This is a genomic window from Streptomyces sp. NPDC058246 (genome assembly GCF_042881985.1).
Lineage (GTDB): Bacteria > Actinomycetota > Actinomycetes > Streptomycetales > Streptomycetaceae > Streptomyces.
In genome coordinates this window covers 207,766-265,436 of the sequence record NZ_JBHVWZ010000006.1, presented here as the reverse complement: position 1 = coordinate 265,436, position 57,671 = coordinate 207,766, and the positions used below count along the sequence as shown (strand labels likewise).

At 70.7% G+C, this 57,671-nt stretch carries 46 protein-coding genes, 1 tRNA gene and 2 pseudogenes (2 of these 49 only partly in view); 30 read left to right on the top strand and 19 right to left on the bottom strand.

The features are described from left to right. Positions 1–337: the 3' portion of a hypothetical protein gene (locus ACFVXA_RS11980; protein WP_362017871.1), read on the top strand. It extends 167 nt beyond the left edge of the window; the window shows 337 of its 504 coding nt (coding positions 168–504); the start codon falls outside the window, past its left edge; its stop codon occupies positions 335–337. Between the two features lie 6 nt (positions 338–343). Here the strand turns inward: ACFVXA_RS11980 and ACFVXA_RS11975 are convergent, their stop codons facing one another. The 4 genes and pseudogenes from ACFVXA_RS11975 to ACFVXA_RS11960 all read right to left on the bottom strand — a co-directional run bounded on the left by ACFVXA_RS11975 (position 344) and on the right by ACFVXA_RS11960 (position 5,445). Beyond that, positions 344–4,081, bottom strand: coding sequence for an ABC transporter ATP-binding protein (locus ACFVXA_RS11975; RefSeq protein WP_390024913.1), 3,738 nt, complete (start codon positions 4,079–4,081; stop codon positions 344–346). A gap of 173 nt (positions 4,082–4,254) precedes the next feature. Next, a pseudogene (locus ACFVXA_RS11970) lies at positions 4,255–4,672 on the bottom strand (esterase-like activity of phytase family protein); the annotation flags it as partial. Between the two features lie 351 nt (positions 4,673–5,023). Next, a complete protein-coding gene (locus tag ACFVXA_RS11965; protein ID WP_362017870.1) occupies positions 5,024–5,245 on the bottom strand; it encodes a hypothetical protein in 222 nt (73 codons plus the stop codon). Then, a complete protein-coding gene (locus tag ACFVXA_RS11960; RefSeq protein WP_362017869.1) occupies positions 5,242–5,445 on the bottom strand; it encodes a hypothetical protein in 204 nt (67 codons plus the stop codon). Before ACFVXA_RS11960 ends, ACFVXA_RS11965 begins: the two co-directional genes overlap by 4 nt. A 174-nt stretch (positions 5,446–5,619) precedes the next feature. On the opposite strand from ACFVXA_RS11960, the gene ACFVXA_RS11955 reads away from it, so the two are divergent. Next, positions 5,620–6,366 carry a DUF6879 family protein gene (locus ACFVXA_RS11955; protein WP_390024814.1) on the top strand — a complete coding sequence of 249 codons (747 nt, stop codon included), beginning with the start codon at positions 5,620–5,622 and terminating at the stop codon, positions 6,364–6,366. Positions 6,367–6,384: 18 nt separating this feature from the next. Beyond that, positions 6,385–7,236, top strand: a complete 852-nt coding sequence (locus tag ACFVXA_RS11950; RefSeq protein WP_390024812.1) for a helix-turn-helix domain-containing protein — start codon at positions 6,385–6,387, stop codon at positions 7,234–7,236. 337 nt (positions 7,237–7,573) lie between these two features. Here ACFVXA_RS11950 and ACFVXA_RS11945 read toward each other — a convergent pair whose 3' ends face one another. After that, entirely contained in the window at positions 7,574–8,497 is a 924-nt protein-coding gene (locus ACFVXA_RS11945) for a serine hydrolase (RefSeq protein WP_383902397.1), read from the bottom strand. 311 nt (positions 8,498–8,808) lie between these two features. On the opposite strand from ACFVXA_RS11945, the gene ACFVXA_RS11940 reads away from it, so the two are divergent. Together ACFVXA_RS11940 and ACFVXA_RS11935 are read left to right on the top strand one after the other, a co-directional pair. Beyond that, entirely contained in the window at positions 8,809–11,097 is a 2,289-nt protein-coding gene (locus ACFVXA_RS11940; protein WP_390024810.1) for an ArnT family glycosyltransferase, read from the top strand. A gap of 242 nt (positions 11,098–11,339) precedes the next feature. Continuing rightward, positions 11,340–12,143: an endonuclease I family protein gene (locus ACFVXA_RS11935; RefSeq protein ID WP_383734969.1), complete on the top strand. Its 804-nt coding sequence runs from the start codon at positions 11,340–11,342 to the stop codon at positions 12,141–12,143. A 124-nt stretch (positions 12,144–12,267) separates the two neighbouring features. Here the strand turns inward: ACFVXA_RS11935 and ACFVXA_RS11930 are convergent, their stop codons facing one another. The 3 genes from ACFVXA_RS11930 to ACFVXA_RS11920 form a co-directional block, all read right to left on the bottom strand. Beyond that, on the bottom strand, positions 12,268–13,956 hold the full coding sequence (locus tag ACFVXA_RS11930) for a thiamine pyrophosphate-binding protein (RefSeq protein WP_390024808.1): 1,689 nt from the start codon (positions 13,954–13,956) through the stop codon (positions 12,268–12,270). Next, positions 13,953–14,921 carry an agmatinase gene (gene speB, locus ACFVXA_RS11925; protein WP_362017862.1) on the bottom strand — a complete coding sequence of 323 codons (969 nt, stop codon included), beginning with the start codon at positions 14,919–14,921 and terminating at the stop codon, positions 13,953–13,955. The genes ACFVXA_RS11930 and speB overlap by 4 nt, the downstream gene beginning before the upstream one ends. Before the next feature lie 99 nt (positions 14,922–15,020). After that, a complete protein-coding gene (locus ACFVXA_RS11920; RefSeq protein WP_390024806.1) occupies positions 15,021–16,481 on the bottom strand; it encodes a sodium:solute symporter in 1,461 nt (486 codons plus the stop codon). A gap of 216 nt (positions 16,482–16,697) precedes the next feature. On the opposite strand from ACFVXA_RS11920, the gene ACFVXA_RS11915 reads away from it, so the two are divergent. Both ACFVXA_RS11915 and ACFVXA_RS11910 read left to right on the top strand, forming a co-directional pair. Then, positions 16,698–18,512 (top strand): PucR family transcriptional regulator ligand-binding domain-containing protein, encoded by a 1,815-nt coding sequence (locus ACFVXA_RS11915; RefSeq protein ID WP_390024804.1) that lies wholly within the window; start codon positions 16,698–16,700, stop codon positions 18,510–18,512. 264 nt (positions 18,513–18,776) lie between these two features. Continuing rightward, complete coding sequence (locus ACFVXA_RS11910; RefSeq protein WP_390024802.1) at positions 18,777–19,565, top strand: phosphatase; 789 nt, start codon at positions 18,777–18,779, stop codon at positions 19,563–19,565. Positions 19,566–19,648: 83 nt separating this feature from the next. On the opposite strand, the gene ACFVXA_RS11905 is transcribed toward ACFVXA_RS11910, so the two are convergent. The 5 genes from ACFVXA_RS11905 to ACFVXA_RS11885 all read right to left on the bottom strand — a co-directional run bounded on the left by ACFVXA_RS11905 (position 19,649) and on the right by ACFVXA_RS11885 (position 24,554). Beyond that, the gene (locus ACFVXA_RS11905) at positions 19,649–20,347 is read right to left on the bottom strand and encodes a maleylpyruvate isomerase N-terminal domain-containing protein (protein WP_390024800.1); all 699 of its coding nucleotides are present in this window, start codon (positions 20,345–20,347) and stop codon (positions 19,649–19,651) included. A gap of 461 nt (positions 20,348–20,808) precedes the next feature. After that, complete coding sequence (locus ACFVXA_RS11900; protein WP_384396201.1) at positions 20,809–21,789, bottom strand: cation diffusion facilitator family transporter; 981 nt, start codon at positions 21,787–21,789, stop codon at positions 20,809–20,811. Positions 21,790–21,792: 3 nt separating this feature from the next. Further along, positions 21,793–22,671, bottom strand: a complete 879-nt coding sequence (gene tesB, locus ACFVXA_RS11895) for an acyl-CoA thioesterase II (protein ID WP_362017856.1) — start codon at positions 22,669–22,671, stop codon at positions 21,793–21,795. A gap of 34 nt (positions 22,672–22,705) precedes the next feature. After that, complete coding sequence (locus ACFVXA_RS11890; RefSeq protein WP_390024798.1) at positions 22,706–23,863, bottom strand: acyl-CoA dehydrogenase family protein; 1,158 nt, start codon at positions 23,861–23,863, stop codon at positions 22,706–22,708. Between the two features lie 100 nt (positions 23,864–23,963). After that, on the bottom strand, positions 23,964–24,554 hold the full coding sequence (locus ACFVXA_RS11885) for a TetR/AcrR family transcriptional regulator (protein WP_362017854.1): 591 nt from the start codon (positions 24,552–24,554) through the stop codon (positions 23,964–23,966). Positions 24,555–24,672: 118 nt separating this feature from the next. Here ACFVXA_RS11885 and ACFVXA_RS11880 point away from each other — a divergent pair, with 118 nt between their 5' ends. The 10 genes from ACFVXA_RS11880 to ACFVXA_RS11835 all read left to right on the top strand — a co-directional run bounded on the left by ACFVXA_RS11880 (position 24,673) and on the right by ACFVXA_RS11835 (position 37,894). Next, complete coding sequence (locus ACFVXA_RS11880; protein ID WP_362017853.1) at positions 24,673–26,289, top strand: carboxyl transferase domain-containing protein; 1,617 nt, start codon at positions 24,673–24,675, stop codon at positions 26,287–26,289. Positions 26,290–26,303: 14 nt separating this feature from the next. Further along, positions 26,304–28,382: an acetyl/propionyl/methylcrotonyl-CoA carboxylase subunit alpha gene (locus ACFVXA_RS11875; RefSeq protein WP_390024796.1), complete on the top strand. Its 2,079-nt coding sequence runs from the start codon at positions 26,304–26,306 to the stop codon at positions 28,380–28,382. Beyond that, a complete protein-coding gene (locus ACFVXA_RS11870; RefSeq protein WP_390024794.1) occupies positions 28,379–29,326 on the top strand; it encodes a hydroxymethylglutaryl-CoA lyase in 948 nt (315 codons plus the stop codon). The genes ACFVXA_RS11875 and ACFVXA_RS11870 overlap by 4 nt, the downstream gene beginning before the upstream one ends. A gap of 11 nt (positions 29,327–29,337) precedes the next feature. Further along, positions 29,338–30,498, top strand: a complete 1,161-nt coding sequence (locus ACFVXA_RS11865; RefSeq protein WP_383735253.1) for an acyl-CoA dehydrogenase family protein — start codon at positions 29,338–29,340, stop codon at positions 30,496–30,498. Positions 30,499–30,698: 200 nt separating this feature from the next. After that, positions 30,699–31,748: an ABC transporter substrate-binding protein gene (locus tag ACFVXA_RS11860; protein WP_390024792.1), complete on the top strand. Its 1,050-nt coding sequence runs from the start codon at positions 30,699–30,701 to the stop codon at positions 31,746–31,748. Between the two features lie 31 nt (positions 31,749–31,779). After that, positions 31,780–32,628 (top strand): siderophore-interacting protein, encoded by an 849-nt coding sequence (locus ACFVXA_RS11855; protein WP_384017156.1) that lies wholly within the window; start codon positions 31,780–31,782, stop codon positions 32,626–32,628. 197 nt (positions 32,629–32,825) lie between these two features. Next, positions 32,826–34,268, top strand: a complete 1,443-nt coding sequence (desA, locus tag ACFVXA_RS11850; RefSeq protein WP_383734988.1) for a lysine decarboxylase DesA — start codon at positions 32,826–32,828, stop codon at positions 34,266–34,268. Further along, the gene (locus ACFVXA_RS11845) at positions 34,252–35,532 is read left to right on the top strand and encodes a lysine N(6)-hydroxylase/L-ornithine N(5)-oxygenase family protein (RefSeq protein ID WP_390024790.1); all 1,281 of its coding nucleotides are present in this window, start codon (positions 34,252–34,254) and stop codon (positions 35,530–35,532) included. The genes desA and ACFVXA_RS11845 overlap by 17 nt, the downstream gene beginning before the upstream one ends. Next, on the top strand, positions 35,529–36,125 hold the full coding sequence (locus ACFVXA_RS11840) for a GNAT family N-acetyltransferase (protein ID WP_384017164.1): 597 nt from the start codon (positions 35,529–35,531) through the stop codon (positions 36,123–36,125). The genes ACFVXA_RS11845 and ACFVXA_RS11840 overlap by 4 nt, the downstream gene beginning before the upstream one ends. Further along, the gene (locus ACFVXA_RS11835) at positions 36,122–37,894 is read left to right on the top strand and encodes an IucA/IucC family protein (protein ID WP_390024788.1); all 1,773 of its coding nucleotides are present in this window, start codon (positions 36,122–36,124) and stop codon (positions 37,892–37,894) included. Before ACFVXA_RS11840 ends, ACFVXA_RS11835 begins: the two co-directional genes overlap by 4 nt. Positions 37,895–37,978: 84 nt before the next feature. Here the strand turns inward: ACFVXA_RS11835 and ACFVXA_RS11830 are convergent, their stop codons facing one another. Next, entirely contained in the window at positions 37,979–39,559 is a 1,581-nt protein-coding gene (locus tag ACFVXA_RS11830; RefSeq protein ID WP_390024786.1) for a beta-N-acetylhexosaminidase, read from the bottom strand. 97 nt (positions 39,560–39,656) lie between these two features. On the opposite strand from ACFVXA_RS11830, the gene ACFVXA_RS11825 reads away from it, so the two are divergent. Next, the gene (locus tag ACFVXA_RS11825; protein WP_390024784.1) at positions 39,657–40,538 is read left to right on the top strand and encodes a DUF4429 domain-containing protein; all 882 of its coding nucleotides are present in this window, start codon (positions 39,657–39,659) and stop codon (positions 40,536–40,538) included. A 57-nt stretch (positions 40,539–40,595) separates the two neighbouring features. Here ACFVXA_RS11825 and ACFVXA_RS11820 read toward each other — a convergent pair whose 3' ends face one another. After that, complete coding sequence (locus ACFVXA_RS11820; RefSeq protein WP_383902668.1) at positions 40,596–42,161, bottom strand: purple acid phosphatase family protein; 1,566 nt, start codon at positions 42,159–42,161, stop codon at positions 40,596–40,598. 164 nt (positions 42,162–42,325) lie between these two features. Between ACFVXA_RS11820 and ACFVXA_RS11815 the strand changes: the two genes are divergently transcribed. Together ACFVXA_RS11815 and glmS are read left to right on the top strand one after the other, a co-directional pair. Continuing rightward, entirely contained in the window at positions 42,326–42,583 is a 258-nt protein-coding gene (locus ACFVXA_RS11815) for a hypothetical protein (protein ID WP_383902429.1), read from the top strand. Positions 42,584–42,596: 13 nt separating this feature from the next. Continuing rightward, a complete protein-coding gene (gene glmS, locus ACFVXA_RS11810) occupies positions 42,597–44,414 on the top strand; it encodes a glutamine--fructose-6-phosphate transaminase (isomerizing) (protein ID WP_384017178.1) in 1,818 nt (605 codons plus the stop codon). Positions 44,415–44,555: 141 nt separating this feature from the next. On the opposite strand, the gene ACFVXA_RS11805 is transcribed toward glmS, so the two are convergent. Next, complete coding sequence (locus ACFVXA_RS11805) at positions 44,556–45,125, bottom strand: GPR1/FUN34/YaaH family transporter (protein WP_390024782.1); 570 nt, start codon at positions 45,123–45,125, stop codon at positions 44,556–44,558. 203 nt (positions 45,126–45,328) lie between these two features. After that, complete coding sequence (locus ACFVXA_RS11800; RefSeq protein WP_362017841.1) at positions 45,329–45,856, bottom strand: universal stress protein; 528 nt, start codon at positions 45,854–45,856, stop codon at positions 45,329–45,331. A 476-nt stretch (positions 45,857–46,332) separates the two neighbouring features. Here ACFVXA_RS11800 and ACFVXA_RS11795 point away from each other — a divergent pair. The 6 genes and pseudogenes from ACFVXA_RS11795 to ACFVXA_RS11770 all read left to right on the top strand — a co-directional run. Continuing rightward, positions 46,333–46,644 (top strand): annotated as a pseudogene (locus ACFVXA_RS11795) (hypothetical protein); the annotation flags it as partial. A 515-nt stretch (positions 46,645–47,159) separates the two neighbouring features. After that, positions 47,160–48,395, top strand: coding sequence for a helix-turn-helix domain-containing protein (locus ACFVXA_RS11790; RefSeq protein ID WP_362017840.1), 1,236 nt, complete (start codon positions 47,160–47,162; stop codon positions 48,393–48,395). A 134-nt stretch (positions 48,396–48,529) separates the two neighbouring features. Further along, positions 48,530–49,132 carry an oligoribonuclease gene (gene orn / locus ACFVXA_RS11785; RefSeq protein ID WP_362017839.1) on the top strand — a complete coding sequence of 201 codons (603 nt, stop codon included), beginning with the start codon at positions 48,530–48,532 and terminating at the stop codon, positions 49,130–49,132. A gap of 106 nt (positions 49,133–49,238) precedes the next feature. Next, positions 49,239–49,311, top strand: a tRNA-His gene (locus ACFVXA_RS11780). A 102-nt stretch (positions 49,312–49,413) separates the two neighbouring features. Then, positions 49,414–49,596 carry a hypothetical protein gene (locus ACFVXA_RS11775; protein ID WP_390024780.1) on the top strand — a complete coding sequence of 61 codons (183 nt, stop codon included), beginning with the start codon at positions 49,414–49,416 and terminating at the stop codon, positions 49,594–49,596. Further along, a complete protein-coding gene (locus ACFVXA_RS11770) occupies positions 49,596–50,093 on the top strand; it encodes a GNAT family N-acetyltransferase (RefSeq protein WP_390024778.1) in 498 nt (165 codons plus the stop codon). Before ACFVXA_RS11775 ends, ACFVXA_RS11770 begins: the two co-directional genes overlap by 1 nt. A 2-nt stretch (positions 50,094–50,095) precedes the next feature. Here the strand turns inward: ACFVXA_RS11770 and ACFVXA_RS11765 are convergent, their stop codons facing one another. Continuing rightward, positions 50,096–50,926 carry a serine/threonine protein kinase gene (locus tag ACFVXA_RS11765; protein ID WP_390024776.1) on the bottom strand — a complete coding sequence of 277 codons (831 nt, stop codon included), beginning with the start codon at positions 50,924–50,926 and terminating at the stop codon, positions 50,096–50,098. 469 nt (positions 50,927–51,395) lie between these two features. Continuing rightward, a complete protein-coding gene (locus tag ACFVXA_RS11760) occupies positions 51,396–52,451 on the bottom strand; it encodes a LacI family DNA-binding transcriptional regulator (protein WP_384396179.1) in 1,056 nt (351 codons plus the stop codon). A gap of 410 nt (positions 52,452–52,861) precedes the next feature. On the opposite strand from ACFVXA_RS11760, the gene ACFVXA_RS11755 reads away from it, so the two are divergent. The 4 genes from ACFVXA_RS11755 to ACFVXA_RS11740 form a co-directional block, all read left to right on the top strand. After that, positions 52,862–54,193, top strand: coding sequence for an ABC transporter substrate-binding protein (locus ACFVXA_RS11755; protein ID WP_362017834.1), 1,332 nt, complete (start codon positions 52,862–52,864; stop codon positions 54,191–54,193). After that, positions 54,190–55,218 (top strand): sugar ABC transporter permease, encoded by a 1,029-nt coding sequence (locus tag ACFVXA_RS11750; RefSeq protein WP_362017833.1) that lies wholly within the window; start codon positions 54,190–54,192, stop codon positions 55,216–55,218. The genes ACFVXA_RS11755 and ACFVXA_RS11750 overlap by 4 nt, the downstream gene beginning before the upstream one ends. Further along, positions 55,215–56,147, top strand: a complete 933-nt coding sequence (locus ACFVXA_RS11745) for a carbohydrate ABC transporter permease (protein WP_390024774.1) — start codon at positions 55,215–55,217, stop codon at positions 56,145–56,147. The genes ACFVXA_RS11750 and ACFVXA_RS11745 overlap by 4 nt, the downstream gene beginning before the upstream one ends. A gap of 140 nt (positions 56,148–56,287) precedes the next feature. Further along, positions 56,288–57,671, top strand: partial view of a GH1 family beta-glucosidase gene (locus tag ACFVXA_RS11740; RefSeq protein WP_383735011.1) — the 5' portion only. 92 nt of this gene lie beyond the right edge of the window; the window shows 1,384 of its 1,476 coding nt (coding positions 1–1,384); its start codon is at positions 56,288–56,290; the stop codon falls past the right edge of the window.

The window sequence follows — 57,671 nt, the reverse complement described above, 5'->3', positions numbered from 1 at the left end:
GTACGACCGGGTGGCCGATTTCTACGGCGCGTACATCGACGCGGTGACCGACTCGGGATCCGGCCACCTCGGCTCCCAGCTGCGCACGTTCTATCTGACCTCGGACCTCCGCTCGCGCCTGGCGAAGTGGGAGAGCCGTGAGCACGCGGACGGGGTCCTGCGCGCGCAGGACGTGCCGCGCGCCTGGAAGGTGACGCCGGGCGACAGCGGGATGGGGCACACCTGGTCGACCGTCCGGCTGACCTGGGGCTCCGCGCAGCACCCGACCTACACCTATCTGACGGTCCAGTCGGACCTCGCGACGAAGAAGATCTCCGACATCAAGGCGAAGTCCTGAGGGTGGTCACGCGGTGGAGCCGACCGGCTCCTCCGGCTCCGGCGCCCCGACGAACGTGCGCCACAAATCGGCGTACCTGCCGTCCAGTTGGAGAAGCTCGTCGTGGGTGCCGTCCTCGACGACCCGGCCGTGGTCCATGAGCACGACCCGGTCCGCGCGGGCGGCCGTCGTCAGGCGGTGGGCGACCACCAGCGTCGTACGGCGCCCGGCCAGCCGGTCGGTGGCCTGGTTGACCAGGGCCTCCGTCGCCAGGTCCAGAGCGGCGGTGGCCTCGTCGAGGAGCAGGACGTCCGGGTCGACGAGTTCGGCGCGGGCCAGCGCGATCAGCTGGCGCTGGCCGGCGGAGAGGTTGCGGCCGCGCTCGGCGACCTCGTGCAGGTAGCCGCCGTCCAGCGTGGCGATCATGTCGTGCGCGCCGACCGCGCGGGCGGCTGCCTCCACCTCGGCGTCCGTGGCGTCGGGCCGGCCGTAGGCGATGGCGTCGCGGACCGTGCCCTGGAAGAGGTAGGCCTCCTGGGGGACGACGCCGAGCCGGTGCCGGTACGAGGTCAGGTCCAGCGACCGCAGGTCCATGCCGTCGACCGTCAAGCGTCCGCCCGTCGGGTCGTAGAACCGGGCGACCAGCTTCACCAGCGTCGACTTGCCCGCGCCGGTCTCGCCGACGAAGGCGACGGTCTGCCCGGCGGGAATGCGCAGGCTCACCCCGCTGAGCGCCTCCTCGTCGTCCCCGTAGGCGAAGTCGACGTCCTCGAAGGCGATCTCGCCCCGCAGGGACAGGACGTCGAGCGGCTCGTCGGCGGCCTTCGTCGACGTCGGCTCCTGGAGCAGCTCCTGGATCCGGCCGAGTGAGACCGAGGCCTGCTGGTAGCCGTCGAAGACCTGCGAGAGCTGCTGGACGGGGGCGAAGAACAGGTCGATGTAGAGGAGGTACGCCACCAGCGCGCCGGTGGTGAGCGTGCCGCCGTCGATCCGCTGGGCGCCCACGATCAGGACGGCCGCCGCGGCCACCGACGACAGCAGCTGCACGAACGGGAAGTAGACGGAGATCAGCCACTGCCCGCGGATGCGCGCCTGGCGGTAGCTGTCGCTGCCCGCCGCGAACCGCCGCCCGCCGGAGCCCTCGCGCCGGAACGCCTGGAGGATCAGCAGCCCGGACACCGCCTCCTGGAGGTCGGCGTTGACCGCCGACACACGTTCACGGGCGAGTTCGTACGCCTTCACGCTGGCCCGGCGGAAGAAGAACGTGCCGATGACCAGCGGCGGCAGCGTCACGAAGACCACCAGCGCCAGCTGTACGTCGATCACCAGCAGCGCGACCATGATGCCGAAGAAGGTGACGACGGAGACGAAGGCGGTGACGAGGCCGGTCTGGAGGAAGGACGAGAGCGCGTCGACGTCGGTCGTCATCCGCGTCATGATCCGGCCCGTCAGCTCCCGCTCGTAGTAGTCGAGCCCGAGGCGCTGCAACTGCGCGAAGATCTTCAGCCGCAGCGAGTACAGCACCCGCTCGCCCGTCCGTCCCGTCATCCGTGTCTCGCCGATCTGCGCCGACCACTGGACCAGCACGGTGCCCAGCGCGAGCGCGGCGGCGGCCCACACCGCGCCGAGCGCCATCCGCGAGACGCCCTTGTCGATGCCGTGCCGGATCAGCACGGGCAGCAGCAGGCTCATCACCGCGTCGACGGCGACCAGGGCGAGGCTGATGAGCAGCGGCGCCCCGAATCCGCGCAGCAGCCGCCGCAGTCCGTACGACTCCTCGGGCATGACCGCACGGCCCTCGTCGATGCGCGGCGTCTCGGTGGCCGGGGGCAACGCCTCGACCTGGGCGAGGAGTTCGGGGGTGGCGGGCATTCCGGCGAGCGCGTGGTCCTTGGGCTCGCGGTCCCCCGTCCACAGGTGGGGAGTGACCCCGCGCTCGGCGTCGAACTCGGCGTCCAGCTCCTCACGTACGGAAGTGTCGTCCTGCGGTGCCACCGGCTGGGCGTGTCCCGGGGAGACCCCGCCCAGCTCGTCCGGGTCGGTGAGCAGCCGCCGGTACAGCGCGGAGCGCGCCTGGAGCTCGTCGTGGGTGCCGAGGTCGGCGAGCCGGCCGCCGTCGAGGACGGCGATGCGGTCGGCGAGGTTGAGGGTGGAGCGCCGGTGTGCGATCAGCAGGGTCGTCCGGCCCTCCATGACGCCCTTGAGGGCCTCGTGGATCTCGTGCTCGACCCGGGCGTCCACGGCGGAGGTGGCGTCGTCGAGGACGAGCAGGCGCGGGTCGGTGAGGATGGCGCGGGCGAGGGCGACGCGCTGGCGCTGACCGCCGGAGAGGGTGAGGCCGTGCTCGCCGACCTTGGTGTCGTAGCCGTCGGGCAGGTCGGCGATGAACCGGTCGGCCTGGGCCGCGCGGGCGGCGGTCTCGATCTCCTCCTGGGTCGCGTCCGGACGGCCGTACGCGATGTTGGCGCGCACGCTGTCGGAGAAGAGGAAGGAGTCCTCGGGGACCAGGCCGATCGCGGCGCGCAGCGACTCCTGCGTCAGCTCGCGGACGTCGTGGCCGCCGACGAGGACGGCGCCGTGCGTGACGTCGTAGAAGCGCGGGAGGAGGAGGGAGACCGTGGACTTGCCGGAGCCGGAGGAGCCGACGACGGCGAGCGTCTCACCGGGCCGGATCTCGAAGCTCAGCCCGTCCAGGACCGGCCGCCCCTCCTCATAGCCGAACGAGACGTCGTCGAACTCGACGGTCGCGGGCGCGTCGGTGGGCAGGGCCTTCGTGCCGTCCTTGATCGACGGCTCGGTATCGATCAGCTCCAGCACCCGCTCCGCGCCGGCACGGGCCTGCTGCCCGACGGTGAGGACGACGGCGAGCATCCGCACCGGCCCGACGAGCTGCGCGAGGTACGAGGAGAACGCCACGAACGTACCGAGGGTGATCTGCCCGCGCACCGCCAGCCAGCCGCCCAGCGCGAGCATCGCGACCTGGCCGAGGGCGGGGACGGCCTGGAGGGCCGGGGTGTACTTGGCGTTGAGGCGGATGGTGCGCAGCCGCCCGGCGAAGAGCCGCCGCCCGACCTCCCGGAGCTTCCCGGTCTCCTGGTCCTCCTGCCCGAAGCCCTTCACCACGCGTACGCCGCTGACGGCGCCGTCGACCACACCCGCGACGGCGGCGGCCTGCGCCTGCGCGTACCAGGTGGCGGGGTGCAGCTTGGTGCGGCTGCGCTTGGCGACGAACCACAGGGCGGGGGCGACGGCGAGCGCGACGAGCGTGAGCGGCAGGGACAGCCAGGCCATGATCCCTAGCGAGATCAGGAAGAGCAGGACGTTCCCGATGGTCATCGGGAGCATGAAGAGCAGGCCCTGGATCAGCTGGAGGTCGCTGGTGGCGCGGCCGACGACCTGCCCGGTGGACAGCTCGTCCTGACGCCGGCCGTCGAGCCGGGTGATCGTCCCGTACATCTCCGTACGGAGGTCGTGCTGGACGTCGAGGGCGAGCCGGCCGCCGTAGTAACGGCGGATATAGGTGGAGACGTAGACGAGGACGGCCGCGCCTATCAGGGCGCCCGCCCAGGGAGCCATGTGCTTGCTGTGGTTCCCGATGACATCGTCGATGATCACCTTGGTGATCAGCGGGACCAGCGCCATGACGGCCATGCCGGCCAACGAGGAGCCGAGCGCGAGCAGCACGTCCTTCGGGTAGCGCCACGCGTACCCGGCCAGCCGCCGTGCCCAGCCGGCTCCCTCTTCCCGCCGCGCCCGGCCCCGCATTTCCCCCTGCTGCGCTGCCACGCCGGTGCCTTCCGTAGATCCTTGTCCGCCGGAATGCACCAACGCCGGGGGAACCGGATTTCATCCCTCCGTCACACTTCGGGCGCGGGTGATCTGTCGCCGGTGGCACAGTTCCCCGCGCCCCTGGCGGGCGCTGTCCGCACCCGGAGCGCTTAGAACCGTGTCGTCTGCACCGGATTCCGGTCGTCGCCGCTGACCAGAAAGAGGCTCAGTCGGCCGTGGGAGCGGCCCGTGACCGCCAGTCCCTCGAGATTGTCGAGGAGGGGGCTCGGGCCGCGGCCGCTTGGCCTGGGCGCCCAGTGAAGGGCGGTTCACCAGGTCGGCGAGGAGGGTCCTGCGGACCAGGCGTACGCCGTCCCGGCCGGACAGGGTCGAGATGCCGCTGGGGTCCGTGGCGTGCCGCGGGTCCGCCAGATGGAGCCGGACGGTGTTGCCGACGCCCGAGGTGAAGCCGCGCTCCAGGACGAGCAGGCGGCCGTCGGGCATGGCGGTGGCCTCGGACACGCCGAGACCGGTGTCGGTGCGGTAGCCGTACTGGGCGCCGAGGCCGAAGGAACTTCCCTGATGACGCTGCCGTGATCCCGAGCAGGACAGGGTCCATCAGCTCGACCAGGTGCGCATGCTCGCGGTGCGCCCACACCGTCCAACCAGGCCCCCGAGTTGCCCAGCTCGTGAGCGACCGCGACGGCGTCGGCAGGGTTGGTGATCACCTCGTCGCAGTGACGGCAGACGCGCGCGCTCACGACGCATCGCCCCAGCGGTGACACGTGCAGCCGCAGCGCCGGCCCAGGAGGATGCCCTTCGAATGCGGCAGCGGCACGTCCTCGGTCTGTCTGCACTCGGTGTGCAGATCTTCGTACCCCGCCCGCTTCGCGAGCGTGCACTCTGCTGACAGGGCGGCAGCCTCAGCGGTCGACGTGCTCACGGCCACTCACCCCGGCTCCGGGCGTTGGCGAGTGCCACGCCGGACGCCAGTCGCTCCGCCTGCGTGGGAGGGCGCAGGGGGCCGTGAGCGTCCCACTCGCGGCCACCGCCCAGCGGCTTGAGCTGCCAGTGAGGCCCGACGTGATCGACGGCCTCGCCGATCTTGTGGGTGCCCTCGTCGTAGACCAGATCACCGGGCTCCGGCTCATACTCGCTCATGCGCACCCCCGGCGGAGGACGTCGGCGAGGTTCAGCGCGACGTCGGCGCGCACCCGCCCCAGGTTGATCAGATTCAGGGCCGGGGAGGCCATGTCGGCTCCCAGGGACGGCAGGACGATCCCCGCCGCCGTCAATGCTCCACGCAGCACCTCGACCGCATCGGCGGCTTCGGTCGTGCCCGACTTCTGTGCAGTGGTCATGAACTCAGCGTTGGCCTGCGGCAGTTCTGGCCGCCAGAGATATTCGCCATTATTCTCAGGTATCTACGACTTATGCCCGAGGATTCTCACGCAGCGTCAGGGAGGCCCTAGTCGGCCGGACAGTCCGGCGACAAGCTGATCAACATAGAGCACGGCCCGACGAGGGAGGGGCGCATGACGCGCAACATCCGCTTCAACGGCACCGGCAGCGGCGACACCGGCTGCCCGTCGATCCACGAGGACGTCGACACCGGTGAGGTGATCGTGCACGGGCCGCCGCTGACCGAACCCGAGGACCTCGCTCAGCTCCAGCACCTCGGTGCTGACGAGGTGGCCGTGATCGTCCCCCGTGAACTCATCACCGACTGGGCTCCCAAGGACGCGACCCGGCAGGCGAAGATCATCGATCTCGCCGCCTTCAACCGGCTGTTCGAGAACTTCGAGCACACCGCCTGGCGACTGGAGACCCGGCGCCGGTACGCGTCCGACGAGTCGACCGAGACCTACGCGCAATTCGTCGCCGAGGGCCGTGTCGACTGGGACATGAGCTCCTGGTACTGCGAGACGATCAGGCGCCAGACCGGCGAGGGGAAGACGGTCGCCCGCGTCCGGCTGATCGACGACCCGGCGACCACCGGGCAGCGCTACCTGATGATCAATGCTGAGCGGAACACCGAACTCGGGGAGGACATCCGGACTCTGCGCCGAGAGGACGGCGACCGGCTGCGGCTCGGCAACGAAGACTTCTGGATCTTCGACTCGCGATTGGTCACCCGGCTCAACTTCACCGAGGCCGATGAGCTCACCGACGTGGAGCTGATCACCGAACCGGCCGAGGTGATCAGGTACGCGATGCTCCGGGACGCGGCCTGGCATCACGCTGTGCCCTTCGAGCACTTGGCCACGGCCGCGACGAGCTGACCGACGAGGCGGTTACCGGTGACGACGGACTATCAGCAGGCACGCGAGGCGCTCGAGGTGCGCCTGCGAGAGCTCCGCATGTCTGCCCCCGAGGGACGTCTCACCGGTACCCGTCTCGCAGAGCTCCTCGGCTGGCCACAGCCCAAGATCTCGAAGCTGGAGAACGGCAGGCAGACCGCGACGCCGGAGGATCTTCAGGCGTGGGCAGAGGCGACCGGCCAGCCCGAGTCGTACAGCGAACTCCTGGCCCGGCTAAGGGGGTTCGAGTCGCACATCCGGTCCTGGCGGCGCCAGCTCGCCGCCGGGCATCAGCCGGTCCAGCAGACGATCGCGGCCGAGTACGAGCGCTCAGCCCTCGTGCACGGCTTCGAGAGCGTCACCGTGCCGGGCATCCTCCAGACGGCCAACTATGCCCGGCACGTGTTCAACCGGTATGCGGAGCTCCAGCGCTCGCCCCGCGACACCGAGGCCGCCGTGCGCTCACGCCTCAAGCGTCAGGAGCTCCTGTACGACGCCCGCAAGCACTTCGAGATCCTGATCGGCGAGCCGGCGCTCAGGTCGCTGATCTGTCCGCCCCCGGTGCTAGCGGCGCAGCTCGATCGCCTCGCCGGACTGGTCGGCCTCGACACCGTCCGGCTGGGGATCATCCCGTTTACGGCTTCGCTGAAGATCCCGCCGACCGGAGGCTTCTGGGTGCATGACGAGCGTCTCGTCATGGTCGAGGTCTGGCACGCCGAGCTCTGGATCGACGACGCCGACTCGATCGCGCTGTACCTGCGCACCTGGCGCACGCTCCGCGAGTCGGCCGTCTTCGGCACCGACGCTCAGAACCTGATCAGCCGAGCGCGCCGGGAGCTCAACGTGAGCTGACCCCAGCTCTGCCGGTCGGCAGAGCCGAGCCGGGTCTACCTCCGAGCCGGCGGTCACGTCAGCCTCGCGAACAACACATTCACGGCCGACTGGATCTCGGCCGAGGAACGCCGCGAGACTGCCCGGAAGATCCGGGATCTTTCGCGGCGGCCGAAAGATCAGGCCTGCTTGATGAACCGGCCGGGGTAGCCAAGGCATGCGATGAGGCGGCTGCTCACGCTCCGGGGGCAGCGGGCCCGAGGGCTAGATGGTCGAACGCCCCTGCCGCGAGGTACACAACCCAGGTCGGCGCCCCGAGCCCCCGCAGGGCGCCGATAAGCGTCGGACGCGTACAGGGTCAGCCGCGGGGCGGCACTGCCGGGAATGCCTCGCTCGGGGTGCTGGTCGGGGTGTAGCGCTGGGCGCTGGTGGTCACCGGCACGAGGTCCTTGTGGATGGCCTTGGCCACGCCCTGGATGGTGGCGACGCCGTAGTCCATGGTGCTGTTGCCGTGGGTGAGCACGGAGATCATGTAGTCGTGGCCACCGCCGTTGAAGGTGCCGATGCTGTGCACCCGCCAGCCGTGCGTGGACCGCGACAGCCAGCCGTTCTTGACGTGCACGGCCACGGAGGAGGGCGCCCCCGCCGGCGTGCCCCAGCGCTGCGAGGAGATGACCTTGCCCATCAACTTCAGGATGTACGCGCGGGAGTTGTCGCTCAGGACGGAGTTCTTGGCGGTGACCAGGGCGAGCAGCTTCTGCTCGTCGCGGACGGTGATCTGGGTGAGACCCCAGTAACCGTTCGCGCCCGGCACGGTCTGGGTCATCCCGGCGGCGGTCAGGAAGCCCTTGACCTTGGTCACACCGAGCTGCCGCCAGAGGGAGGTGGTCGCGTCGTTGTCGGACTTGGTGATCATGGCGGTGGCGAGCGTGGTCTCGCGGTCCGTCAGATACCGGTTGTGCTTCTTGGCGTCCCACAGCAGCGTGGCGAGGACGGTCACCTTCACGACGCTGGCGGAGTCGAAGGCGGTGCTGCCGCGCAGGGTGCACGTGGTCTTGGTCGCCCGGTCGTACAGACCGACGGCGACCGTCCCCTGACGACTGGCCAGCGCCGCGGTGATGTCCTTCTGCAGCTTGGTGGCCAGGCCCGCCTTGTCCGACGTACAGCTGACCGTCGGCGTCGTGGCGACGGCGGGCGCGGCGGCCACGGCGAACGGCACGATCACGCCGGCGCCGAGGCTCGCTGCGAGCACACGGGCACCCCGGGATATCCGGTGAGTCATGGAAGCTTCCCATCCCCTTGAACCGATACGAGCGCACCCGAGGCGCGCTCGCCTCCCTTGACTCGCAGAGGTGCCCGAAAGTTGTACGGGCGTTCCCATGGCGGGGGTTCGAGGGCCCGGTCGTCCGCTTGTACGACGGGTTCGGGGGACCGGGGAAGCCGGTGATACGACGCTTCGGGGGCCGGGGATGCCGGTGATACGACGGTTCGGGGGGCCGGGGCGGGCGGACTCTTACCTGGATCTCATGCATCCACAGCTCGCCCCCAGGCAGGGCACAGCCCGTGCCCATCGGACGTATGCAGGGTGCACTGGTGACATCTGCCACCGACCCACTGTCCCCGGCCCCCGGCCGCTCCGTGGCCCCCGGCGCACCGGCCGCCGAGCCTCCCCAGGGGCCGTCCCCCACACCCCACGCACCCCGCTGGTCGCTTCCCGCGCTGCTGGCGATCCTGGTGCTGGCCGGAGTCCTGTACTCCTGGAACCTCTCCTCCTCCAGCCTGAACAGCTTCTACAGCGCGGCCGTGCTCAGCGGTACGCACAGCTGGAAGGCCTGGTTCTTCGGTTCGCTCGACGCGGGCAACTTCATGACCGTCGACAAGCCACCGCTCGTCCTCATGGTCATGGGCCTGTCCTGCCGGGTGTTCGGCTACGGCACCTGGCAGATGATGCTGCCGCTGACCGGAGCCGCGCTCGGCACCATCTGGATCCTGCACTCCTCGGTGAAGCGGGTGTTCGGGCACGCCGCCGCGGCGATCGCCGCACTCGTGCTCGCGCTCACCCCGATCACCGTCGCCATCAACCGCGACAACAATCCCGACTCCCTGCTGGTCCTGCTGATGGTCGGCGGCGCGGCCCTCGCGCTGCGCGCGACGCGTGACGGCAAGCTGCTGCCGCTGCTCGGCTCGGCGGTCTGCTTCGGACTCGCCTTCAACACCAAGATGCTCCAGGGCTACATCGCCCTGCCCGTCGTCTTCGCGGTCTATCTGTACGCGGCCCGCCTCGCCCTGGTGAAGCGCCTCGTCAACCTGCTGCTCGCGGGCGTGGCGCTGGCCGTCTCCAGCTTCTGGTGGGCGGCGGCGGTGTCACTGGTGCCCGCCTCCGACCGGCCGTACATCGGCGGTTCGACGGACGGCACCGCCTGGAACCTGATCATGGGCTACAACGGCCTGGGCCGGGTCTTCGGCGGCGAGGGCAACATGGGCGGCGGAGGCGGCGGTGGCGGAGGCGGAGGCTTCTCCGGCGCCGCGGGCATCGGCCGGATGTTCAACGACATCCTCGGCGGTCAGATCTCCTGGCTGCTGCCCTTCGCGGGCATCGCGCTCGTGGGCGGTCTGGTGCTGTGCGGCCGTGCGCCGCGCACCGACCTCACGCGTGCCGCGCTGGTGCTCTGGGGCGGCTGGACCGCGCTGCACTACCTGACCTTCGCGATGGCCGAGGGGACCATGCACCCGTACTACACGACCGCCCTCGCCCCCGGCATCGCGGCGCTGTGCGGAGGCGGCGGCGTCCTGCTGCTGCGCGCGTTCCGCGCCGACAAGCGATGGGTGTGGGTCCTGCCCCTCGCCCTCGGCGCCACCGGCATCTGGTCGATCGTGCTGCTGCGCCGGGCCTCCGGCTGGCAGACCTGGCTGTGGCCGACCGTCGCGGTCGTCATGGCGCTCGCCATCGCGGGCCTGCTGGTCTTCCGCTCCGGACGGCGCATCCAGCTGTTCGCGGCCGCCGTGGCGGCCGCCGTCGTCGCGTCCGTCGCGGGTCCCGCCGCGTACGCCGCCTCGGTGCCCTCGGGTTCGGGCGGCGGCATGGGCGGCACCAACCCCACGGCCGGGCCGGCCACGGGCGGGCGCGGCGGCTTCGGCGGCGGGGGCCCGGGCGGCCTCGCCCGCGGCAACGCCGGGAACGGCGGCGGCCTGGGCAACGGCGAGCTGCCGGGCGGCACCCAGCAGGGCGGCCAGGGCGGCGGCCAAGCAGGCGCCCGACAGGGCGGCGGGAACGGCCGGATGGGTATGCCGCCGAGCGGTGCGCCCGGCGGCGGTGCGGTGGCCGGCGGCGGGACGGGTACGCCCCCGAACGGCGCCGGCGGCGCGGGCGGCATCGGTGGCGCCACCGGCCGGCGCGGCGGCTTCGGCGGCGGCGGAATGGGAGGCGGCGCGAACAGCGAGCTGATCACATACCTGGAGAAGCACCGGGACGGCGCCACCTGGCTGCTCGCGGTGTCCGGTTCGCAGAGCGCCTCGGCGCTGATCGTGAGCAGCGGACAGCCCGTCATCTCCATGTGGGGCTGGACCGGCACCGACAAGGCGATGACCCTCGCCAAGCTCAAGGAGCTGGTGAAGAAGGGCGAGTTGCACTACATCCAGCTCGGCGGCGGCATGGGCGGCGGCCGGGGCGGCACCGACAGCGTCAGCTCCGACGTCACGGCCTGGGTGCAGAAGCACGGTACGGCGGTGCAGGAGAGCGCCTACAGCAAGAGCGCGACCTCCTCGACCGGCTCCAGCGGCAGCTCCGGCTCCAGCTCCGGGGCCGCGTCCGACTCCAACTCGCAGGCGCAGGACGGCCAGACGTCGTCGCTCTACCGTCTGGACCCTTCGGACCTCGACTGACGTGGTTCGACCGCGTAGGCCGAACGCCCACGCGCACGGCGGCCCCCGACCGAGCACCCCTCGGTCGGGGGCCGCAGCGGTATGCCGCCTCGCACGCACATGGCGCACAAATCACGTGCGCACCAAGCGACTTGCCGGTTCCCGACACACAACCGACCCCTCCCGTTCACGCGCCGAAACACATGTCCATGTCACGATCCGGTCGACCGCTCATTCAACCCGCGTAGAACGGACGTCCCCACATGCCCGCCACGCACAGACGCCACTGGAAGACGCTGGCGCTGACCACCTCCGCCGTGCTCGTCGGCCTCACGCTGCCGACGGTCACCGCGACCTCCGCGAGCGCCACGACCACCACGTACGACAGCACGTACTACAAGAACGCGGTCGGCAAGACGGGCACGAGCCTGAAGTCCTCGCTGCACACGATCATCAGCAGCCAGACCAAGATCTCGTACTCCGCGGTCTGGAACGCGCTCATGGTCACCGACCAGGACCCGAACAACAGCAACAACGTGATCCTGCTGTACAGCGGCACCTCGCGAGCCAAGTCCCTCAACGGCGGCGACGTCGGCGACTGGAACCGCGAGCACACGTGGGCCAAGTCGCACGGCGACTTCGGCGAGGCGACCGGTCCCGGCACGGACCTGCACCACCTGCGTCCCGCGGACGTCCAGGTCAACAGCATTCGTGGCAACAAGGACTTCGACAACGGCGGCAGCACGGTCAGCGGCGGGGGCGGCAGCCTCACCGACTCCGACTCGTTCGAGCCGCGCGACGCGGACAAGGGCGACGTGGCCCGCATGATCCTCTATATGGCCGTGCGGTACGAGGGCGACGACGGCTGGGCCGACCTCGAACCCAACGAGAAGGTGAACAACGGCAGCAACCCGTACATCGGGAAGCTCTCCGTCCTCAAGGAGTGGAACGACGAGGACCCGCCGAGCGCCTTCGAGGAGAAGCGCAATCAGGTCATCTACGACAGCTACCAGCACAACCGCAACCCGTTCGTCGACCACCCGGAGTGGGTGGAGGCGATCTGGTAGCGGTCGGCCGGCAGCCGGTCGCTCGTCGTCTTTCGGCAGCCGGTCGCTCGTCGTCTCCCGGCAGTCGGTCCCGTCTCCCGGCGGTAAGTCCCGTTCCCCGGAAGTGAGTCCCGCCTCCCGGCGGTCAGTCCCCCAGGTGCGTCGGGGCGAACATCCGCAGCACCGCCGGGAGCAGCACCACCGAAGGGCCGGGCGCGGCCAGGGCCTTGGAGAGGTCCTCTTCGAGGGTCTCCGGGGTCGTGCGCACGGCCGGCACCCCGAAGGACTCGGAGAGGGCGACGTAGTCGGGGCGGGCGAGTTCGGTGGCCGTCGCCTGGCCGAAGGTGTCGGTCATGTACTCGCGGAGGATGCCGTAGCCGCCGTCGTCGACGATGAGCCAGGTGACGTTCAGGCCGTACTGCTTGGCCGTGGCCAGTTCGGCGATCGAGTACAACGCGCCCCCGTCGCCCGAGACCGCGAGGACCGGGCGGCTCGGGTCGGCCGCCGCCGCGCCGAGGGCCGCCGGGAAGCCGTAGCCGAGGCCGCCCGCGCCCTGCGCGGAGTGCATGGTGTTGGAGCGGCGGGGGTCGAAGGCGGACCAGGCCCAGTAGGCGAGGATCGTCATGTCCCAGAAGGACGGGGAGTCGTCGGGGAGGGCGCGGCGCACCGACGCCAGCACGTCCTGCTCCAGGGTGAGTTCCTGGGCGGCGATGCGCTCGGAGACCTTCGACAGCACCGTGCGGACGCGGTCCTCGGCCGTCGGATCCGTGCGCTCCTCGACCGTCTCAAAGAGCGCCTGCAAGGCCAGTCGCGCGTCGGCGTGGATGCCGAGCGCCGGGTGGTTGGACTCCAGCTTGCCGAGGTCGGCCTCGATCTGGACGACCCGGCCGCGGGGCTTGAACGTGTGGTAGTTCGAGGAGAGTTCGCCGAGGCCCGAGCCGACGACCAGGAGGACGTCGGCGTCCTCCAGGAAGTCCGTCGTGTGGCGGTCCTCCAGCCAGGACTGGAGGGAGAGCGGGTGTTCCCAGGGGAAGGCGCCCTTGCCGCCGAAGGTGGTGACGACGGGGGCCCGCAGCTTCTCCGCCAGCGCCCTCAGCTTCCCGGACGCGTCCGACCGTACGACACCGCCGCCCGCGATGATCGCGGGGCGCTCGGCGCGGGACAGCAAGTCGGCGGCCACAGCGGTGAGTTCGGGGCGCGGGACGACCTCCTCCGGGGTCGCGTCCATGGCCGTCACCACCGGCAGGCGGGTCTCGGCGAGGAGGACGTCCTGCGGGATCTCCACCCACACCGGGCCGTGCGGAGCGGTCAGCGCCGACTCCCAGGCGGCCGCGATGGCGGACGGGATCTGGGACTGCGTACGGACCGTGTGGACCGACTTCACCACGCCCCTGAACGACGCCTGCTGGTCCGGGAGTTCGTGCAGATAGCCGTGGCGCCCGCCGCCGAGTCCGGCGGTGGGGACCTGGCTGCTGATGGCCAGGACGGGGGCGGAGGCGGCGGCCGCCTCCTGGAGCGCGGCGAGCGAGGTGAGCGCCCCCGGGCCGGTGGACAGCAGCAGCGGGGCCGCCTCGCCGGTGATCCGTCCGTACGCGTCCGCCGCGAAACCGGCGTTGTTCTCGACGCGCAGACCGACGTAGCGCAGCGCGGACCGGCGCAGGGCGTCGAACATGCCGAGCGCGTGCTGGCCGGGCAGTCCGAAGACGGTCGTCGCGCCGAGACCGGAAAGGGTCTCCACGACCAGGTCTCCGCCGTTGCGGCCGGGGGGCGGGTTCAGCGCGGCCTCCGTCTGGGCCTCCGACGGACGGAGCACCAGGTCGTGGTCGTGGGTCACTTGTTCCGGGCCTCCGCGATCTGACGGGACATGATGGTGGTGAGCTCGTACGCCGTGTGGGACGCGGCGACGGCGGTGATCTCGGCGTGGTCGTAGGCGGGCGCGACCTCGACGACGTCGGCCGAGACGAGGTTGCAGGACGCAAGGCCGCGCAGGATCTCCAGGAGTTCGCGGGAGGTCATGCCGCCCGCCTCCGGCGTGCCGGTGCCGGGCGCGTGCGCCGGGTCGAGGCAGTCGATGTCGATGGAGATGTAGAGCGGGCGGTCGCCGATGCGCTGGCGCAGCTGGTCGGCCACCTCGTCGGCGCCGCGGCGGTAGATGTCCGCCGAGGTGACGATGCCGAAGCCCATCTTCTCGTCGTCGGTGAGGTCCTGCTTGCCGTAGAGCGGGCCACGGGTGCCGACGTGGGAGAGGGCCGAGGTGTCGAGGATGCCCTCCTCGACCGCGCGACGGAACGGGGTGCCGTGGGTGTACTCGGCGCCGAAGTACGTGTCCCAGGTGTCGAGGTGCGCGTCGAAGTGGAGCAGCGCGACCGGGCCGTGCTTCTTGGCGACCGAGCGCAGCAGCGGCAGCGCGATGGTGTGGTCGCCGCCGAGGGTCATCAGCCGGGCGCCGGTGCCGAGCAGCTCGTCGGCCGCCGCCTCGACGGTCTCGACGGCCTCGTTGATGTTGAACGGGTTCGCCGCGATGTCACCGGCGTCCGCGACCTGCGCGAGGGCGAAGGGGGAGGCGTCCTGCGCGGGGTTGTAGGGGCGCAGCAGCCGGGACGCCTCGCGGATCGCGTTGCCGCCGAAGCGGGCGCCCGGCCGGTACGAGACACCGGAGTCGAACGGCACGCCGACCACGGCGACATCGGCGGAGCCGACCTCGTCGAGGCGCGGCAGCCGGGCGAAGGTCGCGGGGCCCGCGTACCGCGGGATGCGGGACGAGTCGACGGGGCCACGGGGCGTCTCGTTGCTGCTCATGGTGGGGTGCCTTCTTTCCTACGCTTCATCGCGTACGTACCGCGGCTACCGCCCTGCCGGCTGTACCGCTATGTACGGCTATGTGTAACTACTACGACTCTACTGGTGAGCCGGGACCGGTTCGGACAAGGGTTCGGCGCTGCGGCCCGCGAGCCGATCGCGCCAGGCGGCCAGCACCGCCGCGTCGGTGGCGGGGGTGGCCAGGGAGACGGCCACGTACACGACCAGCGAGGAGAGCAGCCCGTAGTAGACGGGCTCGTTCGCCAGGATGCCGTACGTCGCCATCAGGCCGATGACCGCGAGGCCGCCGACCACGACGGAGGCGAGCGCGCCCTGCGCGGTGCCGCGCTTCCACAGCAGACCACCGAGGATCGGGACGAGCAGGCCGCCGACGAGCAGGTTGTACGCGACGGTCAGCGCCTCGACGACGTTGTTGAGGGCGATGGCCGTACAGATCACCGCGATGCCCATCACCAGGATGAAGACCCGGTTGCCCTTGACCTCGTCGTGCTCCTCGCCCTGCGGCCGGACGGCTCCGCGCAGCTGCGACCAGATGTCGTTGTTGGCGACCGTGGCGCAGGCGATGAGGGCGCCGGAGGAGGTGGACATCACGGCCGCGAGGGCGGCGGCGAGCACCAAGCCCCGTACGCCGACCGGGAGTTCGTCCTTGACGATGGTCGCGAAGGCGGTGTCGGCGCTGGGCAGCGTCGGGTACAGGACCTTGGCCGCGGTACCGATGACGGCGCCGGCGAGGGCGTACACCAGGCAGTAGGTGCCGGCGACCGTGCCACCCCACTTCGCCGTGGTGTCGCCGCGCGCGGTGAACACGCGCTGCCAGATGTCCTGCCCGATGAGCATGCCGAACGTGTAGATCAGCACATAGGTGAAGATCGTCTCGCCGCCGATGCCGAGCGGGTCGAAGTAGGTGGTGGGCAGCTTGGCCTTCATCTCACTGAACCCACCGGCCTTGACGACGGCGATGGGGAGGAGAAGCAGCAGCACGCCGATCGTCTTCACGACGAACTGCACCATGTCGGTGAGGGTGATCGACCACATGCCGCCGAGCGTCGAGTACGCGACGACGATCGAGCCGCCGAGGATGATCGCGAGCGTCCGGTTCATGTCGAAGAGGACGTCGAAGATCGTGGCGTACGCGATGGTCGAGGTGACCGCGAGCATCAGGGTGTACGCCCACATGACGACGCCGGAGATGACACCGGCCCGGCCGCCGTATCTGAGGTCCAGCATCTCGGAGACGGTGTAGACCTTCAGGCGGGCGATGCGGGCGGAGAAGAAGACGGAGAGGGCGAGGAGCCCGAGGCCGATGGTGAACACCATCCAGGCGCCGGAGAGCCCGTACTGGTAGCCGAGCCCGACGCCGCCGATGGTGGACGCGCCGCCGAGGACGATCGCGGCCATGGTGCCGGAGTACATGACGGGACCGAGCCGCCGCCCCGCCACGAGGAAATCACTCTTGGACTTGGCGCGGCGCATGCCCCACCAGCCCATGGCCAGCATGCCGGCCAGATAGACGACGATCACTGTGTAGTCGACGGCCATGTGGGGCCTCCTTCGCGCACTCTCGGTGGCGTGTCGTGCAGATGGGGACGCGGTCGGCGGGTGGGGGCCGCCCGACCGGGCAGGTCGGCAGCTGCTCGCGGGGACATCCGCCCGTACCCGCGGCTGCCGACGGCACTGACCCTAGGTGGCTGGAAAGCGACTCTGAAGTGTACGTTTCATCCACCGCCACCGAACCGGATGGAGAGAACGTCCACCATGCCGGACACATCCGCCCCACCTGTCCGTCCCGTCCCGCCCACCCCACCGGTCCCGCTCTCCGCGCTCCTGGCCCGGGAGGACCTGGGCCTGCGCCGGATCGCGGGCCCGTCGGACCCCGACACGGTGATCCACTGGGCGCACACGTCGGAGATGGCCGACCCGTACCCCTACCTGCTGGGCGGCGAGCTGCTGCTGACCGCCGGGGTCCACATCCCCGAGGCGGCGGGCTCGGGTACGTACTTCGACGACTACGTCTCCCGGATCGTCGCGGCGGGCGGCGCGGCCCTCGGCTTCGGCCTCGCCCCGGTCCACGACACGGTTCCGCGCGCGCTGGCCGAGGCCTGCGACACCTACGGCCTCCCGCTGCTGGAAGTCCCGCCCCAGACGACGTTCTCCGGCGTGGCCCGCGCCGTGTGGCAGTTGATGGCCCAGGCCCGCCTGGCCGAACTGCGCCGCGTGACAGAGGCCCAACAGAGCCTGGCAGCGGCCGCGGCCCGCCCGGACCCGGTACCGGCGGTGCTACGGCAGCTGGCCCAGCGGGTGGGGGGCCGGGCGGTGCTGTACGGACCGGACGGGGCGGAGCTGGCGGAAGCGGGGCGGATGCCGTGGCCGAACGGCACGGGAACGCCGACGCCCACCGGGCAGCCCCCGACCGAGCAGCACCCGGCCGGACAGCGCCCAGCCGCGCCGTCGCCCGCCGCGCCTTCGCCCACCGGGCAATCCCCGACCGGACAGCGCCCAGCCGGGCAGGCCCCGGTCGCGCCGTCGCCGGCCGGGCAGATCTCAGCAACACAGCACCCAGCCGGGCCATCGCCCACCGGACCGTCGCCCGCCAGGCAATCCCCGACCGGACAGCCCGCAGCCGGGCAGGCCCCGGTCGCGACGGCGCCCGCCGGGCAGACCCCAGCCACACAGCACCCGGTCGCGCAGCCCCCAGTCATGCAGGCCCTCGCCGAGCTGGCCAGGGTGGTGCGGCCGGGGGATGCCCAGGGACCCACGCCGTCCTCCGCCACCGACTCGGTCGGTGGCACACATCTCGCCGCGTACGCCCTCGGGAGCGGCCAGGGCTTTGTGCTCGGGGTGGCGGCGCCGCGCCGGGACCCCGGGGACCACACCATCGCCTCCGTCGCGGCCGTGCTGCTCTCCCTGCTCACCGGGGAGCAGCAGAGCGGCAGCGGGGCCGCGCGCTCGGCGGCGCTGGTGCGGCTGCTGCTCGGGGCGGCACCGGAGGACGTGGCGCCGCTCCTCGGCGGCGAGCGGTGGATCGTCGTGCACGCCCGGCCCGCGGGGGACGGCCCCGCGCCGGACGCCGTCTCCGCGTCCGCGCTGGGGGCGGCGCTGGGCTCCGTACTGGTGGACGCCGGCGGCGACGTCGTACGCGTCCTCGTCTCCGGCGAGCGCGAGCCCACCGCGCAGCCGGGCTGGACGTGCGGGGTCAGCGCGGCCGTCGGCCCGCACGAGTGGGCGGCCGCCGACACCCAGGCGGCCCGCGCCCTGGCCCGTGCCCGGGCGACACGGGCGGCGCTCGTCCGCCACGGTGAGCGCCCCGCCCTGGCGGACCTGGTCCCCCCGGCGGACGCCGAGGCCCACGCCCGTGCCCTCCTCGCCCCCATCGCCGCCACCCCGGCCCTCACCGAGACCCTCCGCACCTGGCTGTCCCTGCACGGCAGTTGGGACCGCACGGCCGTGGCCCTCTCGGTCCACCGCAACACGGTCCGCCAACGCATCGCGCGGTGTGCGACGTTGCTGGGGGCGGATCTCGACGACGCCGATGTGCGGATGGAGTTGTGGTTCGCGTTGCGGGAGGGATGATGGGCTGCGGGGTCGCGAGGTCGCGAGGCAAGCCTTCCAAGTGACCGAGTCCGGTGGGCCGGTGGGAAGCGTCTGCACCGGTCGGTGGTGACGAGGCAACCGGGCCCAGTTGGAGACTTCGCCGCGGAGCGGCGGGGAGCGTCCGCACCGGGCGGCGGTGACGAGGCAGCCGGGGCCCACCCGGCCCCGTACCCCCGAGTGACCCGTGTCCCAGCGCTCGGGACACCGGGCCGCCGAGGGGAGCTCACCGGCACAATGGGGAGCATGCCGATACCCGGGACCCCCAGCCGCGCCGAGCTCGTCGACCACCTTGTACGGACCCGTATCGCGGGCGATGTCGCCACGCCCCGCGAGAACAACCTCTCCCACTACCGCAAGCTCGCGAACGGCGACCGCAATTTCTGGCTCGGCCTCGAGCTCGGTGACCGCTGGACCGACGAGCAGGACGTACTCGCGGTGATGGCGGAGCGGTGCGGCGTGAGCGACGACCCGGAGTACCGGTACGGGCAGGACACCATCGACCCGGAGCTGACGCTGGACGGGCTGGAGCGGGCGGCGGCGCGGCTGCGCAAGGCGGCGGACGGCGAGCAGCGGGTGCTGTTCGCGACGGGGCACCCGGGTGGCCTGCTCGACGTGCACCGCGCCACCGCCGCCGCGCTGCGCGCCGCCGGCTGCGAGATCGTCGTCATCCCGGACGGCTTGCAGACCGACGAGGGGTACGTCTTCCAGTTCGCGGACGTCGCCGTGCTGGAGCACGGAGCCACGCTGTGGCACACGCACTCGGGCGAGCCGATGCGTGCGATCCTCACCGGCCTGGATCGCGAGGGGCGGCCGCTGCCCGACCTGGTCGTCGCCGACCACGGGTGGGCCGGCTGCGCCGGTCAGCACGGCCTCGACTCCATCGGCTACGCCGACTCCAACGACCCCGCCCTCTTCCTCGCCGAGGCCGAAGGGACCGTCCAGGTGACGATCCCCCTCGACGACCACGTCAAGAGCCCCCGGTTCTACGACCCGATGACGGCCTACCTGCTGGCCCAGGCGGGCCTGGCCTAGAGACGTCCCAGGACGCCCAGGACGCCCGGAGACGCCCAGGACGCCCGGAGACGCCCAGGTCGCCTGGAGACACCCCGGGTCGCCTAGAGACCGGCGATCGACGCGGGGGCTCGCTCGGTGCGGGCGAGCCCCCGGATCACCTCCACCGTCCCGTGCCGCCGCACCGCGAGCCGCGCCAGCAGCTCGACCACCGGCGCCGTCACCCGCTCGGGGAAGTCCGGGGTCGGCAGCCCCACGCTGTACGCCAAGTCGTCGGCGTGGACGACGAGTTCGAGCAGCCGGGTGAGCAGGAAGTCGTCGAGGTCGAGGGACCAGTCGCCCCAGGACCGCACCCGGATCGGCCGGCCGGCCCGCACGGTGGGCAGTTCCTCCCGCAGCCGCGCCACCGTGTCCCGCACCCGCGCCACGAGCACCTCGTGCCCGTCCGCCGCCGTGGCATCCCCGCCACGCCGGATCCGTACATTGACCGCGCCGTCGACGCCGGCGTCCAGCCAGGTCACCCGCTCCAGGTAGTACTCCCGCAGCGACACCACCGGCTCCACGGGCTCCGGCTCCGCCAGCAGCTCCGGAAGGGCCAGCTCCTGCCAGGCGAGGTGCCCCGCCAGTCCCCCGACGCCGAAGTCCGGCAGCGCGCTGGGCTTGTCCCAGGCGGCGGCGACGGCGGGCTCCGCCAGCAGCCCGGCGACGGTCCCGGCCGCCTCCAGAAAGGCCTCCCGGATCCGCCCGCCACGCCAGTTCCACGTACCGCCGTCCGCGTCCCCGTGCACATCGATGTCAGCCATGACGCCCCCTCGCTCCACTCCCTGTTCGACGTCATCCTGACGCCCGCACGGCTCCGTACCCAGGTCCAGTCCCCCAGAACCGGACCTGGGTGTCAGCCGGCCGGCTTGTGCGTCTCCTCGGGGACCTGCGGCCCGGTGGTGGACGTGTTCGTCCAGCCGGCCAGGAAGTCGATGGCTTCGGCGGAGGGAAGGCGGGTTCGGGGGTGTAGACGACGAGGGTCTGCTCGGGGTCGCCCTCCAGGGCGCGGGCGACGGCCTCCAGGACGGCCTGGGAGACGCCTTGGGTACGGCCCCGCTCCGGGCGGATGCAGTAGTCGACGCCGACCCCGGCAAGCTGGGCGACCTCCTCGCGACGCAGCCCCGGCACCCGGCGGGCGCCCGGATGCGGCGCGACGCCCCCGGGCGGGGGCCTGCGGCTCACCGGAATCCGTCCGTCCAGGAGCGCGCCGGACGTCCGCACGTCACGGCCAGGGACTCAACCCCTCCGTCCGCCGCTGCGCATACCCCGGTGTCGGGTCCAGATACACCCGGGTCACCGCCGGGAAGGCCTCCCGCAGCCGCTGCTCGGCCTGTTCGCAGGCCCACTCGATCTGTGCGGCGGTCGACACGTCCCGGAAGTCGACCTTGGCGGCGACCAGCGCCTCGCGCGGGCCCTGGACCAGGGTCGTCAGCTCCAGTACGGCCTCCACGTGCTGCACGGCGAGCAGTTCGGCGCGGATGCGCTCCCGTATCGGCTTGGGGAGCGGGCGGCCGATCAGCAGCTCCGCGTTGGAGCGGCCGAGGACCCAGGCGACGTACAGCAGGAGTGCGCCGATGCACAGGGACGCGATGCCGTCCCAGACGCCGGAGCCGGTGAGCTGCCCGCCGAGCAGGCCCCCGGCGGCGAGCACCAGACCGATCAGCGCGGCGGAGTCCTCCATGACCACGGCCTTCACGGCGGTGTCCGGCGTGTGGCGGAGGTAGCGCTTGAAGGGTGCCCCGAGGCGCGCCGCCTCGCCGCCCGCCTGGCGTACGCCGGTCCGCAGGGAGTAGCCCTCCAGGACGAACGCGATCGCGAGCACGATGTAGGAGATGAGAGGGTCGCCCAGCTTCTCGCCCGCCGCGAGGGTGTGGATGCCGTCGTAGAGGGAGAACACCGCGCCGCCCACGAAGGTGGCCACGGCCGCGAGCATCGCCCAGATGTAGCGTTCGGGGCCGTATCCGAGGGGGTGGTCCTCGTCGGCGGGTTTCTCGCTGCGCTTCAGCGCGGTGAGCAGCAGGACCTCGGTGACCGTGTCGGCCACCGAGTGCGCGGCCTCGGACAGCATCGCGCTGGACCCGCTGATCACCCCGGCGACGGCCTTCGCCAGCGCGATCCCCAGATTGGCGACGGCGGCGACGATCACCGTGAAGGTGCTCTCGCCGCCGCCGTTCGGCTCCGCTGCTCCAACTGCTTCAGCCATGCCTCAGTGTGACCGAGGGATGCGGACCACGCCCTCCTGTATCACCGAAATGGCCAGCCGGCCGTCCTGTGTGTAGATGCGGGCCTGGCCGAGGCCGCGGCCGCCGGACGCGGACGGCGACTCCTGGTCGTACAGGAGCCATTCGTCGGCGCGGAACGGGCGGTGGAACCACATCGCGTGGTCGAGCGACGCCCCGACGACATCGCCCGTCACCCAGCCACCGCGGCCGTGCGCGAGCAGGATGGAGTCGAGGAGCGTCATGTCGGAGACGTAGGTCGCGAGGACGACGTGCAGGAGCGGGTCGTCGGCCAGCTTGCCGTTGGTGCGGAACCACACCTGGGAGCGCGGCTCGCGTACCTCGCCGACGGTGCCGTACGGCGGCGCGTCGACATAGCGCAGGTCGACGGACTCGCGGGCCTCCAGCAACCGCTCCACGACCACCGGGTCCGAGAAGACGTCGGCGTACAGCGGCAGCAGTTCGGCGGCCGTGGGCAGCGTCTCCGGGTCGGGTGCGGGCGGCATCTCGGCCTGGTGCTCCATGCCCTCCTCGTACGTCTGGAAGGACGCGGAGAGATGGAAGATCGGCTGTCCGTGCTGGACCGCGACCACCCGGCGCGTGGTGAAGGAGCGGCCGTCGCGGATGCGGTCCACCGAGTAGACGATGGGTGCGCCGGGGTCCCCCGCGCGCAGGAAGTACGCGTGCAGGGAGTGGGCGTGACGGTCCTCGGGGACCGTGCGCCCGGCGGCGACCAGTGCCTGCGCCGCCACTTGTCCGCCGAAGACGCGTGGGACGACGGCGGACTTGGACCGGCCGCGGAAGATGTCCTCCTCGATCCGCTCGAGATCGAGCAGATCGAGGAGGGACTGGAGTGCCTCGCTCATGCGGCAGTTGTACCGTGCGCTGTTTTCGCGGGCCTTACAGGCCCATGTCCTTGGCGATGATCGACTTCATGATCTCGCTGGTGCCGCCGTAGATGCGGTTGACGCGGTTGTCCGCGTACAGGCGAGCGATCGGGTACTCGTTCATGAAGCCGTAGCCGCCGTGCAGCTGGAGGCAGCGGTCGATGACGCGGTGCGCGACCTCGGTGCAGAACAGCTTGGCGCTGGCGGCCTCGGCGGGGGTCAGCTCACCCGCGTCGAGGGCTTCGAGCGCGCGGTCGACGACGGCCTCCGCCGCGTCCACCTCGGCCTGGCAGGCGGCCAGCTCGAACTTGGTGTTCTGGAAGGAGGCGACCGGCTTGCCGAAGACGGTGCGCTCCCGGACGTACTCCTTGGCGAACCGGACGGCCGCCTTGGCCTGCGCGTAGGCGCCGAAGGCGATGCCCCAGCGCTCGGAGGCCAGGTTGTGGCCGAGGTAGTAGAAGCCCTTGTTCTCCTCGCCGAGGAGGTCCTCGACCGGCACCTTCACGTCGACGAACGCCAGCTCGGCGGTGTCGGAGGTCTTCAGGCCGAGCTTGTCCAGCTTGCGGCCGATGGAGTAGCCCTCGGACTTGGTGTCGACGGCGAACAGGGAGATGCCGAAGCGGCGGTCCTCGGCCGAGGGGGCGGAGGTGCGGGCGCAGACGATCACGCGGTCGGCGTGGACGCCACCGGTGATGAAGGTCTTGGAGCCGTTGAGGACGTAGTGCGTGCCGTCCTCGGAGAGCTTCGCGGTGGTCTTCATGCCCGCGAGGTCGGAGCCGGTGCCCGGCTCGGTCATCGCGAGGGCCCACATCTCCTCACCGGAGACGAACTTCGGCAGGAAGCGCTTCTTCTGCTCGTCGGTGGCGAGCATCTTTATGTACGGCAGGCCGAGCAGCACGTGCACACCGGAGCCGCCGAACTGGACACCCGCGCGGGCCGTCTCCTCGTACATCACGGCCTCGAACTTGTACGAGTCGATGCCCGCGCCGCCGAACTCCTCGTCGACGCGGATGCCGAAGACGCCGAGCTCGGCGAGCTTGTAGTAGAAGTCGCGCGGCGCCTGGCCCGCGGCGAACCACTCGTCGTAGACCGGGACGACCTCGGCCTCGATGAAGGCCCGCAGGGTCTCCCGGAACGCCTCGTGGTCCTCGTTGAACACAGTACGGCGCACTACCGCCACCTCCACCGGATACATGTCTAAGCGCTTGCTCAGATACCACGTTACCGGTCGGTCACGTTGGTCGTCCAGAGCAACCACCCCGAGACGCTCGTCACTCCCCCGCGGCCTCGAAGGCACCACGGGCCATCCGGTGCAGGAGCGCGGCGGTTCCCGCGCGCCCCGGCAGCGCACCCGGGCGCCCCAGGTGCGGGGTGGAGTTCAGCAGACCGAAGACGGAGTGCACGGCGGAGCGGGCGGTGGGTTCGGTGAGGGCCGGGTACACCTCGCGCACCACCTCCACCCACAGCTCCACGTACTGCCGCTGGAGCTGGCGGACGAGCTTGCGGTCACTGTCCCGGAGGCGGTCCAGCTCGCGGTCGTGCAGGGTGATCAGGGGGCGGTCGTCGAGCGCGAAGTCGATATGCCCCTCGATCAGCGAGTCGAGGAGCGCCTCGGCGCTCCCGTCGGCCTCCGCCACCCGGCGCTTGCCGCCCGTGAGCAGCTGTCCGCTGATCCCCACGAGGAGTTCGGCGAGCATCGCGTCCTTGCCGGCGAAGTGCCGGTAGAGACCGGGGCCGCTGATGCCGACGGCCGCTCCTATCTCATCCACTCCGACACCGTGGAAACCGCGTTCGGCGAAGAGCCGGGCGGCCTCCTTGAGGATCTGCTCGCGCCGGGTGGGGGCGTCCGTTCTCATGGCCATGGAAGTAATTCTAGACAGGGAGGTTAGCGGTCGTTAACCTGAAGGGCATGCGTTAACGCTCATTAACAAGGTTCGAACGGTTCATCGACTGGTGACCACTGGGTGAGGGGACCGCAGGATGCACGAGGCACCGGAGCTGACGAGCGCGGCGGACCCCGCGTCGGAGGCCTGGCGGGCCAACGAGGCGGCGCACCGCACGCTGGGCGAGGAGCTGCGCGGCAAACTGGCCGCGGCCCGGCTCGGCGGCGGCGAGAAGGCCCGCGCGCGGCACACCGCGCGCGGGAAGCTGCTCCCGCGCGACCGCGTGGACACCCTCCTCGACCCCGGCTCGCCCTTCCTGGAGCTGGCCCCGCTGGCGGCCGACGGGATGTACGAGGGGCAGGCCCCGGCCGCCGGGGTGATCGCCGGGATCGGCAGGGTCAGCGGGCGGGAGTGCGTGATCGTCGCCAATGACGCCACCGTCAAGGGCGGCACGTACTACCCGATGACGGTGAAGAAGCACCTGCGCGCCCAGGAGGTGGCCCTCGAGAACCGCCTCCCCTGTGTCTATCTCGTCGACTCGGGAGGCGCCTTCCTGCCGATGCAGGACGAGGTCTTCCCCGACCGCGAGCACTTCGGGCGGATCTTCTACAACCAGGCGCGGATGTCGGGGGCCGGCATCCCGCAGATCGCCGCGGTCCTCGGTTCCTGCACGGCGGGCGGGGCGTATGTCCCGGCGATGAGCGACGAGGCCGTGATCGTGCGCAATCAGGGCACGATCTTCCTCGGCGGCCCTCCCCTGGTGAAGGCCGCAACCGGCGAGGTCGTCACGGCGGAGGAGCTGGGCGGAGGCGAGGTCCACGCGCGCGTGTCGGGCGTCACCGACCATCTCGCCGAGGACGACGCGCACGCGCTGCGGATCGTCCGGAACATCGCGGCCACCCTCCCCGCGCGCGGGCCCCTCCCCTGGGCCGTCCAGCAGTCCGTGGAGCCCAAGGTGGACCCGTACGGGCTGTACGGCGCGGTGCCGGTCGACTCCCGCACCCCCTATGACGTACGCGAGGTCATCGCGCGCGTGGTCGACGGTTCGCGCTTCGCCGAGTTCAAGGCGGAGTTCGGGCAGACCCTCGTCACCGGCTTCGCCCGGATCCAGGGACACCCGGTCGGCATCGTCGCCAACAACGGCATCCTGTTCTCCGAATCCGCCCAGAAGGGCGCCCACTTCATCGAGCTGTGCGACCAGCGCGGCATCCCGCTGGTGTTCCTGCAGAACATCTCCGGGTTCATGGTGGGGCGGCAGTACGAGGCAGGGGGCATCGCCAAGCACGGCGCCAAGATGGTGACGGCGGTGGCGTGCACGCGGGTCCCCAAGCTCACGGTCGTGATCGGTGGTTCGTACGGCGCGGGCAACTACTCGATGTGCGGCCGGGCGTACTCGCCGCGCTTCCTGTGGATGTGGCCCAACGCCAAGATCTCCGTGATGGGCGGCGAGCAGGCCGCGTCGGTCCTCGCGACCGTCAAGCGCGACCAGCTGGAGGGGCGCGGCGAGTCCTGGGCCGCCGAGGAGGAAGAGGCCTTCAAGGACCCGATCCGCGCCCAGTACGAGCGCCAGGGGAACGCCTACTACGCGACGGCCCGGCTCTGGGACGACGGCGTGATCGACCCGATGGAGACCCGGCAGGTGCTGGGGCTCGCCTTGACCGCGTGCGCCAACGCGCCCCTGGGTGACCCCCAGTTCGGCGTCTTCCGGATGTGAGGGACCTCTTGACCATGTTCGACACCGTGCTTGTGGCCAACCGGGGCGAGATCGCGGTCCGTGTCATCCGCACCCTGCGCGCACTGGGCGTACGCTCGGTGGCCGTCTTCTCCGACGCCGACGCGGACGCCCGGCACGTACGCGAGGCGGACACGGCGGTACGGATCGGTCCGGCGCCGGCGGCCGAGAGCTATCTGTCCGTGCAGCGGATCCTGGACGCGGCGGCGCGCACGGGCGCGCAGGCCGTCCACCCGGGGTACGGCTTCCTCGCGGAGAACGCGGCCTTCGCGCGCGCCTGCGCCGAGGCGGGCCTCGTCTTCATCGGGCCTCCCGCCGAGGCGATCTCCCTGATGGGCGACAAGATCCGCGCCAAGGAGACGGTGCGGGCGGCCGGGGTGCCGGTCGTCCCCGGCTCGTCGGGCAGCGGGCTCACGGACGTGGAGCTGGCGGCCGCCGCCCTCGAGATCGGCATGCCGGTGCTGTTGAAGCCCTCGGCTGGCGGCGGCGGCAAGGGCATGCGCCTGGTGCGGGACGCGGCGCGGCTCGCCGACGAGATCGCCGCCGCCCGCCGCGAGGCCCGCGCCTCCTTCGGCGACGACACCCTCCTCGTCGAGCGCTGGGTCGACCGCCCCCGGCACATCGAGATCCAGGTCCTGGCGGACGGTCACGGCCACGTCGTGCACCTGGGCGAGCGCGAGTGCTCCCTCCAGCGCCGCCACCAGAAGATCATCGAGGAGGCGCCGAGCGTGCTCCTCGACGAGCAGACCCGCGCCGCGATGGGCGAGGCGGCCGTCCAGGCGGCCCGCTCCTGCGGCTACGAGGGGGCGGGCACGGTCGAGTTCATCGTCCCCGGCAACGACCCGTCCTCGTACTACTTCATGGAGATGAACACCCGCCTCCAGGTGGAGCACCCGGTCACCGAGCTGATCACGGGGATCGACCTGGTGGAGTCGCAGCTGCGGGTGGCCGCGGGCGAGCGGCTGCCGTACGGGCAGGAGGACATCAGACTCACCGGGCACGCGGTGGAGGCGCGCGTCTGCGCCGAAGACCCCGCGCGCGGGTTCCTCCCCTCCGGCGGCACGGTGCTCGCTCTGCACGAGCCCCAGGGCGACGGCGTACGCACCGACTCGGGCCTGAGCGAGGGCACGGAGGTCGGTTCGCTCTACGACCCGATGCTCTCCAAGGTCATCGCGTACGGGCCCGACCGCGCGACCGCGCTGCGCAAACTGCGTGCGGCCCTCGCGGAGACGGTCACGCTGGGGGTGCAGACGAACGCCGGGTTCCTGCGGAGGCTTCTCGCGCACCCCGCGGTGGTGGCGGGGGAGCTGGACACCGGATTGGTGGAGCGGGAGGTCGACGGGCTGGTCTCGGGGGAGGTGCCCGACGAGGTGTACGCGGCTGCGGCGCTGCTCCGCCAGGGCGCCCTTCACCCCCAGGCCGCCGGCCACAGCGCCCTCCGCCCCCAGGCCGCCGGCCAGAGCGCCCTGCGCCCCGAGGCCTCCGGCTGGGTCGATCCGTTCTCCGTGCCGGAGGGGTGGCGTCTGGGCGGCGAACCCGCCTGGACGGCGCACCACTTGAGGGTGCCGGGGCACGATCCCGTGACCGTCCGCGTCCGTGGCACAGCGGGTGGCGGCACCGAGCTGCTGCTCGGCGACAAGAACCAGCCCCTCCGGGGAACCGTGCTCACCCCGGCCCCGGGAGGGCGGACCTCACCCCGGTTCGCCCTCCGGCTCGACGGTGTCACCCACACCTTCGCCGCCCTGCCGGCGGGCACCTGGCTCGGCCGGGACGGCGACGCCTGGAACGTGCTGGACCACGACCCCGTCGCCGCCTCCCTCACCGGTGCCGCCCACGGCGGAGCCGACTCGCTCACCGCGCCCATGCCGGGCACGGTGACCGTCGTGAAGGTCGCCGTCGGTGACGAAGTGACCGCCGGACAGAGCCTGTTGGTGGTCGAGGCGATGAAGATGGAGCACGTCGTCTCCGCGCCGCACGCCGGGACCGTCAGCGAGCTGGACGTCACCCCGGGCACGACCGTCGCCATGGACCAGGTGCTGGCGGTCATCACCCCCGTGGACGAGGAGACGGCATGAGCACCCCCGAGCTGGGCCTCCCCATGGTCGTGGCGGCCCAGGACCTGCCCGCCCGGGTGCGGATCCACGAGGTCGGCGCGCGCGACGGCCTGCAGAACGAGAAGGCGACCGTACCGACCGAGGTGAAGGCGGAGTTCGTCCGCCGCCTCGCCGACGCGGGTCTGACCACCATCGAGGCCACCAGCTTCGTCCACCCCAAGTGGGTGCCCCAACTGGCGGACGCCGAGCAGCTGTTCCCGCTGATCAGCGATCTGCCGGGGGTGCGGCTGCCCGTCCTCGTGCCGAACGAGCGGGGGCTCGACCGGGCCCTCGCCCTCGGCGCCCGCCGGATCGCCGTCTTCGCCAGTGCGACGGAGTCCTTCGCGAAGGCCAACCTCAACCGGACGGTCGACGAGGCCCTGGCCATGTTCGAGCCGGTGGTGTCCCGGGCCAAGGCGGACAAGGCGCACGTCCGCGGCTACCTCTCCATGTGCTTCGGCGACCCGTGGGAGGGCGCGGTCCCCATCCACCAGGTCGTGCGCGTCTGCAAGGCGCTCATGGACATGGGCTGCGACGAGCTGAGCCTCGGGGACACCATCGGTGTGGCGACCCCGGGCCATGTCCAGAGCCTGCTCGCCGAGCTGAACGAGGAGGGCGTGCCGACCAGCGCGCTCGGCGTGCACTTCCACGACACCTACGGCCAGGCGCTCGCCAACACCCTGGCCGCCCTCCAGCACGGCGTCACGACCGTCGACGCCTCCGCGGGCGGCCTCGGTGGCTGCCCGTACGCGAAGTCCGCGACCGGCAACCTCGCCACCGAAGACCTCGTATGGATGCTCCAGGGCCTCGGTATCGACACCGGGGTCGACCTCGGCCGTCTCACCGCCACCAGCGTGTGGATGGCCGGACAACTGGGCCGACCCAGCCCGTCCCGCACCGTCAAAGCCCTCTCCCACCAGGAGTGATCCCCATGTCCCTGGACCACCGCCTCTCCCCCGAACTCGAAGAACTGCGCCGTACGGTCGAGGAGTTCGCGCACGACGTCGTGGCGCCGAAGATCGGCGACTTCTACGAGCGGCACGAGTTCCCGTACGAGATCGTGCGGGAGATGGGCCGTATGGGTCTGTTCGGGCTGCCGTTCCCGGAGGAGTACGGCGGCATGGGCGGCGACTATCTGGCCCTCGGTATCGCCCTGGAGGAGCTGGCGCGCGTCGACTCGTCGGTCGCCATCACCCTGGAGGCCGGGGTCTCACTCGGCGCCATGCCGATCCACCTCTTCGGCACCGACGAGCAGAAGGCAGAGTGGCTCCCCCGCCTCTGCTCCGGCGAGATCCTCGGCGCGTTCGGGCTGACCGAGCCGGACGGCGGCTCCGACGCGGGCGCGACGCGTACGACGGCGCGGCTCGACCCCGAGACGAACGAGTGGGTGATCAACGGCAGCAAGTGTTTCATCACCAACTCCGGCACGGACATCACGGGTTTGGTGACGGTCACCGCGGTCACCGGCCGCAAACCCGACGGCAAGCCGCAGATCTCCGCGATCATCGTGCCGTCCGGCACCCCGGGCTTCACGGTCGCCGCGCCCTACTCGAAGGTCGGCTGGAACGCCTCGGACACCCGTGAGCTGTCCTTCTCCGACGTGCGCGTACCGGCCGCGAACCTGCTCGGCGAGGAGGGCCGCGGGTACGCGCAGTTCCTGCGGATCCTCGACGAGGGCCGGATCGCCATCGCCGCGCTGGCGACCGGGCTGGCGCAGGGCTGCGTGGACGAGTCGGTGAAGTACGCCAAGGAGCGGCACGCGTTCGGGCGGCCGATCGGCGCGAACCAGGCCATTCAGTTCAAGATCGCCGACATGGAGATGAAGGCCCACACGGCCCGCCTGGCCTGGCGCGACGCCGCGTCCCGGCTGGTGAGCGGGGAACCCTTCAAGAAGGAGGCGGCCCTCGCCAAGCTCTACTCCTCCACCGTCGCCGTCGACAACGCCCGTGACGCCACCCAGGTCCACGGCGGCTACGGCTTCATGAACGAGTACCCGGTCGCCCGCATGTGGCGCGACTCCAAGATCCTGGAGATCGGCGAGGGCACCAGCGAGGTGCAGCGGATGCTGATCGCGCGGGAGTTGGGGCTGGTGGGCTGACCCCGGTTCCTTGCGCTCCGGCGACGAGACGGTCGGCAACCGGCCGACGGCGCATGGGCGGTGACCGAGGGCAAGGCCTGACCGCATCGCCGCACCGGGTGCGGAGTCACCCACCCTCTGGACAAGTAGTGAGGTTAGGCTAACCTACCTTCGAACTTGTCCGGCGGGCGCTCCGCCCCGTGCCGAAAGCAGTCACACTCATGCCCAACGCCCGTGCCACCCACCTCACCCGTCGCGGCATCCTCGCCGCGGGCGGCGCCCTCGGCCTCGGTGCCGTGCTCGCCGCCTGCGGCGACGACAACGACTCGAAAAGCGGTGGCTCGAGCTCGACCAAGGCCGCCGAGAAGTCGGGCCCGTGGACGTTCAAGGACGACCGCGGCACGACGGTGAAGACGGACAAGGTCCCGGCGGACATCGTCGCCTTCACCGGTGTCGCCGCCGCGTTGCACGACTACGGCATCGAGGTCAAGGGCGTCTTCGGCCCGACGAAGACCAAGGACGGCAAGGCCGATGTCCAGGCCGGCGACATGGACATCAGCAAGGTGACGATCCTCGGCAACGAGTGGGGCCAGTTCAACATCGAGAAGTACGCGGCTCTCGCCCCCGACGTCCTGATCTCGACGATGTTCGACGCCGCGGGCACCCTCTGGTACGTCCCCGAGGAGTCCAAGGACAAGATCCTCAAGCTGGCCCCGAGCGTCGGCGTCTCCGTCTACGACGTGCAGATGCCCAAGCCGCTGGAGCGCATGCTGGCACTCGCCGAGTCGCTCGGCGCCGATGTGAGGTCCGCGAAGATCACCGCGGCGAAGAAGAAGTTCGAGACGGCCGCCGAGCGGCTGCGCAAGGCCGCCAAGGCCCGCCCGGAGATCAAGGTGCTCGCCGGTTCCGCGAGCCAGGACATCTTCTACGTCTCCGGCTCGAACCTCTCCATCGACCTGGAGTACTTCAAGGCGCTCGGCGTGAACCTCGTCGAGCCCTCCGCCAAGGCGCTGAAGGCCAGCGGAGGTTGGTTCGAGAACCTGAGCTGGGAGAACGTCGACAAGTACCCGGCGGACCTCATCATCATGGACGACCGCACCTCGACCATCCAGCCGGCCGACATCACCGAGGCCACCTGGAAGAAGCTGCCCGCCGTCAAGGCCGGCCAGGTCATCGCCCGTACGCCCGAGCCGATCCTGTCGTACGACAAGTGCGCCCCGATCCTCGACCACCTCGCCGAGGCCATCGAGAACGCGAAGAAGGTCGCCTGACCCCATCCCTTCCTGACACTCAGGAGCACTCATGACGACGGCCGTAGCCGCTCCGTTCCGTTTCTTCTCCCTCCAGGTCGCACGGACGAGGCGGCTCGGCCCGTCCCTGCTCCGGGTGACCTTCACCGGCCCCGATCTGCACGCGTTCCACTCCCACGGACGCGACCAGTCGCTCTCCCTCTTCCTGCCGCAGCCGGGCCAGTCCGAGCCCGCCGTCCCCATCGAGCTGGGCGACGGCTGGTGGCAGGGCTGGCGCGAACTGCCCGACGACGTACGGGCGGTGATGCGCTCGTACACCTTGCGCGCCCTGCGCCGGAACCCCGACGAGATCGACATCGACTTCGTGCTGCACGGCGTGCGGCCGGGGGCGGCGACTCCTGCCGGACCCGCGTCCCTGTGGGCGTCCAGGGCCGCCGCGGGTGACCGTGTCGTCCTGCTCGGCCCGGCGGTCGAGGACAACCGGGCGATCCGCTTCCGTCCGCCCGAGGACACCGACCTGGTGCTCATCTGGGGCGACGGGACCGCCGTACCCGCCGCCTCGGCCATCCTCGAATCCCTGCCGGCCGGCCTGCGCGTCCGCGCCTGGCTGGAGGTCCCGCACGCCAGTGACATCCAGGACGTGGTGACCGAGGCCGACGCCGAGATCACCTGGCTCGTACAGGGCGACGACGGCTCCCCCATGGCCGTCGATGCCGTACGAGCCGCCCGACTCCCGTCCGCCGAGGCGCCGTACGCCTGGATCGCGGGCGAGTCCGGCCCGGTGAAGGAGTTGCGCCGCCATCTGGTGCGCGAGCGCGGGATCGACCGCAGGAGGGTGACCTTCGTGGGCTACTGGCGGCGCGGGCTGAGCGAGGAGCAACTGCGCGAGCAGGGCGAGTAGGGCGCTCAAGGACCGCTCGATCACCGCTCAACCACCCCTGAGAACAGAGGCGTACGTCACGGAAGACACAGGTGGGACGGGGTCGCACGATCGACTTAGGTTAGGCTAACCTAAGTTGAACGTCGGGACCCCGCCCCTCTCCGTCCCGCCCCTGCTCCCGTCCCGCTCGGACTCTCTCCCGCACGGAGGACCCCCACATGCGCTCGCACCTGCTCAATGACACGACCGCGGAGCGGTACCGCCGCTCCGTGACCGAAGGAGTCGAGCGGGTGGCGGCCAAACTCGCCACCACAGACCGTCCGTTCACGGGTGTCACGGTGGACGCCCTCGCTCCCCGCATCGAGCAGATCGACCTGGACCGCCCGCTGCACGACACGACGGCCGTCCTCGACGAGCTGGAGGAGGTCTACCTCCGCGACGCGATCTACTTCCACCACCCCCGCTACCTCGCCCACCTCAACTGCCCGGTCGTCATCCCGGCGGTGCTCGGCGAAGCGGTCCTGTCCGCCGTCAACTCCTCGCTGGACACCTGGGACCAGTCGGCCGGCGGCACCCTCATCGAGCGCAAGCTGATCGACTGGACCACCGAGCGCATCGGCCTCGGCCCGGCCGCCGACGGCGTGTTCACCTCCGGCGGCACCCAGTCCAACCTCCAGGCGCTGCTGCTCGCCCGCGAGGAGGCCAAGTCGGACTCGTCGGCCCGACTGCGGATCTTCGCCTCCGAGGTCAGTCACTTCAGCGTCAAGAAGTCGGCCAAACTCCTCGGTCTGCACGCGGACTCCGTCATCTCGATCCCCGTCGACCACGACAAGCGCATGCAGACGGTCGCCCTCGCCCACGAGCTGGAGCGCTGCCGGCGCGACGGCCTCGTCCCCATGGCCGTGGTCGCCACGGCCGGCACCACCGACTTCGGCTCCATCGACCCGCTGCCCGAAATCGCCGAGCTGTGCGCCCAGTTCGGCGCCTGGATGCACGTCGACGCGGCCTACGGCTGCGGGCTGCTCGCCTCCCTGAAGAACCGGGCGCGCCTCGACGGCATCGAACGGGCCGACTCGGTGACCGTCGACTACCACAAGTCCTTCTTCCAGCCGGTGAGTTCGTCGGCCGTCCTGGTCCGGGACGCCTCCACGCTGCGCCACGCGACCTACCACGCCGAGTACCTGAACCCCCGCCGCATGGTCCAGGAGCGCATCCCCAACCAGGTCGACAAGTCCCTCCAGACCACCCGCCGCTTCGACGCGCTCAAGCTGTGGATGACGCTGCGCGTGATGGGCGCCGACGGTATCGGCGAACTCTTCGACGAGGTCTGCGACCTGGCGGAGCGGGGCTGGCAGCTCCTCGCCGCCGACCCGCGCTTCGACATCGTCGTCCGGCCGTCCCTGTCCACCCTCGTCTTCCGCTACATCCCGGCCGCCGTCACCGACCCGGCCGAGATCGACCGGGCCAACCTGTACGCCCGCAAGGCCCTGTTCGCCTCCGGTGACGCCGTCGTGGCGGGCACCAAGGTCGGCGGCCGTCACTACCTGAAGTTCACCCTGCTCAACCCCGAGACCACGCCGGACGACATCGCCGCCGTACTCGATCTGATCGCCGGCCATGCCGAGCAGTACCTGGGAGAGTCCCTTGACCGCGCTTGCTGAACCCACCCGTGTCCATGACTTCGTGGGGATCGGGCTCGGGCCCTTCAACCTCGGCCTCGCCTGCCTCACCGAGCCGATCGCCGAACTGAACGGCGTCTTCCTGGAGTCCAAGCCGGACTTCGAGTGGCACTCCGGGATGTTCCTGGAGGGCGCCCACCTCCAGACCCCGTTCCTGTCGGACCTGGTCACCCTCGCGGACCCGACCTCCCCGTACTCCTTCCTCAACTACCTGAAGGACTCGGGCCGCCTGTACGCGTTCTACATCCGCGAGAACTTCTACCCGCTGCGCGTCGAGTACGACGACTACTGCCGCTGGGCGGCCAACCGGCTCGGCAACGTCCGCTTCGACACGACGGTCACCGACGTGACGTACGACGAAGGCGCCGAGGTGTACGTCGTACGGACGGAAGCCGGAGAAACGTTCCGCGGCCGCCATCTGGTCCTCGGCACGGGCACCCCGCCCCACATCCCCGAGGCCTGCGCGGGCCTGGGCGGCGACTTCATCCACAACTCCCGCTATATGCAGCACAAGGAGGAGTTGCAGCGCAAGGAGTCGATCACGCTCGTCGGCAGCGGCCAGTCCGCCGCCGAGATCTACTACGACCTGCTCAGCGAGATCGACGTCCGCGGCTACCGGCTGAACTGGGTGACGCGCTCCCCGCGCTTCTTCCCCCTCGAATACACCAAGCTCACGCTGGAGATGACCTCCCCGGAGTACATCGACTACTACCACGCGCTGCCGGAGCAGACCCGCTACCGCCTCACGGCGCAGCAGAAGGGCCTGTTCAAGGGCATCGACGGCGATCTGATCAACGAGATCTTCGACCTGCTCTACCAGAAGAACCTCGGCGGCCCGGTCCCCACCCGCCTGCTCACCAACTCGGCACTGCGCAGCGCCGCTTACCGCGACGGCGTCTACGAGCTCGGCCTGCGCCAGGAGGAACAGGAGAAGGACTACGAGCTGCGCTCCCAGGGCCTGATCCTCGCCACCGGCTACCGGTACACCGAGCCCGAGTTCCTCAAGCCCGTCCGCGACCGCCTGCGCTACGACACGCAGGGCAACTTCGACATCGCCCGCAACTACGCGATCGACACCACGGGCCGGGGCGTCTTCCTCCAGAACGCCGGCGTCCACACGCACAGCATCACGTCCCCGGACCTGGGCATGGGCGCGTACCGCAACGCGTCCATCATCCGTGAGCTGCTCGGCACCGAGTACTACCCGGTCGAGAAGACCATCGCGTTCCAGGAGTTCTCCGTATGAGCACCACGAGCCGTTTGAGCACCACGAGCCGTAAGAACACCACCAGCCGCGTGAACACCACCGACCTGGGCGCCTTCGGCATCCGCCCGCTCGACCCCACCCAGGACGCCGAGCTGCTGCACGGCTGGGTGACGCATCCCAAGGCCGCCTTCTGGATGATGCAGGAGGCGAAGCTGCCCGATGTGGAGCGGGAGTACATGGCCATCGCGGCCGGCCGGTACCACGACGCGTTCCTCGGGCTGCGCGACGGTGAACCCGTGTTCCTGATGGAGCGCTACGACCCCGCGCACGTCGAACTCGTCGGCCTGTACGAGCCCGAGCCCGGCGACGTCGGTATGCACTTCCTGGTCGCACCGACGGACACTCCGGTGCACGGCTTCACCCGGGCCGTGATCACCGCCGTGATGGAGTACCTGTTCGCCGACCCGGCGACCGCGCGGGTCGTCGTCGAGCCCGACGTCCGCAACACGGCCGTGCACGCGCTCAACGCGGCCGTCGGCTTCGTGCCCGAGCGGGAGATCCAGAAGCCGGAGAAGCGCGCGCTGCTCAGCTTCTGCACCCGGGAGCAGTTCCGGAAGGCGGTGGCCGCATGAGCCTCGCCGACGCCGTGGCCCACCTCTCCCCCGAGCGCTGGGCCCGCGCCAACCGTCTCCTCGTCCGCAAGGCGCTCGCCGAGTTCGCCCACGAGCGGCTGATCACCCCGCAGAGCCTCCCGGACGGCCGCTACGAGGTCCGCAGCGACGACGGTCTCACCCGCTATCGCTTCACGGCCCGGCTGCGCTCGCTCGACCACTGGCAGGTCGACGCCGAGTCGGTCACCCGCCACCGCGACGGCACCGAACTCCCGCTCGCCGCGCTCGATTTCTTCATCGAGCTGAAGTCCTCGCTCGGGCTGAGCGACGACGTCCTGCCGGTCTATCTGGAGGAGATCTCCTCCACCCTCTCGGGCACCTGCTTCAAGCTCACCAAGCCGCAGGTCCCGGTCGGTGAGCTGGTGCGATCGGACTTCCAGGCCATCGAGACCGGGATGACCGAGGGCCACCCCTGCTTCGTGGCCAACAACGGGCGGCTCGGGTTCGGGGTGCACGAGTACCTCTCGTACGCCCCCGAGACCGCGAGCCCGGTCCGGCTGGTGTGGCTGGCCGCGCACCGCTCGCGCGCGGCCTTCACGGCGGGTGTGGGGATCGAGTACGAGTCGTTCGTGCGCGAGGAGCTGGGCGCGGAGACGGTCGAGCGGTTCGCCCGGACACTCACCGGCCAGGGCCTCGACCCCGACGCCTACCTGCTCATGCCCGTCCACCCCTGGCAGTGGTGGAACAAGCTCTCCGTGACCTTCGCGGCCGAGGTGGCCCAGCGCCACCTCGTCTGCCTCGGCGAGGGCGACGACGAGTACCTGGCCCAGCAGTCGATCCGTACCTTCTTCAACCGGTCCAGCCCCGGGAAGCACTACGTCAAAACGGCGCTGTCCGTCCTCAACATGGGCTTCATGCGCGGACTTTCCGCCGCCTACATGGAGGCCACCCCGGCGATCAACGACTGGCTGGCCCAACTGGTCGAGAACGACCCGGTGTTGAAGTCCACCGGCCTCACGATCATCCGCGAGCGTGCCGCCGTCGGTTACCGCCACCTGGAGTACGAGGCCGCCACCGACCGCTACTCCCCGTACCGCAAAATGCTCGCCGCCCTGTGGCGCGAGAGCCCGGTGCCCTCGCTCCAGGAGGGCGAGACCCTCGCCACCATGGCGTCCCTCCTCCATGTCGACCACGAGGGCGCGTCCTTCGCGGGCGCGCTGATCGAGCGGTCGGGGCTGCCGCCGGTGGAGTGGCTGCGCCGCTACCTCCGGGCGTACTTCACGCCACTGCTGCACAGCTTCTACGCCTACGACCTCGTGTACATGCCGCACGGCGAGAACGTCATCCTCGTCCTCGAGGACGGCGCCGTGCGGCGCGCGATCTACAAGGACATCGCCGAGGAGATCGCGGTCATGGACCCGGACGCCGTGCTGCCGCCCGCGGTCGAGCGGATCAGGGCCGACGTCCCCGAGGACAAAAAGCTGTTGTCCCTCTTCACGGACGTCTTCGACTGCTTCTTCCGCTTCCTCGCGGCGAACCTCGCCGCCGAGGGCGTCCTCGACGAGGACGACTTCTGGCGTACGGTCGCCGAGTCCGTCCGCACGTACCAGGACGCGACGCCCGAACTCGCCGACAAATTCCGGCAGTACGACCTGTTCGCCCCGGAGTTCGCGCTGTCCTGCCTCAACCGGCTCCAGCTGCGCGACAACCGGCAGATGGTGGACCTGGCGGATCCGTCGGGCGCCCTGCAGCTGGTCGGCACCCTGAAGAACCCGATCGCGGGTCTCTGAAGCAAGTCCCCCCTTCGCGGGTCCTCGAAGCCGGGTGGGGCTCAGGAGACGGTCCTCCTGAGCCCCACCTCCGTACCTCCGTATCTAGGCGCTCGGCCAGGGAACCTGCGGCGACCTGTAGTAGCCGATCCCCAGCGCGTCCCAGCGCGGACCCTGCGCCGCGAGGCGCGCCTTGTAGGTGTCCCAGTCGTGCGTCGACTCCGGCGACCAGCCCAGCTCGGCCACGCCCGGCAGCCTCGGGAAGGTCATGTAGTCGATGTTCGCGTCGGTCACGATCGTCTCCGACCACAACGGCGCCTCGACGCCACGGATCGCCGAAGCAGGCGCCCCTGGAAGGTAGTTGCCCGGATCCCAGTCGTACGCCCGCCGCACCTCGACCAGCCCCGCCCAGTCCTGTCCGAGCGGGGTGTCGGCGGTGTACTTCATGTCGAGGTAGACCCGATCGGCCGGCGACAGCACCAGCCCGGTCCCGTTCCGCGCGGCCTTCGCGACCTGCGCCTTCTCCTCGGCGCTGGTGTCGTCGAGCCCCCAGTACTGCGCGAGGGCGCCCTTCGCCGGAGTGGCCCCGGTCAGCTGGTGCCAGCCGATCACCGTCTTGCCGTACTTGGCGACGATGGGCTGCACCTTGTCCATGAAGGTCACATAGTCGGCGTGGCTGGTGGAGTGCGCCTCGTCCCCGCCCACGTGGAGGTACCGGCCCGGGGTGATCGCGGCCAGCTCCCGGATCACATCGTCCACGAAGTCGTAGGTCACCGGCTTGTTCACGCACAGCGAGCTGAAGCCGACCTCCGTGCCGGTGTAGAGCGGCGGCGCGACCCCGTCACAGTTCAACTGGGCGTACGAGGCGAGGGCGGCGTTGGTGTGACCCGGCATGTCGATCTCGGGGACGACCTCCAGGTAGCGCGAGGCGGCGTACCGGACGATCTCCTTGTAGTCCGCCTTGGTGTAGGAGCCGCCTTGCCCGCCGCCGACCTGCGTCGAGCCGCCGTATGCGGCGAGGCGCGGCCAGGAGTCGATCGCGATGCGCCAGCCCTGGTCGTCGCTCAGGTGCAGATGCAGCTTGTTGACCTTGTAGAGGGCCAGCTCGTCGATGTAGCGCTTGACCTGGGTGACGGTGAAGAAGTGCCGGGAGACGTCGAGCATCGCCCCGCGGTAGCCGTAGCGCGGGGTGTCCTCGATGGTGCCGCCCGCGACCAGCCAGGGGCCGGGCTGTACGGAGTCCTTCTCGACGGCGGCCGGCAGGAGCTGGCGGAGGGTCTGGACGCCGTGGAAGAGGCCGGCGGGCTTGCCCGCCGTGATGGTGACCCCGTCGCGGCCACTGTCGAGACGGTATCCCTCCGCGCCCAGCCCCTTGGCGCCGAGCCGGAGTTGGATGGCTCCTGCGCCGTGCGCGGTGACCGGCAGCCGGTAGCCCGTGGAGGGCCGCAGGATGTCCGCGAGATACGCGCCGACCCGGCGGGCCTCGGGCGAGTCGTCGACGCGGATGCGTGTGTCACCGGTGATGCGGTACGGGGATCCGGCCGCGTGGACGGAAGCGGGAGCCGGGACCACCTGCCCCAGGGGACGGGCGGTCGCGGGGGGTGCCGCACCGACGAGAGAGATTCCGGCTGCCGCCACGAGCAGCAGCGTACCCAGAAGGCGGGGCGTTCTGTGGTGCAGTCTCACATGCGCTCCCTTCAGGATGCCCTTTGAAGGCCCTGTGACTTGCCCTGCGAATTGGTAAAGACCACTCTCCCGCAGACCCGGTGAAACAATCCCCCTCATGGCGGAAATCATCCAGCGGGACGGCACGTGGACCTTCGACGGCGACGCATTGCGGCTGACACCGGGACGCGACAAGAACGTCAGCCTGCTCCGCAGGACCCTGGGTGAACTGGCTGTCCCGCTCGGCGCGTTGGCGGGCGTCTCCGTCGAGCAGGGCAAGAAGACCGGGCGGCTCAGGCTCAGGCTGCGGGACGGCGCGGACCCGCTGCTCCAGGCGACCGGCGGCAAGCTCGTGGAGCCGAACGACCCGTACCTGCTGACCGTCGAGTCCGACCGGTACGGCGTCGCCGAGTACTTCGTGGACGAGGTCCGGCGCGCCCTGCTGCTGGACGAGGTGCCGTCCGACCCCGTCGACGGCTATCTGCTCCCCGGCCCCTCCGTGCCGCTGTCGGCCTCCGCCGGTGACGGCACGGCGACCTTCGACGGCGAGCAGGTACGCCTGGAGTGGAACTGGAAGACGGAGGACGCGAAGGCCGCCGCGGGCGCCCGCTCGCTCGCCCTGACCGACATCACCGCCGTCGAGTGGCATCCCGCGGTCGGTCTGGAGAACGGCTGGCTGCGTTTCACCGTGCGCGGCGCGGAGACCAAGGCGCCGCCGAAGTACGACCCCAACTCCGTGGAGCTGTGGGGGTTCAAGAAGGATCCGCTGATGGCGCTGGTCGCGGCGGCGGTGCAGGCACGGCTGCCGCACCCGACCGCGCCGCCCGCCGTGCCGGACGTACCGCCGAAGGAGCCGGCGGCCGTCCCCGGGCAGGTCGCCGAGGCCGATCACGACGCCCTGCTGCGCCGGCTGCGCGAGCTCGGCGAGCTGCACGCGTCGGGTGCCCTGACGGACGAGGAGTTCACGCTGGCCAAGCAGGCGGTCCTCCGGAGGATGTGACCTCCCGAGGACCGCCTGCCGACCCGTACGCCCCGCCTTCCGGGCGTACGCGGGGCCCTACTTGGCCCGGCGCGCCACCGTGAAGTGGTCGACCTCAGCACCGGTCTCGGCGATGCCGCGCACCTTCAGCGTGGCAAGGCGGCCCTTCGGCGCGGGAGTGACGTCCACGCGCAGGAACGAGTAGTTGAGGTACCGGACGCGCGACCAGGCGACCGTCTCGTTCTGCCTGCCGTCCTTCTGGTTGATGAAGGAGGCGACGGAGTCGACCTCGTTCTCGTGGCCCTCGTAGGAGTCCGGGGCGGAGAACGCGTACAGGCTGCGGCCGGCCGCGCCCGCCGTCACGTACACGACACCGTCGGTCTCCGGGTACGCCGTGCCGCCGATCGGCAGCTTCTTGGTGACCGCGTTGCCCTTGATGACGTCCGTGCGCTCGTACTGGTGGTTGTGGCCGTTGATGACCAGGTCCACCGTGTACTTCTCGAACAGCGGCACCCACTCCTGGCGCACGCCCCCCTCCGAGGCGTGCGCGGTGGAGGTGCAGTACGCGCAGTGGTGGAAGAAGATCACGATGAAGTCGACGTCCTTGGCGGCCCGGTACTTCTTGAGCTGCGCCTCCAGCCACTTGGTCTGGGTGCCGCCGGAGATGCCGAGGTTGGCCGGGATCTCGAAGGACACGTCGTTGGCGTCCAGCGAGATGACCGCCGTGTTGCCGTAGACGAAGGAGTAGACGCCGGGCAGGTTCTTGGCGTCCGGGCCGTTGTCGGGAAGGTTCCAGCGGGCTTCCTCGCCGCCGTAGCCGTTGGGCGAGTACCAGGCCTCCATGTCGTGGTTGCCGTACGCCGGCATCCACGGGACGGACTTGGCGACCGTCTCGGTCTGGGCGAGGAACTGGTCCCAGATGCGCGAGTCGAAGCCGGTGTCCTCCTTCTTGCCCCCGCCGGACGGGTCCGCGTACGCGATGTCGCCGGCGTGCAGGTGGAAGGCGGGGTTCTGGCCGAGCAGCAGGGCGTCGTTGGCGAGGCCGTGGTAGCCGACGCCCTCGTCGCCGAAGGCCGTGAAGGTGAACGGCTTGGCGGTGGCGGGCGCGGTGGTGAAGGTGCCGAGGGTGCCCAGCAGGTGGGGCGCGGCCGGGTCGAAGCCCGCGTGGCCGACGCCGTAGTAGTACGTCTTGCCGGGGCGCAGGTGGGTGAGCTGGGCGTGCAGGTAGTACTGCGTGTGGTCGCCGCTCGCGCCGACGCCGGCCGGGGTGTAGAGGGTGCGGACCTCGGCCTCGATCTTGCGGGAGAGGTCCCAGGGGTGGGCGCCGATGCGTATGTACGGCTTCTTCACGGCGGTCGGGACCTGCCAGGAGACCGTGATCTCCGTGCGCGGGTCGTTGCCGTAGGCGAGGTGGCGGCCGAAGGGGGCGACGAGGGCGCCGTCGACCGTCTCGGCCGAGGGCGCGGTGGCCTGCGTCGGTATCGCGGCCTGCGCGACGGCGCCCGGTACGAAGGCGCCGCCCGCGACGGCGCCGAGGGTCACGGCGCCGCCTCTGATCATGTTGCGCCGGGAGAACTTGGCGCGAAGATACTCGTGCTGCTCGGCCATGCTCATGCGCTCGGCGAGCTTCTCCGGTACGCCCATGCGTGGAGTGTCCATGGCCACAGAAGTTGCTCCCGGCAATCGACGCGGCGCAAGACGCAGGATGGACAGCTTGCAAACAGCCCCCCATAAGAGTTTCAACAGCCACTTGCCCGATATCGGGCAGGATTCTTGCGAATCGACTTCCGGTACTCCAGGATCAACGGGTGCACGACGAACTTGTTGATCATCTGACGCGCTCCACGCCCCTGAACCGGGGCGAGGCACTCCGGGTGATCCAGGACGTGCTCGCCTACTTCGACGAGACGACCGAGGAGTACGTCCGTCGCCGCCACCGCGAGCTCCAGGCCCAGGGCCTGGTCAACGCGGCGATCTTCGAACGGATCGAGGCGGACCTGAAGTACCGCGCGGTCGCACCGCCCGAGCTCACCCTCAGGCAGCTGCGCCGCATAGTCTACGGCTGAGGAATACGTATATATGTGCGGAATCGTCGGATACATCGGCAGGCGTGATGTGGCGCCGCTGCTGCTCGAAGGCCTCCAGCGCCTGGAGTACCGCGGCTACGACTCGGCGGGCATCGTCGTCACGACCCCCAAGTCGGCCGGCCTGAAGATGGTCAAGGCCAAGGGCCGGGTCCGTGACCTGGAGGCCAAGGTCCCCGCACGCTTCAAGGGCACCACCGGCATCGCCCACACCCGCTGGGCCACCCACGGCGCCCCCTCCGACGTGAACGCCCACCCGCACATGTCGGCCGACAGCAAGGTCGCGGTCGTCCACAACGGCATCATCGACAATGCCTCCGACCTGCGGAAGAAGCTCGAGGCCGACGGTGTCGAGTTCCTCTCCGAGACCGACACCGAGGTCCTCACCCACCTCATCGCCCGCTCGCAGCAGGAGAAGCTCGAGGACAAGGTCCGCGACGCGCTGCGCGTGATCGAGGGCACGTACGGCATCGCGGTCCTGCACGCCGACTTCCCCGACCGCATCGTGGTGGCCCGCAACGGCTCCCCGGTCGTCCTCGGGATCGGCGAGAAGGAGATGTTCGTCGCCTCGGACATCGCCGCCCTGGTCACCCACACCCGGCAGATAGTGACCCTCGACGACGGCGAGATGGCCACCCTCAAGGCCGACGACTTCCGGACGTACACCACCGAGGGCACCCGTACGACGGCCGAGCCGACCACCGTGGAGTGGGAGGCGGCCTCGTACGACATGGGCGGCCACGACACGTACATGCACAAGGAGATCCACGAGCAGGCCGACGCCGTGGACCGCGTGCTGCGCGGCCGCATCGACGACCGTTTCTCCACCGTGCACCTCGGTGGCCTGAACCTGGACGCCCGCGAGGCGCGCCAGATCCGCCGCGTGAAGATCCTCGGCTGCGGCACCTCGTACCACGCGGGCATGATCGGCGCCCAGATGATCGAGGAGCTGGCCCGCATCCCGGCCGACGCCGAGCCCGCCTCCGAGTTCCGCTACCGCAACGCGGTCGTCGACCCCGACACGCTGTACGTCGCCGTCTCCCAGTCCGGTGAGACGTACGACGTCCTCGCCGCCGTGCAGGAGCTGAAGCGCAAGGGCGCGCGGGTCCTCGGCGTGGTGAACGTGGTGGGCAGCGCGATCGCCCGCGAGGCCGACGGCGGCATGTACGTGCACGCCGGCCCCGAGGTCTGCGTCGTCTCCACCAAGTGCTTCACCAACACCACGGTCGCCTTCGCGCTGCTCGCGCTGCACCTCGGCCGCACCCGTGACCTGTCGGTCCGCGACGGCAAGCGGATCATCGAGGGTCTGCGCAAGCTGCCCGCCCAGATCTCCGAGATCCTCGATCAGGAGGACGAGATCAAGAAGCTGGCCGAGCAGTACGCCGAGGCCCGCTCGATGCTCTTCATCGGCCGCGTCCGGGGCTACCCGGTGGCCCGTGAGGCCTCCCTGAAGCTCAAGGAGGTCTCGTACATCCACGCCGAGGCCTACCCCGCCTCCGAGCTCAAGCACGGCCCGCTCGCGCTCATCGAGCCCGCGCTCCCCACGGTCGCGATCGTCCCCGACGACGACCTGCTGGAGAAGAACCGCGCCGCCCTGGAGGAGATCAAGGCCCGCAGCGGCAAGATCCTCGCGGTGGCGCACCAGGAGCAGGAGAAGGCCGACCAGACGATCGTCGTCCCGAAGAACGAGGACGAACTGGACCCGATCCTCATGGGCATCCCGCTCCAACTCCTCGCTTACCACACTGCGTTGGCCCTGGGCCGCGACATCGACAAGCCGCGGAACCTCGCCAAGTCGGTGACGGTGGAGTAGGTCACTCGCGTCGGCTGGTCGGCCGGTCCGCCGGTCCGCCGGTCCGCCGGACAATGAACGACCCCCTGTGTGTGCCACCGCCACACAGGGGGTCGTTCTTTCAAGGGCCAGGGCCGCCCATTACCCCGGCCCGCGCCCGCTTCAGCCGGTGGCCGTCACCCCCCGGCCGGCGGCGCGCCCGGGGAGAGCGGTGGGCCACTTGGCCAGGGCCGCAGTCGCCGAGTACCAGGCCACCGCGCCCCCGGCGACCGCGAACCAGCCGCCCACCTTGGCGAGACCGGTGCTGTCGCCGAACTGCCCGATGGCCAGCAGGAGCAGGGACACGAACAGGAGCGCGTACGTGCCCCGGGCCAGCGTCGAGGCGCCGCTCGACCCGGCGGTCAAGCTGAGCGCGACGAGCGCGAACAGGAGCAGGAAGAGACCGGCCGCGTTGGCGGAGACCTGCGCGCCGGAGGTGACGCCCCAGGTGAACCAGAGCGCGCCGAGCGCGGAGAAGGCCGTACCGGTGAGGGCGTCACGGTCGCGGAAGGCGAACAGACCGGCGACGAAGAGCGCGATGCCACCGACATAGGTGGCGAGGGAGACGGAGTCGGCCGCTGTGACGCCGTCGATCACTTCGGTGTGACCGAGGCCGAATGCCAGCAGGGTGAGTCCGAGCGCGAGTTGGCCGAGGGTCGATGTGGTGCTTCCCGCGGAGACGTCGTTGTCCACGGCGGGCTCCCTTCATGCATGGGTGCGGTTGTGCTGCGTGATACCGGCCGTGCGGTTGGTCCGGCGACCGATATATGCCCTTCACAAGGGCACAAACACCTCTACGCGCGAGTAGATTTACCGGGCGCAGGAAGGGAGTTGACGACGCCGAGGACTCATCTCACCTGGGACAACTTCGAGTTGCAAGTCGGCAACGACAGGATTTACGGGATGACGACCACCGGGCGCTGCGCGCGCTTGGCGAGCCGTCCGGCCACCGAGCCGAAGATGCGCCCGACGATGCCGTGCGTGGAGCCGACGACGATCGCGTCCGCCTCGTACTCCCGCCCCACCTCTTCGAGTTCGTGGCAGATGTCCCCGCCGCGCTCGACGAGGATCCAGGGCACCTCGGCCAGGTACTCGGCGCAGGCCAGCTCCAGTCCGAGCACCTCGGTGCGGTGGTCCGGCACGTCGACGAAGACCGGTGGCTCACAGCCCGCCCACACCGTGGTGGGCAGCCGGTTGGCGACATGGACGATGATCAGACCCGAGCCGGAGCGGTGGGCCATGCCGATCGCGTAGGCGAGGGCGCGCTCGCTGGACGTCGAGCCGTCGAATCCGACGACGACGCCGTGCTTGAAGGCGGGATCGCAGGACTGGCGGGGTGCTTCCGCCGCCAGGGGCTCGGCCGCCGTGGGATCGGCGAGCGGGCGCTTGCGGTTCGCGGGATCGAAGAATTCGTGACCGGCCATGGGTGTCTCGGCGTTTGGATCCTCGTGGTGGGGACGACAACGATCTGCAGAGCTGTGTCCGGGAATCATCTTCCCGACCCCATACCCCCAAGGGTACGGCGGCACGCCTCCTCTGCCCAGATCCCGCGCGCCTTACGCGGCATTCCAGGGAGCATGCATGAGAGGGCGCCCGTAACGCAATGGTTGCTGCCCCGTACAGGCGGTTTGCACAGGGTTCACCCAGGGACGACGGCTTTCCCCGTGGTACACCGGCCGCCAGGCAGTGACCGGCCGGTCGAACACGCGTTGAACGGGTGAGCCACCGCCATGGAGAGCACTGGAGTACTAGGGAGCAGACCGTGCCGGGACCCGAGACCGCCCCCCACCCCTTCTCCACAGCCCACCCCTCCTCCGGAGCGGCCCATTCCGCCCCCGGAGCCCACTCCCCCTCCGGAGCGGCCCACGCCTCCTCCGGGACCCGCTCCGCGCCACCCGCCGTGCCGGACACGGCGAGCGATGTGGTGCGCTGGGCCGCCTTCAGCTGCGTCCTGGTCCCGGTCGTCCTGGTCTGGTACGGCACCTCGCTCGCCGGCGCGGCCGGTACGGCCCTGGGCCTGGCAACCGTCACCGGGGCCTGCCGGGTGCTGCTGCGGCAGTCCGAGCGCGGGGCGGCGCGACTGCGCGCCGAGGGCGTGCCGGTACCCGGTGAGGGCACTCGGACGCGGACCGAGGAACGGGCCCCGCAGCGCGGTCGGCACGGCAGGGGCGGCCCGGACGCGACGGGCGGCGGCCACAGGCGGAGCGGCGGAGGCATCGGGAGCGGGGGCTGGAGCGGCGGCGCGCAGGGCACGGGTGGTGGGCCGGGGGCCACGGGTGGCGCGTATGGGAGGAGTGGCGGGGGAGCGCACAGAGGTGGGCGGCACGGTGGGGGAAACAAGCCGGTTGACTGACCGGTTTGTGCGCACGCCTACGCTTGTTTTCAGCCAACTTCTGCGCCACGCGCATCCCTTGGTCGAACGACCCCCCAACCCCCGTTCGACCTGCACTGAAAGGGCCACAGGGGGCGCGCGCACCCTACGTGGATTGGCCACTGCCACGAGGCGCACTTCCCTGCACGGCCCACGAGTGCAACGCTTCGTGATCGAATGCTTCACGCCAAGTTGCCATGTCGACATTCTGCCGAGTGGAGAACTGGTCACCTTGGCGCCACGGGACACAGTAGATTCGATCTTGTCTTACGGCGGGGGACTCGTGCAGGACCGAGGGGAAACGTGCAGGAGCGACACAACCGAGGAGCCGCGACCACCGAGGGGGGCTTAGCAGTATGAGCCACGACTCCACTGCCGCGCCGGAAGCCGCGGTCCGGAAACTTTCCGGGCGACGCCGCAAGGAGATCGTCGCGGTGCTGCTGTTCAGCGGCGGCCCCATCTTCGAGAGTTCCATACCGCTGTCGGTGTTCGGGATTGACCGCCAGGACGCCGGCGTGCCGCGCTATCGCCTGTTGGTGTGCGCCGGCGAGGAAGGCCCGCTGCGGACCACAGGGGGCCTGGAACTCACCGCACCACATGGCCTGGAAGCGATCTCCAGGGCGGGCACGGTGGTCGTGCCCGCCTGGCGGTCGATCACCTCGCCACCACCGGAGGAAGCGCTCGACGCACTGCGCCGAGCGCATGAGGAGGGCGCCCGCATAGTCGGGCTGTGCACCGGTGCCTTCGTCCTGGCCGCGGCCGGCCTGCTGGACGGCCGCCCGGCGACGACCCACTGGATGTACGCACCGACGCTGGCCAAGCGCTACCCGTCGGTGCACGTCGACCCGCGAGAACTCTTCGTGGACGACGGAGACGTCCTGACGTCGGCGGGCACGGCGGCCGGAATCGACCTCTGCCTTCACATCGTGCGGACGGATCACGGCAACGAGGCGGCCGGAGCACTGGCCCGCCGTCTTGTCGTGCCCCCGCGCCGCAGCGGCGGTCAGGAGCGCTATCTCGATCGATCTTTACCAGAGGAGATCGGCGCCGACCCCCTCGCGGAGGTCGTCGCCTGGGCGCTGGAGCACCTGCACGAGCAGTTCGACGTCGAGACGCTGGCGGCACGCGCGTACATGAGCCGCCGCACCTTCGACCGCCGTTTCCGCTCGCTCACCGGGAGCGCTCCGCTGCAGTGGCTGATCACTCAGCGGGTGCTCCAGGCGCAGCGCCTCCTGGAGACGTCCGACTACTCGGTCGACGAGGTCGCGGGCCGCTGCGGGTTCCGCTCGCCGGTGGCCCTGCGCGGGCACTTCCGGCGGCAGCTCGGCTCGTCGCCGGCCGCGTACCGGGCGGCCTACCGCGCCCGCAGGCCGCAGTCCGACCGCCCGTCGGACACGGACGGCTCGGCGCCTCCGGCCGGACCACCACCGGTCCTGAACCAGGAGAGCCCGGTCCCGATGCAGACCCGCCGCACCGCGGCGGCCGGCTCCCTGGGCCCGGCCGCGTCCCTCTCCACGGACGCGGGCAGGCCCACCCCCGAGCTGTACGCGGCGGGCCGCCCGAGCCTGCCGGGGCAACGGAGCGCGCCGTAGTACGGCACTAGGACGCCGTAGTACGAGGAGAAGGGGTCCGCGCCATGGGAGCGGGCCCCTTCTTCGGCGCAAGGGCCCTCGCGCGGGCGCACGGGCGGGTCCACCTGGCGGGAGCGGGCCGTAGGGTGAGACACATGAACGATCGCATGGTGTGGATCGACTGCGAGATGACCGGGCTCTCGCTGTCGGATGACGCGCTCATCGAGGTGGCCGCGCTGGTCACCGACTCGGAGCTGAACGTGCTCGGCGAAGGTGTGGACATCGTGGTCCGCCCGCCGGACGCGGCGCTGGAGACGATGCCGGACGTGGTGCGCCAGATGCACACGGCCTCCGGCCTCCTCGAGGAGCTGGCCGCGGGCACGACCCTGGCCGACGCCGAGGAGCAGGTCCTCTCCTATGTACGTGAGCACGTCAAGGAGCCCGGCAAGGCCCCGCTGTGCGGAAACTCGGTCGGCACCGACCGCGGCTTCCTCCTCCGCGACATGCCGACCCTTGAGGACTACCTCCACTACCGCATCGTGGACGTCTCCTCCATCAAGGAGCTGGCCCGCCGCTGGTACCCCCGGGCGTACTTCAACAGCCCGGAGAAGAACGGCAACCACCGCGCCCTGGCCGACATCCGCGAATCCATCGCCGAGCTCCGCTACTACCGCGAAGCGATCTTCGTCCCCCAGCCCGGCCCCGACTCGGACACCGCCCGCACCATCGCGGCGAAGCACGTCCTGCCCGTCGAATAGGCCCTCGCCGGGGCCCTGACGGGCCCCCGCAAAAGCCGTGCGCGAGCACCCCTCCAGACCCTGTACACTTTTTCTCGGCCGGTCAGGGAAACCAAGACCGGTCGTGGTGGGTGTAGCTCAGCTGGTAGAGCACCTGGTTGTGGTCCAGGATGTCGCGGGTTCAAGTCCCGTCACTCACCCTGATCAATCAGCCGGTGACCCGTTCGAACGGGTCACCGGCTGATTGCGTTCCAGCAGGCCGGAGCGCGCCGAGCCCGTACGCTTCCCAGGTGCGCTGTCCGATGAAGACCTTCGCCCCCGGGGCCCTGCGGCGGGGCCGGTCGATCGAGCAGATCCGGGGACCGGCCGGGCCGCCCGACCGGCCCGGAATCCCGTACATGCCCCAGGACGAGAACCGCGATTCCGTCCTGGCCGGCCGCCCCGCGACCGTCGCACCCGACGCACACCCCTGGCCCAGCCCGTGATGCCGGTCGACGCCTTCCGCACCGGCCGCCTCGACCTCCTCCCCCTCCGGGTGGCGGATGCCGAGGAGATGGCCGAGGTGCTGTCCGATCCGGGGCTGCACACGTTCATCGGCGGCGCTCCCGCCACTCCCGAGGCCCTGCGCGCCCGCTACGAGCGGCTCGTCGCCGGGTCCCCCGATCCCGCCGTCTCCTGGTGCAACTGGGTGCTCCGGCTGCGCGCGGAAGCATGCCTGGTGGGCACGGTGCAGGCGACCGTGGCCGGTGAACGGGCCGAGATCGCCTGGGTGTTGGGGACCCGATGGCAGGGGCGGGGGCTGGCCAAGGAGGCGGCCGAAGGGTTGGTCGCCTGGCTGGCGGCGCGATCCGTTCGTACCGTCTTCGCCCATGTCCACCCCGACCACCACGCCTCCGCGGCCGTCGCCGCGGCGGCCGGGCTGTCCCCCACGGACCAGCGCCAGGACAGCGAAGTCCGCTGGGAGATGTCCGTAGGGCCCTGATCTCACGCGGGCCCGGGCGGGCCGGCGGCGCGCCAGGCCCTCGCGAAGTCCTGGACGTTCTCGAAGCGGTCGGCGGGGTCGACACGGGTGGCGCGGACGATCACCGTCTGCTGGGCCGGGGTGCCGCGCCAGGCGCGTTCCTCGTCGCCGGCGTCCAGGAGGAGGCGGGCGGCGCGGCCCAGGGTGAAGACGGTCGTACGGACGTCGATGACCGCGCCGCGTACGAACTCCTCGGGGGCCATGAACCGCCGGGAGCCCGGCAGGCGTTCCTCGTCGAGGACGAACGGGCCCGGCCGGTACTCGTCGAGGTCGACCAGATGGGTCGCGTCGCGGGCGAAGTCGTACAGCACCGCGCCGTCGTAGAAGTCGACCGCCACATGTCCGGCCGCCTCCACCGCGAGGTGGGCGTCCAGGATCCGGTCGAAGGCGCGCAGGACATGGGCCATCGGCAGGGCGCGGAAGCGTGCCATCGGGCTGCCCGGGCTCGTACGGTCGCGCGGGCCGCTCCCCGTGGGGTGGTAGAGCACCTCGCCCTCCCGCCAGGGCATCACCACCGCCCAGCCGCCGCCGGGCACGGCGATCCGGTGGACCTGCGGGACGATCGCCGGATGCCGTACGGCCCGGTGGAACGCCCAGCCGCGCGCGAGCGATCGGCGCGCGCGATCCGTGACCGCCTCCTTGACGAACCAGCGCGCGCCGTCGAGCAGCCGCACCCCGTACGACGCGCACCCCGAGTCCTGCTCCCGGAACGCCCTGAACACCTCACCCACCCGGCCCAAATACGGCTCCACGGCGAGCACTTCGTCGACTCCCAGCAAGGGGTGCAGGACCATGTGGCCAGAGTGCCTCACCGGGGCGCTCCCGGGTGGCGAGACGCGACGGGAGCGGCCGGGGTCGACATCGAGTTCGGGGATCCCGTCGGGGCGGACGCGCCGGGCGATCCCGAGCGGCGACCGGGGTGTCGGCTGCCCGCGGAGTCGACCGGAACGCTCCGGGAGACCGCCGGCATCACGGGCCCGCGCGGGGTCGACGTCCTCCGGCCGCTGGAACACCTCGCCTCCCAGAGCCCCGGCGGTGGGCCGCGCGGGATCTGGGGGGTGTCTCGGACGGGCGCTCGCGGACGGTGGGGCCGACGGGAGCGACGGGGGCGACGGGGGCGACGGGGGCGACGGGGGCGACCGAAACAGCCGGGACGACCGCGATGACCGGTAGCCGCGTCACACCGGTAACCGACTCACACCGGTACCCGCGTCACAGCGGCACCCGCGCCACAGCGGCACCCGCGCCACACCGGGAACCGACTCACGACGACTCGCGTATCACCAGCTCCGCCGGCAGGACCAACTGCCGCTTCTCCAGGCCGCGGGAGGCCATCGGGCGCTGGTCCGCGATGTCGCCGAGCAGGAGGTCGGTCATCGCGCGGCCCATCTCCTCGATCGGCTGGCGGACGCTGGTCAGAGGTGGGTCCATGTGGCGGGCGATGGCGGAGTCGTCGTAGCCGACGAGGGCGACGTCGCCGGGGATGCGGCGGCCCTTCTCCCGCAGGACCTGGCGGGCACCGGCCGCCATGACGTCGGAGCCGGCGAAGACCGCGTCGAGGTCGGGGCAGCGTTCCAGGAGCGAGGTCATGGCCCGGCGGCCGCCCTCCTCCGTGAAGTCGCCGGGGACGATCAGCCGGTCGTCGACCTCGCGGCCCGCGTCGAGCAGCGCCTCGCGATAGCCGTCGACACGGCGCTGGGCGCCGAAGACGTCGAGCCGCCCGGCGAGGTGGACGATCCGCCGGTGACCCTGGGCGATCAGGTGCTCGACGGCCGCCCGGCCCCCGCCGTAGTTGTCGGAGTCGACGGAGGGCAGCGTCTCGTCGTCCGAGCGGCGGCCGCTGATCACGGCCGGGATCTCCAGTTGGGACAGGAGGTCGGGGAGCGGGTCGTTCGCGTGCACGGACACCAGCAGGACGCCGTCCACCCGGTGCGCCGCCAGGTACTGGGCGAGGCGCTGTCTCTCCCGGTCGCTGCCCGCGAAGATCAGCAGGAGCTGCATCTCGGTGTCGGAGAGCGCGGCGCCCACGCCCCGGAGCATGTCGGAGAAGTACGGCTCGGCGAAGAAGCGGGTCTCCGGTTCGGGGACGACCAGGGCGATCGCGTCCGTGCGGTTGGCGGCGAGGGCGCGGGCCGCCGTGTTGGGGACATAGCCGAGTTCCGCGACGGCCGCCTCGACGGCGGCGCGGGTCGCGTCGCTGACCCGCGGGGAACCGTTGATCACCCGGGACACCGTCCCGCGGCCCACTCCGGCCCGCGCGGCGACCTCTTCGAGGGTCGGCCGACCGCCACTCCGGCCCCGCGCTCGGTGGCCTGCCATTGGCTCCGCCCTTTCGCCGCCCTACGTTGGCCTGGAATCTAACAGTCCCGGCTGAGGGGGTGACCGTCCCCAGGGCTCCGCCCGCAGCCCCCGTCAGCACGCCGCCATCAGCGACTTCCCCGCCTCCAGCGCCGCCCCGTATCGCGCTTCGCGCTCGTCCTCAAACGCCGGACGGGCCGGACGACTTCACTCACCTAACGGCCCGATAACTGAACGCATCACTCCACGTCCCCACCCTTGACACCCCCGCCCGAACCGACGACTCTTCAACACATCACCTGTGGGAGCGCTCCCACAGTACCTGACACATACACATCCCGCACGTTCCCCGCCCGAGCCGCAGCGAGAACCAACGGGCCCAACAGAGCAGTTGGCCGGGGGGTCGGCACGTCAGGCAACAGGAGGACGCAATGCGCACGAGTACCCGCCGGTCCCGCAGGCTGGGGGCCCTCGCGGCCGTCGCCGCGCTGACCACAGGGCTGCTGGCCGGCTGCGCCAACGACTCGAACGACGGCTCGTCGAACTCGGGCGGCGGCGGTGGCGGTGGCGGCAAGGGCAAGACCACGCTGACCATCGGCACGTTCGGCGTCTTCGGCTACAAGCAGGCCGGCCTCTACGACGAGTACATGAAGCTGCACCCGGACATCTCCATCAAGGAGAACGTCACCACGCGTACCGACGTGTACTGGCCCAAGACCCTCACCCGCCTCCAGGCCGGTTCCGGCACCGACGACATCCAGGCGATCGAGGTCGGCAACATCACCGAGGCCGTGCAGACGCAGGCCGACAAGTTCGTCGACCTGGGCAAGGACGTCGACAAGTCCCAGTGGCTGGACTGGAAGACGGCCCAGGCCACCACCAAGGACGGCAAGACGATCGGGCTCGGCACCGACATCGGCCCGATGGCCATCTGCTACCGCAAGGACCTGTTCCAGAAGGCCGGCCTGGAGACGGACCGCACCAAGCTCGCGGCGCAGTGGAAGGGCGACTGGAAGAAGTACGTCGCCCTCGGCAAGGACTACATGAAGAAGGCGCCGAGCGGCACCAAGTACGTGGACTCCGCCTCCTCCGTCTACAACGCGGCCGTCGGCGGCGAGAGCGAGCGGTACTACGACAAGGACGGCAACGTCGTCTGGGACAAGTCCGCGGGTGTGAAGAAGTCCTGGGACACCGCCATGGACGTGGCCACCAGCAACATGTCGGCGAAGCTGAAGCAGTTCGACCCGACGTGGGACCAGGGCTTCGCCAAGGGCACCTTCGCGACGGTGGCCTGCCCGGCGTGGATGATCGGCTACATCGAGCAGAAGTCCGGTGCCTCCGGCAGCGGCAAGTGGGACGTGGCGGCGGCGCCGACCGCGGCCAACTGGGGCGGCTCCTTCATCGGCGTACCGACGGCGAGCAAGCACCAGAAGGAGGCCGTCGCGCTGGCGAAGTGGCTGACCGCGCCCGAGCAGCAGGCGAAGGTCTTCGCCAAGCAGGCGAGCTTCCCGTCGACCCCGTCGGCGTACGCGAGCCTGAAGCCGCAGGCCGACACCACGGCGTACTTCTCGAACGCGCCGATCACGCAGATCTTCTCCGACTCGGCGAAGACCATCCCGACGCAGCCCCTCGGCGCGAAGGACCAGCCGATCGGCACCGCTATCACCGACGTGGGCATCCTCCAGGTCGAGCAGAAGGGCAAGACTCCTGACCAGGGGTGGTCCGCGGCCTCCAAGGAGATCAAGGACGTGCTCGGCCAGTGACCCGCTCCAAGCAGGCTCTCGCGCACACCGCGCCGAGTGCCGACGCCGCGCCCGGCGACCAGCCGGGCGCGGCGCGGGGCGCTCACGGTCGCGGTACGCCGCCCCCGGGCACGAGTTCCTGGCGCAGCCGGCTGTACCGCTGGGACATGAAGGCCTCGCCGTACGCCTTCATCGCCCCCTTCTTCATCATCTTCGGGGCCTTCGGGCTGATCCCGCTCCTCTATACGGCCTGGTACTCGCTGCACAACGTGCAGCTGTCCGCACTGGACCACCAGACCTGGGTGGGCCTGGACAACTACCGGAACCTGTTCTCCTCGGACTTCTTCTGGAACGCCCTGAAGAACACCTTCACCATCGGTCTGATCTCGACGGTGCCGCAGCTGCTGGCGGCGATCGGGATCGCGCACCTGCTCAACTACCGGCTGCGCGGCTCGACCGTCTGGCGCGTCGTCATGCTCACCCCGTACGCCACCTCGGTGGCGGCCGCGACACTCGTCTTCACGCTGCTGTACTCGTGGGACGGCGGCATGATCAACTGGCTGCTCCATTTCATCGGGGTCGATCCGGTCAACTGGCGTGAGTCCGACTGGGGTTCGCAGTTCGCCGTCTCCTCGATCGTGATCTGGCGCTGGACCGGCTACAACGCGCTGATCTACCTCGCGGCGATGCAGGCGATCCCGGCCGACCTGTACGAGTCGGCGGCCCTCGACGGCGCCAACCGCTGGCAGCAGTTCCGGCACGTGACCATTCCGATGCTGCGTCCGACGATCCTGTTCACGGTGGTCATCTCCACCATCGGCGCGACCCAGCTCTTCGGTGAGCCGCTGCTGTTCGGCGGCGTCAGCGGCTCGAAGGGCGGCTCCGCGCACCAGTACCAGACGCTCGGCCTGTACATGTACGACCAGGGCTGGCTCATCGGCAACCTCGGCAAGGCGTCCGCGATCGCCTGGTCGATGTTCCTGATCCTGCTGATCGTCGCCGTGATCAATCTGCTGCTCACCCGACGTCTGAGGAAGTCCCAATGACCACAAGTGACCTGACGCTGCCTCAGCAGAAGGCGAAGGGCGAGCGCGAGGAAGCGGGCAAGGGGGAGCGCGGGCGCGGCTCCCTGCGCCCCCGGATGCTCGGCGCGGGCAAACAGCTGCACGCGGGCCCGGTCACCTACGTCGTGCTGACCCTCTGCGCGCTGATCTCGCTGGCGCCGCTGGTGTGGACGGCCATCGCGGCCTCACGCACGGACACCCGGCTGGCGCAGGCCCCGCCACCGCTGTGGTTCGGCGGGAACCTGTTCAAGAACCTCCAGGCCGCCTGGGACCAGGCCGGGCTCGGCACCGCGATGCTCAACAGCACGGTCGTGGCCGGCACCATCACGATCGGTACGGTGCTGTTCTCCACGCTCGCCGGATTCGCCTTCGCCAAGCTGCGGTTCAGGTTCTCCAGCACCCTGCTCCTGCTGACCATCGGGACGATGATGATCCCGCCGCAGCTGGCCGTCGTACCGCTGTACCTGTGGATGAGCGATCTGCACTGGTCGAACCATCTCCAGACGGTCATCCTGCCCACCCTGGTCACCGCCTTCGGCACGTTCTTCATGCGGCAGTACCTGGTGCAGGCGCTGCCCACCGAGCTGATCGAGGCGGCGCGTGTCGACGGCGCGAGCAGTCTGCGCGTGGTGTGGCACGTGGTGTTCCCGGCGGCACGGCCGGCCATGGCGGTGCTGGGGCTGCTGACCTTCGTCATGGCCTGGAACGACTTCCTGTGGCCGATCATCGCCCTCAACCAGCAGAACCCGACCGTCCAGGTCGCCCTCAACTCACTGGGCACCGGTTACGTACCGGACCAGGCGGTGATCATGGCGGGCGCGCTGCTCGGCACCCTGCCGCTGCTCATCGCCTTCCTGCTGTTCGGCAAGCAGATCGTGGGCGGGATCATGCAGGGCGCGATCAAGGGCTGACCTTCTTCTCCTTTTCCTTTTTCAGGGGGCCGGGTCACCGCCGCCCCGGCCCCCTTTTCTCCCCTTCCCCTCCCCTCCCCCCCTGCCCGTCCCTCTCCTCCGACTCGTCGGTCTTCACGACCTCCTATGGGAGCGCTTCCATGCCTGAGCTGACTGAGCTGCCCGAGCCTGCGACCTCCGCGACCCCCGTGCCCCCCGCGACCCCTGTGGCGTTTCCTCCCGCCTTCCTCTGGGGCGCGGCGACCTCCGCGTACCAGATCGAGGGGGCGGTGCGGGAGGACGGCCGTACGCCCTCGATCTGGGACACCTTCAGCCATACGCCCGGCAAGACGGCGGGCGGCGAGACCGGTGACGTGGCCGTCGACCACTACCACCGCTACCGCGACGACGTGGCGCTGATGGCGCGGCTGGGCCTGACGGCGTACCGCTTCTCGATCTCCTGGCCACGCGTGCAGCCGACCGGGCGAGGCCCCGCGGTCCAGCGCGGCCTGGACTTCTACCGCAGGCTCGTGGACGAGCTGCTCGCGCACGACATCAAGCCCGCGGTCACCCTCTACCACTGGGACCTCCCGCAGGAGCTGGAGGACGCGGGCGGCTGGCCCGAGCGCGACACGGCGCTGCGTTTCGCCGAGTACGCGCAGATCGTCGGGGACGCGCTGGGCGACCGCGTCGAGCAGTGGATCACTCTCAACGAGCCCTGGTGCAGCGCCTTTCTGGGGTACGGCTCCGGGGTCCACGCCCCGGGCCGTACGGACGCGGCGGCCTCGCTGCGGGCGGCACACCACCTGAACCTGGCGCATGGTCTGGGCACTTCGGCGCTACGTGCCGCGATGCCGACCCGCAACACGGTCGCGGTGAGCCTCAACTCGTCGGTGGTCAGGCCGCTTTCGCAGGACCCTGCCGACCTGGCGGCGGCCCGTCGCATCGACGACCTCGCCAACGGGGTCTTCCACGGCCCGATGCTGCGCGGCGCGTACCCGCGCACGCTGCTGTCGGCGACGTCTTCGGTCACGGACTGGTCTCACGTGCTGGACGGCGATCTGGCCCTGATCAAACAGCCGTTGGACGCGCTGGGGCTGAACTACTACACCCCGACGCTGGTTTCAGCGGCGGCGGCATCGGCGGACGGTCCGCGCGCGGACGGCCACGGCGCGAGCGCGTACTCCCCCTGGCCGGGCGCGGAGGACGTCGTCTTCCATCAAACCCCGGGCGAGCGTACGGAGATGGGCTGGACCATCGACCCGACGGGGCTGCACGACCTGATCATGCGGTACCACCAGGAGACGCGGGGCCTGCCGCTGTACGTGACGGAGAACGGCGCGGCGTACGACGACGAGCCGGACCCCGACGGCCGGGTCCACGACCCCGAGCGGATCGCGTATCTCCACGGTCACCTGTCGGCGGTACGGCGGGCGATCGCCGACGGCGCGGACGTGCGGGGCTACTACCTCTGGTCCCTGATGGACAACTTCGAGTGGGCGTATGGCTACGGCAAGCGCTTCGGCGCGGTGTACGTCGACTACG

Bases quoted from the DNA above. Each gene is read 5' to 3' on its own strand.
- ACFVXA_RS11835 (WP_390024788.1), top strand. From the start codon at position 36,122: ATGAGCCTCGCCGACGCCGTGGCCCACCTCTCCCCCGAGCGCTGGGCC.
- ACFVXA_RS11775 (WP_390024780.1), top strand. From the start codon at position 49,414: ATGAAGACCTTCGCCCCCGGGGCCCTGCGGCGGGGCCGGTCGATCGAG.
- ACFVXA_RS11885 (WP_362017854.1), bottom strand. From the start codon at position 24,554: ATGGCCATGAGAACGGACGCCCCCACCCGGCGCGAGCAGATCCTCAAG.
- ACFVXA_RS11840 (WP_384017164.1), top strand. From the start codon at position 35,529: ATGAGCACCACGAGCCGTTTGAGCACCACGAGCCGTAAGAACACCACC.
- ACFVXA_RS11870 (WP_390024794.1), top strand. From the start codon at position 28,379: ATGAGCACCCCCGAGCTGGGCCTCCCCATGGTCGTGGCGGCCCAGGAC.
- ACFVXA_RS11955 (WP_390024814.1), top strand. From the start codon at position 5,620: ATGACGCGCAACATCCGCTTCAACGGCACCGGCAGCGGCGACACCGGC.
- ACFVXA_RS11945 (WP_383902397.1), bottom strand. From the start codon at position 8,497: ATGACTCACCGGATATCCCGGGGTGCCCGTGTGCTCGCAGCGAGCCTC.
- ACFVXA_RS11760 (WP_384396179.1), bottom strand. From the start codon at position 52,451: ATGGCAGGCCACCGAGCGCGGGGCCGGAGTGGCGGTCGGCCGACCCTC.
- ACFVXA_RS11920 (WP_390024806.1), bottom strand. From the start codon at position 16,481: ATGGCCGTCGACTACACAGTGATCGTCGTCTATCTGGCCGGCATGCTG.
- ACFVXA_RS11825 (WP_390024784.1), top strand. From the start codon at position 39,657: ATGGCGGAAATCATCCAGCGGGACGGCACGTGGACCTTCGACGGCGAC.
- ACFVXA_RS11800 (WP_362017841.1), bottom strand. From the start codon at position 45,856: ATGGCCGGTCACGAATTCTTCGATCCCGCGAACCGCAAGCGCCCGCTC.
- ACFVXA_RS11910 (WP_390024802.1), top strand. From the start codon at position 18,777: ATGCCGATACCCGGGACCCCCAGCCGCGCCGAGCTCGTCGACCACCTT.
- ACFVXA_RS11915 (WP_390024804.1), top strand. From the start codon at position 16,698: ATGCCGGACACATCCGCCCCACCTGTCCGTCCCGTCCCGCCCACCCCA.
- ACFVXA_RS11755 (WP_362017834.1), top strand. From the start codon at position 52,862: ATGCGCACGAGTACCCGCCGGTCCCGCAGGCTGGGGGCCCTCGCGGCC.
- desA (WP_383734988.1), top strand. From the start codon at position 32,826: ATGCGCTCGCACCTGCTCAATGACACGACCGCGGAGCGGTACCGCCGC.
- speB (WP_362017862.1), bottom strand. From the start codon at position 14,921: ATGAGCAGCAACGAGACGCCCCGTGGCCCCGTCGACTCGTCCCGCATC.
- tesB (WP_362017856.1), bottom strand. From the start codon at position 22,671: ATGAGCGAGGCACTCCAGTCCCTCCTCGATCTGCTCGATCTCGAGCGG.
- ACFVXA_RS11820 (WP_383902668.1), bottom strand. From the start codon at position 42,161: ATGGGCGTACCGGAGAAGCTCGCCGAGCGCATGAGCATGGCCGAGCAG.
- ACFVXA_RS11745 (WP_390024774.1), top strand. From the start codon at position 55,215: ATGACCACAAGTGACCTGACGCTGCCTCAGCAGAAGGCGAAGGGCGAG.
- ACFVXA_RS11965 (WP_362017870.1), bottom strand. From the start codon at position 5,245: ATGAGCGAGTATGAGCCGGAGCCCGGTGATCTGGTCTACGACGAGGGC.
- ACFVXA_RS11875 (WP_390024796.1), top strand. From the start codon at position 26,304: ATGTTCGACACCGTGCTTGTGGCCAACCGGGGCGAGATCGCGGTCCGT.
- ACFVXA_RS11975 (WP_390024913.1), bottom strand. From the start codon at position 4,081: ATGCGGGGCCGGGCGCGGCGGGAAGAGGGAGCCGGCTGGGCACGGCGG.
- ACFVXA_RS11765 (WP_390024776.1), bottom strand. From the start codon at position 50,926: ATGGTCCTGCACCCCTTGCTGGGAGTCGACGAAGTGCTCGCCGTGGAG.
- ACFVXA_RS11960 (WP_362017869.1), bottom strand. From the start codon at position 5,445: ATGACCACTGCACAGAAGTCGGGCACGACCGAAGCCGCCGATGCGGTC.
- orn (WP_362017839.1), top strand. From the start codon at position 48,530: ATGAACGATCGCATGGTGTGGATCGACTGCGAGATGACCGGGCTCTCG.
- ACFVXA_RS11770 (WP_390024778.1), top strand. From the start codon at position 49,596: ATGCCGGTCGACGCCTTCCGCACCGGCCGCCTCGACCTCCTCCCCCTC.
- glmS (WP_384017178.1), top strand. From the start codon at position 42,597: ATGTGCGGAATCGTCGGATACATCGGCAGGCGTGATGTGGCGCCGCTG.
- ACFVXA_RS11880 (WP_362017853.1), top strand. From the start codon at position 24,673: ATGCACGAGGCACCGGAGCTGACGAGCGCGGCGGACCCCGCGTCGGAG.
- ACFVXA_RS11855 (WP_384017156.1), top strand. From the start codon at position 31,780: ATGACGACGGCCGTAGCCGCTCCGTTCCGTTTCTTCTCCCTCCAGGTC.
- ACFVXA_RS11935 (WP_383734969.1), top strand. From the start codon at position 11,340: ATGCCCGCCACGCACAGACGCCACTGGAAGACGCTGGCGCTGACCACC.
- ACFVXA_RS11900 (WP_384396201.1), bottom strand. From the start codon at position 21,789: ATGGCTGAAGCAGTTGGAGCAGCGGAGCCGAACGGCGGCGGCGAGAGC.
- ACFVXA_RS11860 (WP_390024792.1), top strand. From the start codon at position 30,699: ATGCCCAACGCCCGTGCCACCCACCTCACCCGTCGCGGCATCCTCGCC.
- ACFVXA_RS11790 (WP_362017840.1), top strand. From the start codon at position 47,160: ATGAGCCACGACTCCACTGCCGCGCCGGAAGCCGCGGTCCGGAAACTT.
- ACFVXA_RS11905 (WP_390024800.1), bottom strand. From the start codon at position 20,347: ATGGCTGACATCGATGTGCACGGGGACGCGGACGGCGGTACGTGGAAC.